Raw genomic sequence first — 55,650 nt, 5'->3', positions numbered from 1 at the left:
GGGGGATAGAGGCAGCTTGAATATTTCCTGTGCGGCCCGAGTACCAGTGAGAAGAATTCGGGCGGCAATTCGTAGTGCTGGCGGTTTGCGTCATCGGCGTGGATCGCTACTGGGAAATCCGCCATGGATGCCAAGAATGCCAGTTCGCGTTCGATCGGCTCGCGATCAAGCCTTACGATCGTCCGCCTGCAGAGAAGATCGATGCCGGCGAGCGTCACGGTGTCGGGCAGCGGCATGCGCTCTGCCGCGTTGATGGCAAGGGCAAGCATGTTCATGTCGGTTTTCGCTTCCTTCTGGGACCGGGAAAGAACGCGTTTACGCGGCTCTGCAGCGCACGAAACGTCTCGCCTCGCGATTTCAGCATGTGCTCTTCCAGCGGTGGAATGCCGGAGATGTGCACCAGTAGCCAGTACATCAGGGCCGGCGCGAGTATCGAGAAAGTGCTCGAGGGGCTTCCAGCCGAGAGCGCAAAGAGCGGCCAGGCACACCATCCTAGCCACTCGAAGAAGTAGTTGGGGTGTCGCGAGTAGCGCCAGAGCCCGGTTTCGCAGACGGCGGTGTTTGCTGCCTGCGTCCTGCGAAAACGCCCAATCTGCGCGTCGGCGACCGCTTCTCCGACAAGAGCCACGACTGCGAGACCGACGGCTGTGACATCGAGCGGATGCGGGAAAGGCACGGGATTGGCGGCGGCAAGATAGACCGCTGCGACGAGCACAAACGCCGCAAGCGCCTGAGCCTGCAAAAAAATAAACAGGCGGAACGCAGCCGCCGCACCCCATTCTTCGATAAGCGCCGCATAGCGTGGATCCTCTGCCCCATTCCACGTGCGCGCGCCGATGTGGAGGCCCAGCCGGAGCGACCAGACGGCGACGATCGCGCATGCGACTGCACGGCGCGCCACGTCGCCATCGGCAAGAACGGTTGCCGCGACGCCCCCGAGGCCGACGGCGAACGACCAGATCATATCGATCCAGCCGCTTTGACGCGTCGCGCGCTGCACCGCCCATGCACCAGTCATGGCAAGCGATAGACCGATCGCGATCGCAACGAGCACCAACAATTCCGTCAACCCTTCCGCGCCGGCCACACTCTTCATTTCTACGTGCCCTGGTCGCGGCTGGTTCTCCCGCGCCAACGGCAGGACGAAATTTTTTTCGGCCGGCGGAAAACCTTTCGCCGGTTGCCCTCGTATTCAAGGTCAGTCGCAAAACTTGGGAGTGACGGGGATCGCATGAGCCAACAGAGTTGGAACGAACAGGCCTCCTTTGAAACCGGCGCGACCGGTGTCGTGCAGGGGCTCCATTTCAAAATCGGCCTCCGGCTGATCGACCGGCTACTCGGCAAGATCGCCCACGGAAGGCTGACCGTCGTGCTGCCTTCGGGCGCGGTTGTGGAAAGGGCGGGCCGGGAAGCGGGGCCGGACGCCGTGATCGTCGTCAAGCGCTGGCGCATGCTTCGCCGCATTATGATCGGCGGTGACATCGGCTTTGCGGATGCCTTCGTCGACGGCGACTGGACCACGTCCGATCTCACGGCCGTTGTCCGCTTCGCCGCACGTAACCTCGCGGCTCTGGCACCGGCGATCCGCGGGACCGGACCGATGCGGATCGTTCACCGGCTCACCCATCTGCTGCGCTCGAACACGCGGCGCGGCAGCCGGCGGAATGTCGAAGCCCACTACGACCTCGGAAATGAGTTCTACAGTCGGTGGCTCGATCCCTCGATGCTCTACTCCTCCGCGATATGGGATGACGCGACGCCGACGCTCGAATCCGCGCAACAGCGCAAGCTCGATAGGATTCGAGACCTGCTGGAGCTAGGAGGCGGCGAAAGCGTGCTGGAGATCGGTTGCGGCTGGGGCGCCCTTGCGCTGAACCTGGCCGAGGCGAGCGATGCGCGGGTCACGGGCGTAACCCTGTCGCCTTCCCAGCTCTCCTGGGCGCGCGGTCTGGTCGCAAAGGCCGGTAGGGCACTGCAAGTTGACCTCCGGCTGCGGGACTATCGCGATCTCGGCGGGCAGTTCGATCGTATCGTGTCGGTGGAGATGTTCGAGGCCGTCGGCGAAGCCTATTGGCCGGATTTTTTCCAGGCGCTGAAGGGTTGCCTGAAGAAGGATGGAAAGGCCGTCCTGCAGATCATCACGATCGAGGAAGGGCGCTTCGTTCAATATCGGCACAGCACCGATTTCATCCAGAAATACATATTCCCCGGCGGCTTCCTGCCCTCGGACAGGGCCTTCGCAGCTGCGGTTGCCAGCGCCGGCCTGACGCTCACGCATGTTGAGCATTTCGGCCAATCCTATGCCCGAACGCTTGCCGAGTGGCGCAGCCGCTTTCACGCACACTGGCCGATGATCGCCGCGCTTGGCTTCGACGACCGCTTCTGCCGACTCTGGCAATATTACCTCTGCTACTGCGAGGCGGGCTTCGAGGAGGGGGCGATCGACGTCGGGCTCTATGTCCTTGAACACTGCGACGCCCCGGACATCCCAGAGGCGGCTGTGGAAACACAACGATGAGCAAGTTGGCGAAGATCATGGTGCCCGTCCTGCTGACGTTTGCCACCGTGGCGCAAGCCCGCGATCTCGAGGGCCAATGGGCGCGCGGCGACGGCGTCGCTCGCGTGAAGATCACAAGCTGCGGCGCCAATGTCTGCGTGACCAACACCTGGATCAGGCCGGGGATTTCGAACGAGAAGGCCGGCGACATGCTTGTGATGACGATCAAGCCGGTCTCAGACGGCGAATATTCAGGCTCGGCCTTCGATCCGCAGCGCAACCTGAACTACAGGATCGATCTTACAGTGAGCGGCAACAGCATGACAACGAAGGGGTGCATGCTCGGCGGGCTTCTTTGCAAGAACGTCGGCTGGACTCGAATAAACTAGCTGTCGAGCCGGCCTGCGCTTCATGCCTTCCTGCGCCTTGCAACCAGAACCTCAGGCTTTTCTCCCTCGACGGAACTCGTGAACGGTTGTGGTTTTGGCCGATAGCGTTGAAAAGGCACGCCTTTCAACCAGATCCGCATCGCCTCCCAATGGATGGCACCGATCACCTTGAGGGTCATCAGCGGATAGCGAAACAGGACGCGCGCAAGCGCGCCATCTGAAAGCGCTTTCCTTCTGCCGTGGAAGGAGGCGAAGAAAAGCGGGCCGTCCGCATCCTCTTCGTGGATGCCGATCCGGACCTCTTCTCCGGGCGGCCTGACGTCGAAGCCGTAGGTGCAATCCATCGGCATGAAGGGCGACACATACATCCGCTTGCGGCAGGTGTGGCGCTCGACGCCAGCCCCGCCGTGCTCGACGGGAATGATGTAGGTGTGGCGTTCGCCGAATGTGTTGGACACCTCGTACAGAATTGCCCGGCAGTCTCCGCTCAGCGCTTCGCAGAAATACACCGTCAGCGGATTGAAGACGTAGCCGAAGATCCGCGGATAACAGAGCACCCGGATGCGCATGTCTGCGGACGAAATGCCGGCATCTTCCAGACGTTCCGACAGCCAGGCGTTCAGCCCACCCGCCTCGCCGAGGCCGTGATCCCTGTCCCAGAAGCTGAAGACGGCCGCCGAGTTGTAGCCGAAGAACCGAAGGCTCTTGGAAAGATCGCTGAGTTCGTCGAGATCGAGCAGCAGCGAGAAGACGCGATAGCGCAGCCGGTGCGCATGGGGGCGGTGCCGCACGTGGAGGACATCGCCTTCGTATATGGCCGAATGCTGGGTCATTCCGCTGCTGCCCGCGTGTCGTCGATGAAGATGCGGCCGGACTGGTCCGCGACCGTCCACGGCCGGCGGGCGCCCGTCAGTGCTTCGGCGACCGCAAGGCCCGCCTGCAGCCCGTCCTCGTGAAAGCCGCTGCCGAAATGCGCGCCTGCGAACCAGGTGTGCCTGCGACCTTGCAGATCCCATATCCGCTTTTGGGCCACGATCGCCCTGTGGTCGAACAGTGGGTGAGAATAGCGGTAAGTGCCGATAACGGCATCGCGCCTCACTTCGCGACATGGATTGAGCGTCACAAAGAGAGGGTGCGCTGGGTCGAGGTTCTGCAGGCGGTTCATCCAGTAGGTGACGCAGAGCGGGCGTTTGGTCGCCTGCGTCTTCGCGGCGATATAATTCCAGCTAGACCATGTCCGTCTGCGGCGCGGCATAAGTGCGACATCGCCGTGCAGGACCGCGAGGTTTTCCGTATAGCGGAAGGATTGCAGGATATCCCGCTCGGCCTCGTCGGCATCATCGAGCATTGCCAGCGCCTCGTTGGCATGGGTCGCAATGACCACTTCGGCGAACCTGTCGACGTTTCCCTTGGCATCCCTGACGAGAACGCCATCGCCATCGCGAACGATCCGGGCAACCGGGCAACCGAGGCGCAGCTCGCTCGCAAAATCGTCGACAAGCCGCTTCACATATTCGCAGCTTCCGCCCTGGACCGTCCGCCAGCGGGGCCGCCCCGCAAGCAGGATCAGCCCGTGATGCACGAAGAAGCGGATGAAGGCATGCAGCGGGTAGGCGCGGATATCGTCCGCCGTCGTCGACCAGATCGCAGCACCCATCGGCAGCAGATGATCGTCTGCGAAACTCTGCGAATAGCCGGCGCGTTCGAGATACTGACCGAGCGTGACCGACTGAAGGTCGGACCTCGCAAGCAGCCCCTCTGCCTCGCGATAGAAGCGGGCGATATCGCGAAGCATCCTCCAGAAGCGCGGCTTGGCCGCGTTGGATGTCTGCGCGAGGAGCCCGGCTAATCCCGTGCCGGAGTATTCGAAGGCGCCGTCGTCGATCGACGCGGAAAAGGACATGTCGGAAGGGGAGGTCGGCACGCGCAGGTGATCGAACAGCGCAACGAGATTGGGATAGTTGCGGTCGTTGTAGACGATGAAACCGGTGTCAACTGCGACGGCGCCATCACCCGCAGGCGCCAGCACTGTGTTGGCGTGGCCGCCGAGCCGATCGGCGGCCTCGTACAACGTGACGTCGCGATGCCTGGACATCAGCCACGCAGCCGACAGGCCGCTAATCCCTGCTCCGATCACCGCGATGCGCGCATCGTTTTTCGTTCGCATATGCCGCTCCCTTGCCCTCATCATGGTTACGGCGGGCCGATGGGAATGGATTGGCGGATCAAGTCTTTTTTTCTCTCGATTGATCCAGCTTCTAGCCGCAGACGTAATCCTGCGCATGACCCCAAGCATTTCATTGCGCCATGGAACATGTCAGAACTATGCCTCGCCCGTCTCCTTGGCGAGGGCGTGGTCAATGCATCATGCAAGGACAAAGCAATCCTACATGGATCGAACCGAGCAAGAGCTTTCGGACGAAGCCATGACCGCGCTTCTTGCGTCGGTCGGGCGAGAGCGTGACATCGACGCCTTCGAGGTCATCTTCCGGCACTATAGCCCAAAGCTGCGCGCCTACATGGCGGCCAAAACGAAGGACGCCCAGGCCGCCGAGGAACTCATGCAGGAAGCGATGATGTCGGTCTGGAAAAAGGCGGCGCAATTCGATCCGGCAAGAGGCAGCGTCTCGTCCTGGATATTCACGATCGCGCGTAACCTCGGCATCGACGCGCATCGCCGACGCCGGCCTATGTTCGACGCCGACGATCCTGCCTTCGTCGCCGACGAAACGACGCCGGCGGACGTGGAAGTCGAAAGGCGGCAGGACGCCGAGAACTTGCGCGAGGCCATGAGGACACTGCCGGAAGAGCAACTCGACATTCTGAAGCGTGCCTTCTTCGACGAAGCCTCGCATTCCACCATCGCCAGGGAGCTCGCCTTGCCGCTCGGCACCGTCAAATCGCGCATCCGGCTCGCCTTCGAAAAGCTGAGGACAGCACTGGAGACGAGGCGATGACCACAAGCCATCATATCGGCGACGCCTTCCTCCTCGATTTCGCCTTTGGCAATCTTTCCGAAGGGTGGAGCCTCGCGGTCGCATCGCATCTGGCGCTGTGTCCTTCCTGCCGGAATCGCCTGGCAGCAATGGAGGAAGTTGGCGGCGCGTTTTTAGAGCACTTCGAGCAGCGTCCGGTATCCGAACCCGGTTCATGGGAGCTGATGCGGCATCGCCTGGAACGTGAAGACCGGGCGTTCGGCTCTGTTGCAACAACTGAGGGGAGCAAGATCGGCCCGCGGGTATTGCCAGAGCCTTTGCGTTCCTATCTCGGGGGCGATCTCGACGATCTCAAATGGCGCGCGCTCGGTCGAGGCGCTTACCAGATTCTTATTCCGACCGACGACCGCTCGACGCAGGCGAGGCTCCTGAGGATCCCACGCGGCAAGCCGGTCCCGGAACACACGCACCGGGGCAGGGAACTCACCCTGGTGCTGACAGGCGCCTTCAGAGACGGCCACCGGATTTTCCGTCGAGGCGATGTCGAGGAGGCCGACGACACGCTCGTGCACCAGCCGATCGCCCTCGATGACGAAGACTGCATCTGCCTGGCGATCACCGAGGCGCCGCTGAGATTCACGAACTGGATTGTTCGCCTCGCGCAGCCATTCCTGAAGATATGAAAACCCGACGAAGGAAGCCCGGAACAAGATGATACTCACCTATCTCGCGGCCTATGCGGCAACGGCCGTCGTCTTCCTCGGATTGGACTATCTCTGGATCGCCGTGCTCGCGCGTGATTTCTATCGCCAGCAATTGGGACCGCTGATGCTGGAACAGCCGAATCTGGTCGCCGCGGGCGTCTTCTATGCCCTGTATGTCGGCGGCATCCTCTATTTCGCAATCCTACCGGCCCTTCACGGCGGCGGGTGGGCGAAGGCGCTCGCCGCAGGCGCCGTTCTCGGCCTGGTGGCTTACGGTACATACGACCTGACAAACCTCGCGACGCTGAAGAGTTGGCCGGTCACCACCAGCTTCGCGGATATTCTTTGGGGCATTGCACTCACCGCCACGGCCGCGACGGTGGGCTATGCCGCGGCAAGGCTGACGGCGCCATTGTGACGCCTATTATCCATACCTGGCAGCCGACTACCCGCGGATTGATTTGTAATTGTGCACGAATTGACTTACCCAGCCATAGCGACGAGGGTTCGCGTCACCGCCTGGGCGTCAATCGGCTTTGCAAAGAAAACGCCGCGATCCGGGAGGCTCGAGGCGGGCGGGCGCGTCATCCCCGACACTACGATGATCTCGATCGGCGGCCAGCGATTTCGCACTGCTGCCGCCAGCTTGAGCCCATCCATGCTTCCTGGCATGTCGATATCGGTAAAGAGAATCCGGATGTCGGGAATGGTCTCCAGTAGTCGTATCGCCTCGTCGGCGTCGCTGGCCTGGATTGCCTCGAAGCCAGCGTCCTCAACGAGAGCGGCCGCCATCATCAGAAGCAGCGGTTCGTCCTCGACCACAAGTACTTTTGGCTTGATGCGCTGTCCCACGGATTTCCTAACCTTTCTTTCTAAACAGCCCCGTTTCGTTCGGGTTCCACCAGGTTGAAAACAAGTTCGAACCTTAGGCCTTCCGGTCGGAATTCCGATCTTGAACTGGACTGCGCTTTGGGTGGAAAGGCCTTTTCTATGATGACCGATCCAAAGCCCACGCTGGTATATCGTGCAGGTCGGCGATTTCTTCGACGAGATCGCACGAAACATTGGCGGCACGCGTGGAGCCGAGCCCGGAATCTACGTCGTAACTGGGCCAGATTTTAGGGGACACGTTCCCGGCGACATGCCACGGATCGAGAGCCGGACAGAGCGTGGCGTCGCGGCGGTGAGGATTCTCGCCAACGGCGAAGCTGATCTGCCCAAGGCGGTAGAGACGCAGAGGGGCTTCCGGATGATGCCGCTGTCGGCCTATCTCCGCTACGGCCTCGCCTATGAGCTCCGCCTGCCGAGAAACCATTTCTCGTCGCGCCCAGTAGCAAGGCACTCTCCGCACTGGCTTATTTCGATGAATTGGGACAAGCGATGAAGATCGCGCTGCCTACATCCGAGGATTCCGAAGACGCACTTGTGGCCTCTTTCCGTCAAATTGGCTTGAGTGTCGGAGCAGGGTTTGATGTGAACTCCATCGATGAGCCGACCAAGCGTGGTCTTGCGGGAGCCGCTGAAAATGCGGCGCCAAATGGCAGCGGCCGGAAATATCGTGAATGGCTGGAAGTATACGTTCGCTGGCGGCCGCGCAGGCTACGATCCCGGTCTTCGGGCCGCGCTTGCCAAGTATGAGATCGGGGCTCAGTTGTCCGATCAGGTTCTCTATCCCAACACCAGCGTCGATGACCACGGAGCGCATCTAAACGGTGCGAACAAGTACGTCCTCCACTTTGACGCCGGCGAGCTTCCGCCCGTTTCGGTGTTCTGAAATATGGCGATGTATGCTGCCGACATGCTGTTCGTGGAGAATGATTTCAAGCGGTACAGCATCGGCAGCACAACCGACGGTTTGAAGAAAGAGGCGGACGGATCACTCACGATCCTGATCCACAAGGATAGGCCGTCAGCCGTCGCGAATTGGTTGCCAGCGCCAGAGGGGGGACTTCAACCTGACAATGCGGCTCTATGGCCCGAGACATCCGTACTCGATGGCACCTATCGGCTTCCGGCAGTCCGTCACATCGACTGAACCGCTTAACAAATGACCGGTTTTGGCGCGTCAAGCGGAAATAATTTCCGTTCTCGGCTTCTGGCCGGCAAGGGCCGGAACCGGCCGGCCCGCTATCCAGCAGCTTCGGCATCTTGGAAGCTAGCTTTGGCAGTGCCTTGGTCGCTAAAGGGATTGGAGTTCGCTCTCTATCGCGATAGGGCTTCGTGGCGGCTAAGGCCCGGCGACGCTGCGGGAAACGGAAATGGACTAAGTAATGAATGAAACAACCCGTCTGAATGAAGTCCCCCTGGCTCCACCCGCCCCGTCGGAGCGGGAGAAGAACGTCATCATCGGAGGTGTTCTCGTATCCATGCTTCTCGCCGCACTCGACCAGACGATCGTTGCGCCTGCGATGCCCACGATCGGTAAGGCGCTCGGGCACGCCGACTACCTTTCCTGGGTCGTGACAGCATATCTCCTGACTGCGACGGCGATGGCGCCGCTTTACGGCAAGATATCGGACGTCCATGGCCGGCGTTCGACGATTTTTGCCGCCGTGACTATCTTCCTTGTGGGGTCACTAATCAGTGCGGTGGCTCCTAACATGCTGGTGCTGATCATCGGCCGTGCGGTGCAGGGCCTGGGCGGCGGCGGATTATTCGCACTCTCGCAAACGGTTATTGGCGACCTCGTTCCACCACGCGAACGCGCGCGCTATGCCGCTTGGGTTTCTGGCACATGGGCTGTGGCAAGCATCGCCGGGCCGCTCTTAGGCGGCACGTTTGCCCAACATCTCCATTGGTCTTTGATCTTCTGGATTAACATTCCGCTCGGGCTGGCGGCGCTGGCGATCATCAGCAATCCGTTGAAGAAGCTGCCCGTCATGGCCCGCGCGCATCGCATTGACGCCGTCGGCGCGACGCTGCTCGTCGTCGCGACCGCGCTGTTGCTCCTTGCCCTCAACTGGGGTGGGAGCCGCTATTCGTGGATGTCATCGGCCATTGTCGGGCTGCTAGGTTCTTCGGTCACCCTCTGGGTCATGTTCGGCCTGCGGCTGCGACGCACGGTCGAACCGCTGATCTCGCTTGAGGTTCTCAGCAATCCTGTCGTGCGGTACGGGACGCTGGCAATGTTCATGGTGCAGGCCGCCAACATCGGTCTGTCGGTCTACCTTCCGGTCTATATGCAATCGTTTCTTGGCCTCTCCGCAAGCAATTCCGGTATTGCCATGCTCGGCCTACTCCTGGGCACGGTGCTTGGGGCAACGATCAGCGGACGGATGATCCCAGGGGTTGCCCGCTACAAGACGATCGCCGTTGCCGGCGCTCTGTTCAGTTCGATTTGTCTCGCCACGCTGGCGTTTCTGACCGGACGTTCGTCGTTGGTTGTGCTGGAGCTTCTGACTGTCGGCGCGGGGTTCGGCACCGGAGCGACATTTCCGGTCGCCACCGTTTCCGTCCAGAATGCAGTTGATCAGGCCCATCTCGGCGTCGCGACCGGCGTTCTAACCTTCCTGCGGTCGCTAGGCGGAGCGCTCGGCGTTGCGGTTCTCGGCGCCATCGCGCTCGGTCACCGTTTGCCGCTCGGTGGCGAGAGCCTGCAGGTCGCGAATACCGCAGCCATATCTACAACGCCATTCGCCTACATTTTCCTCGCCTGCGCCGCCGCCATGGCACTTGCGCTCATCGCTTTCCTCCGCATGCCGGAAAAGCCGCTACGAGGCCGCACCGAGAGTGGGATGGCGGCCAGCGTCGAGTGAACCGGCGCCAGCGGAGGAGTCAAACGGCATTCCCTCAATAGCTTCAAAGGAAGCCAGGAGAATGGGTCGAGATACGATGACAGCGTTCGCAGGAAGGCACCCTGAGCGGACATTCATTTGCGCGATAAGTATCCAGCACCATCGCCCAGCGGCATTTCGGACGAAAGAGACTATGCCTTGCCCAGATGCTTCGGCCAGAATTCCTGATGGACTTTAGCAGCTTCGTCTTCGAGGCCCGTCGGGCCAACCACGGTGACGTTGCGCGCGCCGGTTTGCAACACCGCCCGGCTCGGCACGTTCAATCCAATCCCAGCGATCTCGCCAAGCCGCGTTTCGGAGCACGCAAACACCATACGCCCGATGCCCGACCAGTAAATCGCCCCGGAGCACATCGCGCACGGCTCCGTGCTGGTGTAGAGCGTGCAGTCACCGAGAAAAGCCGTGTCGTACTGCTGTGCCGCCAGTTTAACTAGGTTCATTTCGGCGTGGTTCGTCATATCGTGGCCGGTGAAGACACTGTTTTCGGCACGAAGGATTACTTCGCCGTCCTTCACAAGCACCGAGCCAAATGGTTCGTTGCCGCCGTCCATCGAGGATTTCGAGAGCGCAATCGCCTCGCGCAAAAACGGCTCATGGTTTTCCATCGGAGATCCCCCCAGACACTAGAGCGTGATGATCTTGTCTTGAATCGAAGAGATTTCCAAGGGCTGCACATCAAACTCAAGATCCTGGCAGGGTAGAGGCCGACATGGATTTATCCTATGCGGGCGCGAATTAGACGCCCGTCTCACGTGCCTCCGGCCCAGTGGTAACGGTCTACACCTGTTCCATTTTGATGCGATTTCGCAGGCACGTTTCTTGCTCGTTACCCGTCGTGGCGGTCGCGGAACCGTGTATCGCTGCAGCGTCGGATGGGCTGGGCCGGCGTGGTCGCCGAGGCGGAACAAGGGTCGAAATCCCGGCCGCCGCCTCGGCGCGCTATCACTCTGACTTGCCGCTTAGGAGTCCGTCATAGACCTCCATCAACGCCTGCGTGATTGCCTGCCCAAGAGCGTTTCCGGCCGTGCGAGCCTGATCCTCGGTCCCGTCGCGAGCAGCCCGAGCAGGTCCAAAGCCTTGGTCGCTAACGATCTGCTTCGCTACCTCGATAGCCCAGAGGCCGAAATCGCGGCGATTGTCGATGTTAATAGTTTCTTCCATCCGGGCCTCTGGGTTTTCAATCGCGCCGAGATAATCGTCGACGAAACCAAGGTCCAGGCCCCGTAGGCTCGCTAACCCGCGTTGTCACTGCGTTACCTCCGCTTTGCAACAACAGCGGGCGGTCGTTCAATGACCTGGGGCGCTTTGCTGATCGGCCGGTTCCGACCCATAGCGGCCGCAAATGGCCTTGAGGGGCAACATTCCTTATAGTCGCTCCCAGTGCCGGCAATAGAGCGCCGGTCGCGCCCGCGAGGTGAACGAATATGTTGAAGCTTCCGCCGCCGATATGGGCACTTCTCTTTTTGATCCTTACTGCGGGCGCCAGCTACTTGGCCGCGTGGCCCGCCGTACCTCGGGTTCATAGCCTCTCCGTCGGGATCGGGCTCATCGCGGTCAGTTTCCTTGCTCCAGTTTGGGCCTTGATACTGTTCCGACGTGAGGGCACCCAGATCAATCCCACCTCGGGAACCAACAATAAGCTGGTCACCGGAGGACCTTTTCAGTTCACCCGCAATCCCATGTATCTGGGCCTCGTCGTCCTCAGCCTCGGTGTGGCTGTGGCGACGGGCGCCATTCTTATGTTCGTCGCCCCCATCTTGGTGTTCGCTACCGCGAATTGGGTCCATATCCCCTTCGAGGAAGCCAAGATGCGCCGCCAGTTCGGCCCGGCTTTCGACGACTACGCGCGTAACGTGAGAAGGTGGCTTTAGAGCCTCGCTTGTATCGGCTGCGCGACAAAGCAGGTACCATGGTCGGGCGTCCGGAATGGCTGCTTGCCACCCATACAAGAAGTGCCTCAGGCGTGCAGCGGAACCTCGGCTTTGGGCATTCCGCTCGACCTACCTAAACGGCCGAAATGCGGGCGCGAATCAGACGAGAGCTATCTTCCGCTTGGAATTAATCCAACTGACCAGACGCACTCCGTCGAGCTCATGCTATATTCGCAGGCAACTGCGATTTTGGCCGGCTTTACCTGCTTTTACCGTTGGAGCGAGCAAGCCGTCAAATCCCGAAATGGCTGTCAACGGTCGGTGGGAGGGGAATCGCCATGAAAATCGATTTCGTTGGCCTCTGCCGTTTCCGCAACGGCCCTGACAGCAGGTGCGGCATTTGCGCAACAGGTTACCGGCATACTCGGCTCACCGAGCGCGACGACCACGATCGATGGCAGGCAATTGCCGCCGCCCGACCCCAGCTTCGGCGGTACTATCACCAATGACGCTCTGAGTTCGAAGCCATGGTGGGCACCGCGGGTCGTCCCGCCAAAGACTGCCCCGAATATCCTTCTGATCATGACGGACGATGCTGGTTTCGGCGTGCCGAGCACCTTCGGCGGTGTCATCCCCGCTCCGACGATGGATCGCCTTGCCGCGAACGGCCTGCGCTATAACAACATCCATTCCACGGCCCTATGCTCGCCGACGCGGGCGGCTCTCATCACGGGCCGGAACCACCATTCGGACGATTTCGGCGTGATCTCCGAACAGTCCACGGGCTTTCCCGGCTACAGCATATCAGTAGGGACAAGGCGACTATCGGCCGGATTCTGCTCGACAACGGATACGCGACATCCTAGTTTGGCAAGGACCACAACGTCCCGCCATTCCAGGCAAGCCAGGCCGGACCGTTCGATCAATGGCCGACGGGCATGGGTATCGAATATTTCTACGGCTTCGTGGGCGGCGATGCGAACCAGTGGCAGCCGAACCTCTTCCGTAACACCACCCACATCTACCCCTTCGAAGGCAAACCCGGCTGGAATCTCGTCACCGGGATGGCCGACGACGCAATCGACTACCTGAATCGCCTCAACCAGACGGTACCGGAAAAGCCGTTCTTCATGATGTATGTGCCCGGTGCGACGCACGCTCCGCACCATCCGACCAAGGAGTGGCTGGACAAGATCAGCAGCATGCATCTGTTCGACCAGGGTTGGAACAAGCTTCGCGACCAGATCTTCGCCAACCAGAAGAAGCTCGGAGTGATCCCGCAGAATTCGCAACTTGAACCCTGGCCCGCCGATGTCATCAAGAACTGGGACGATCTAGCGGCGGACGAAAGGAAGCTGTTCATCCGGCAGGCGGATGTCTTCGCGGCCTATGCCGCCTATGACGAACACGAGATCGGACGCGTCGTTCAATCCATCGAGGACATGGGCAAGCTCGATAACACGCTGATCATTTACATCAACGGCGACAACGGCACGAGCGCTGAGGGCGGCCCGCTCGGGACGCCGAACGAAGTCGCCTTCTTCAACGGCGTCAATATGATGCCGGTGGACGTCCAGATGAAATGGTACGACGTCTGGGGCACGGAACAGACCTACAATCATATGTCCGCCGGCTGGTCCTGGGCATTCGACACGCCGTTTACCTGGTTCAAGCAGAACGCGTCGCGTCTTGGCGGCGTGGGCCAGAACATAGTTGTGTCCTGGCGTGCAGGCATTGCGGACACGGGCGGGCTTCGAAAACAGTTCATGCACGTGATCGACGTCGTGCCAACGCTCTTAGAAGTAAGTGGCATCCCGGCGCCCGATATAGTCGACGGCATCAAGCAGACGCCGATCGAGGGCACGAGCTTCGCCTACACCTTCCACAAGGCGAACGCCACGACCCCCACGCACCACAGGACGCAGTATTTCGAGATGATGGGCCAGTGGGCGCTTTACAACGACGGCTGGCTGCTCAGCACCAAGGTCATGCGCGCCGTGGGAGGCCTTCGGCGCCGCCAATCCGGCCCCCCTCAACAACCAAGTTCTGCAGCTCTACAATCTTGACAAGGATTTCAGCCAGTCCCGCCGAGGTGCTAGTGGCTTAGAAAAAGAGGGACATTGGTCGTTTCGAGCATCGACCGCGTCACCCCGCCAAACACCCGTTCGCGAAAGCGAGAGTGGCTGTAAGCGCCCATCACAACGAGTTCCGCTCCCGCCTCCATCGCGCGTTGCTTCAATGCTTCCCCAACCGTTCTTCCACCGCCGGCGATCACTTCCACAGTGACTGTCACCCCTTGTCGGGCGAGAAATGCGGCGATGTCAGCCCCCGGATCTTCGCCGTTTGAAGACGGGGTTGCGATGGGATCGATGAGCACGACCCGGACGTCCTTGGCCTGCAGCAAGAGCGTCATTGCTTGCTGGACAGACCGAGCTGCCTCCATGCGGGAGTCCCAGGCGATGAGGATGGGATTCGGGCACAAGTTAACGGCCTCGTCGGTTGGATTGAAAAGCACCGGCGCTGGCGCCTGGAACAAGGCACCGTCGATGATCTTCCGGCAGAGCTGACCGTCGCTCGCCGCCCTGCGGCCGACGAGGGTGAGATCGGCGTAGAGTGCCCGCACCGCGATGTCCTCGTCGGCCCAAGCAAACTCGGTGTATAGGTCCTGAATATCGAAAGACAGTCCTGAAGCAGCAAGCTGTTCCGTTGCACGACGTGTTTGGTTCTCCAGTTTGGCGACATCCCCTTGTCTCTCCTCGAGCCACGCCGGCGAAATTGCTTCAACATATGCGCCGATCGGCGGCGGAGCCGCCATGGCAATCACGACCACCGACAAATGCGCCTCAGCGGCCTGCGCCAGCACGATCGCATTCTTGAGATCCTCCTGAAAGTCGTTGACACCGATCACGGATAGGATGGTCTTGTATCGCATCGCGGCGACCTCCTCTGAATAGTTGATCGGACCAGCCTAACGTGCCTAAGTCCGCGCGCTTTGACGCATATCAAAGTGCGGAAAGCTGGTGAATCGCCGAACGACATGACATACGGGCGCCGATGGCATTCTGACGGTCGGCGCCGTCACGCGCAGCCACTAGACCGTCATCGGCGTCTGGATAGGCCGGAACCACCAGTGCCGCTACCCCAAATCGCCGTCATTTAGAGCGTACTTTTATAGGCGTGGTCCGAGCTTATATTTCGTGCAATTGGTCCGCGATCTCAGGGGCAGCGAACCCCCCGTGGGGTTATGCCGGAGATCGGAAGGAATTCTGGCCAGGAAAACGCGGATGGCTGGTATTCCTCCTGCGGAGGCGCCGACGGCGAGCGAGCATATCGTGTGGCGACTAAGCTGGTCTTTGTTTGGACTGTCCAATCCAATGATGCTCGAGCTCGCATGGCAGCAATCAAACGGCTCGGTCAGACTTCTTTGCGCTTCGTCAATGCCACTCTCTTTTTCCACGCACATCCTTTGCCCGGCAATTTCGCATCGCGCACCAAGGAGAGGACTCTGCCATGAGCGGCTTGGCCATTCGAATTCGAACGAGAGCAACCATGACGTGGCTTCTCCAAGCGACCTTGCTCGCCTTTTTTGGCGGGGCAGCCTGGGGAGCAGAGTCCGGTCTCCCCTCGCTCGCCCCCATGCTTGAACGTGTCGCACCGGCGGTGGTCAGCATTTCGGTCAAAGGAAAGACGAGCGATGACAATCCCGTGTTCCTGACACCGGGCAAGCAATCCGAGTCCCCGGAAAACGATGCGGTTCCTTTCCACGTCTCGATGCCGGCGGGCACGGGTGTCATCACCGACGCTAGACACGGCTATATTCTGACTAACAATCATGTGATTGCCGGAGCGACTGCGATCAAGGTGACGGTCGCCGACGGCGCTACGTACGATGCCTTTGTCACAGGAACTGACGAACAGTCTGATCTCGCCGTCATCAGAATCAAAGCAGAAGGGCTGAAGGCTGTCGAACTCGGAGATTCCAGCGCCCTCAAGGTCGGAGACTACGTCGTTGCGATTGGCAGTCCCTTTGGTCTGAATACCTCGGTCACGTTTGGTATTGTCAGCGCCCTCGACCGAATCCGCCCGGAGTTCGGCGCCGGACTCATCCAGACGGACGCATCGCTCAACCCCGGCAGTTCCGGCGGCGCATTGGTCGACATCGAGGGCAAGGTGATTGGCATCAACACCGCGATCATCGCCAGCGACGGAGGCAACGCCGGAATAGGTTTCGCAGTTCCGATCAACGAGGCGAAAGCAATCATGGAGCAGCTTATTGCAAAAGGTACGATCCAGCGGGGTCAGCTCGGCGTCCAGGTACAGGACAGCAGCAGGGATTTTGGTCTGGCGTTCGGCGTCGAGGCGACGACCGGAGCGCTCGTAAACGATGTCACACCAGGTTCGCCCGGCGCCAAGGCGGGCGTGCTGGTTGGGGACATCATCGCAAAAGTGAACGGAATTCCCGTCGCCGACTCAACGGACTTACGAACACGAGTTTCGGCTTTTCCTCCCGGCGCGACCATAAAGCTGCTCGTCCTGCGGCGCGCCGGAAACGTCGAGATAGCCGCCACCCTTGCTACCCTCGTTAATGAGGTGGCGGAGTCATCCTCTGAATTCGTCGACGGCAAAGGACTGCTGGCTTCCCTGACGCTGCAGGCGACCGGCTCCGACGAGGGAGCGATTGTTGCTTCCCTTTCCGACGACAGCGTCGCAGCAGCGGCAGGTCTGCAACCTGGCGACATAATAACGACGGTCAACCGGAAGGCATCCACTACACCGCAGATGGTCGTCGACCTTTCGAAGTCAGCGAAGGACGTCCTCCTGCTCGGCATTCTTCGAGGCAACTCTAAGAGCTTCGTAGTCGTTAAGCCCAAGAATTCCGGTTGATCTGCGCGAACGTCCTGATTGCGAGGCGGACTGTCACCTCTCCGCTACTTTCTGCACTTTGACCGTGATCAACGTCCGGCCAGCGGATCGGTGCTATGTATCTTCTTCAGCCAATCCAGATGCCCAATGTTCGCGACGGACTAGGCCGATTTGGACCTCAAGCCCCTCACGACTTTCAAGGAGACGGACATGCTCATATGCGAAATCATGACCCGGAACCCGATCACCGTTAAGGCCTCCGCGCCGATCGCCGAAGCGGCAAATGTCATGCTGGAACACAGTATAAGCGGCCTTCCCGTCGTCAACGACGACGGCGTCTTGGTCGGCGTCGTCAGCGAAGGCGACTTCCTTCGGCGCGCTGAGCTCGACACCGAGCGGCGGAGGTCGCGCTTTCTGGAGTTTCTTGCCAGCCCAGGCAAGCTTGCAAACGAATACGTACATGCCCATGGCCGACAGGTGGACCAGGTCATGACCTCGCCGGTCGTTACGATCTCCCCATGGTCGCCGATTGCCGAGGCAGTTGAACAGATGGAACGCAACGACGTCAAAAGGCTTCTTGTCGTCGAGGACGAGCAGCTTGTCGGAGTTGTCGCCCGATCTGATCTTCTGCGTGCACTCGTTCGCATGTTGCCTTCGGTTCAGACCCAGAAGAGCGACGCCGAAATCGAGGCGCAAATCACGGAAGAACTGGCGAAGCGGAGCTGGAGCCGCAACGGCGCTATCCGTGTTTCAGTCAAGGACGGCAACGCCGAACTTTCAGGCACCGTCTACGACGAGCGTGAGCGATTAGCAGCGCGGGTCGCCGCCGAAAATGTTCCGGGGACCAAATCAGTCGTCGATCACTTGTCTTGGGTAGATCCCTACTACGGCTTGGTAATTTCGCCGCCGTAACGCGGCGGAGTTTCCCGGTCCTGGTAAGTAGGTGGCTCGCAAGCGGGTGAGCGCAAACTCGTTAATGATCTCGTCCACACAAAACGACGCCGGATTGATTTGGCGCAATGTGATCGGTCGCCTTCGAGTTAAACTGAGTTCAATGCAATCCAAGGGAACCATCATTCTGCCCCCACAGCAATCATGTCGTTCGTGAACTCGGAGCTAGCCCGGATAGCTATTCTCGAGCGTCTGCGGAAACACTGCCTGGCCCTTAGGAGTGCCAAGGATTTGCGCTAAACTCGCTTCCGCAATCCCTCCCCCGTTATCAAGCGGCGAGGGAATTGCTCTAAGGGAGAAATAGGATGAACGACGCTCCCGCCGATGGACACTCTCCAATGCCACCGGGACACTTTTCCCACCCGCAGTCGAGCCCAGCGGCTAGCTGGAGGGCGGGCAGCTATCTCAATCTCTTTGCAGCAGGACTGATCTTACCCATTCTGCTCTTCGCCTTCATTCTTGCATGGTTCTACGTGAGTTCCGAGCAGAACAGAGCAATCGATCGCGCCCGATCCGCATCTCGGGAAATGGCTGCCGCGGTAGACCATTTACTTTCAGGACCGCGCCTCGTCCTGCAGCAACTGGCCGCGTCGACCGCTCTTCGCGAGGGAGACATACTGGACTTCCACGACAATCTGTCGCAGGCGGCTAGGCTGCTCGGGCATGACATCGCCCTCACCGTACCAGGCGAAGCACGGCCGATGGTGAGCACGACGGTGCCGGGGAACTCAGAGCTGCCGGAACTCGACAAGGCGAGTCTAGCCTATGAGATGCAGGCAGTCGAATCCAAGGCGCCGGTCGTAAGCAACCTGATACAGCGCAATGGCTCCGATGTCATTGCGCTCTTTGTTCCAGTCGTTCGAAACAGCAGAGCCGTATATGTCCTCTCGATCGATCTGCCTGCGTCGCAGTTTCTTGCCGCGTTGTCGCAGGTAGATCTCGAGCGGGGATGGCTTGCCGGCCTTACCGACGGAAACGGGCACCTCATCGCCCGGACGCTACAGCATGCGAAATTCGTTGGCCATCAGACGCCTCCCGAGTGGCTGGCGCAGGCGACCGGGGCCGACGGGGTGTGGACCGGGACAAACATCGAAGGGACCGAGGTAGCAGCCGCCTACGTGCGTTCTGCCAAAACCGGTTGGACAACGGCCGTGACCGTGCCCCTCTCGATCCTGAGGGCGCCCCTCTGGAGGGCTTCGTCCGTGCTGCTTGCTATCGGAGGCACCTTGGTAGCATGCGCCATAGCATTCACGTAATGGATGGGATCACATCTGTTTGGCGCTCTCTCCAGCCTCCAAAGTGCGGCACTGCAGCTGAACAGCAATGCGGAAGTTCCGCTTGTGCGAACGCCGGTGGAAGAGGTCAATCAGGTGGGAGCAGCGCTTTCAAAAGCCGCGGACGAAGCGCTTCGCCGTGAAGCACATCTGCGTTCCATCCTCGAAACCGTCCCCAGCGCGATGGTTGTCATAGATAGCCGCGGCACCATCCGCTCCTTCAGTGCGACGGCGGAACGGCTCTTTGGCTACAGAGCCGACGAGCTCGCAGGAAGCAACGTAAGAATTCTGATGCCGGAGCCGGACCGAGGCGCTCACGACGGCTATATCGAACGCTATTTCCAGACCGGCGAGCGACGCGTCAAGGGTAGCCGCATCGTGGTCGGACTGAAGAAGGACGGCACGCAGTTTCCGGTAGAACTCCATGTCGGCGAAGTGGAGGTGGGAGGGGAAAAGATCTTCACCGGCTTCATGCGGGACCAGACGGAAAGGCGGCGTATCGAACAGGAACTACGACAAACGCAGAAGATCGAAGCGATCGGGAAGCTGACTGGCGGTGTCGCCCACGACTTCAACAATCTGCTGACCGTGATCAATGGTAATCTGGAAATGCTGGAGACAAAGGTGGACGTTAAGCATAGGCAATTAATAGCGGACGCTCAGGAGGCATCCAATCTCGCCGCGCAGTTGACCACCAGCCTGCTCGCATTTGGCCGTCAGATGCCGCTCAATCCTGTCCTTTCGGATCTCGGCCAGCTTGTAACGGCGACGGCGCATATGCTGGGCCGCACGCTTGGAGAGACCATCGTGATCAGGACCGTTATCAACACAGGCTGCTGGACGGTCGTAGACGCCCCGCAGCTCCAAAATGCCTTGCTCAATCTCGGCATCAACGCCCGCGATGCAATGCCGAAAGGTGGCACTCTATCAATAGAAGTTTCGCAAGATGAACTACTCGACCCGTATCACGCCACGGTCGACCCCGAGGTGCTCCTTGGTCGATTTGTTCTGATAACTTTGAGCGATACCGGTATTGGTATGTCGCCCGAAACCATGGAAAGGGCGTTCGAGCCGTTCTTCACGACTAAGCCATATGGGGCCGGAACCGGGCTCGGCCTGAGTTCCGTCTATGGTTTCGTCAAGCAATCGGGCGGGCATGTCGCTCTCCATAGCGAAGAAGGCCTCGGCACGACAATCCGGATTTATCTCCCTTACGCTTCAAAAGATTTGAACATTGAAGCCCCCGCCGCCGGACAGAGCCTGCCTCCACTGCCAATAGGAATGGGCGAACGGATTCTTGTAGTCGAAGACGACGACCGAGTGCGGCGTGTCGCGATGAAGAGACTGCGATCGCTCGGCTACAGCGTGCTCGAGGCGGCAAACGGCCCGGCGGCGCTCGATCTTCTTGAGAAGCAGACAGGCGTTGATCTCCTGTTCACCGACGTGGTCATGCCCGGCATGTCGGGCGCCGAACTGGCTCTGGAGGTTCGCCGACGCTGGCCCTTGCTTCCCGTGCTATTCACATCCGGCTACGCCGAGCCCGCCGCCCGGAGCAAAATAGGAATCGAACGGGAGGAATGGCTAACTAAACCTTACACGACTGCCAACCTTGCCAGCCACCTGGAGGCAATTTTCAAAAAAAGACAATATGCGGCTGGCGCGCGCGCACCAGACGGCAGTTCATCGTCCCCTTCAGATGCTTGATCGCACTGACGGATCGAACGGCCACTTGTCACGAGAACAATCAGGAGATTTTAGGATGATCGGTCTTCACACCCAGCTGCCATTTGCGCACTTCAGCCCTTTCGGCACGGCTTTGCTGGCTAGTAGCCAGTTTCAAACGGAACTTGCGACCCGGCTTCAGCTCGAAAGCATGCGCTTTGTTCATGACCGGCTCAAGCGAGGTCTGCAATGTATGGAAGCTCTATCTGCAGTTCAGGCGCATGGCGACATGCTGGCTGTGCTAAGCGACTTCTCGGAAGAAGTGATCTTGGACTATATCCACGAGACGGGCAGAGTTTTCGCGATCGTTGCAACAAGTGCAACCGACGCCGAGACTGTGGCGGGCAAGGAAGCCAAGCTTGTGGCCGACGATTTCGCTGCCTGCACCATTGCGCCCTGACTCCCTCCGGTCTCGACTTCCAAGATGGAATAAAATCGTCTCGGAACCTGTGGTTCGCCTGGTCGGGATGCCCATTGATCTTGATCAACGCGCTCACTGCCGCTTCGCATCATATTGCCAAACGTCTTGCGGCAAGCGCGTGTCCCCCGACCAAGGAAATTTCGGACGCGAAATCGATTCGAGTTCACGACCCCTACGCGGTAATCGCAGATTAAAATCGGAAGAAGGGAGAGACCAAGATGCGAATTCGGTCAAACGACTGGATACTGGTGTGCGACGGCTCCAAAGCCTTATATCTTCGAAACGAAGGCAACACACAGAACCTTAACCTTGTCCAGGTTCGCACCTCGGTCAACGTGTCTCCTCCGACGAGGCTGCTGGGCAACGACCGCCCTGGGCGGGTCCACGCATCGATAGGCGAAGCAGGGAGTGCGGTCGAAACACCCGACCTCCATGAGCGCCTTGAGCAGGCCTTCCTTGCGCGCGAGGCAGCAGCGATCGAGGAAGACATAGAGAAGGGCAGTCTGTCGCGGCTGCTGCTGATCGCTCCTCCGCGCGCGCTCGGATTTCTCCGTCGCCGCCTGGGAGCGGCGGCGCGAACTGCTGTTTTCGCCGAAATCGCCAAGGACTTTACAAAGATGCCAGTCCACGAGATCGGAGCGCGGCTTCAAAAGGAGACTGAAGCCTGAAGATCACCTAAGGTGCAACGCCGCCTGCCGATGTGCTGCCGGCTTGGCGCTTCCGACTATGGCTGCCCACCATCTAGCGTTCGCCCTTCACGGACGTCCTTCGATTGATTGCTCGAGACTTGCCCCCCGCTGGTACAGATCGCCCTTCGATCTGACGAAAATGACGCTGAAAACCGTTACGATCATTAGAACCAGGATAACGGACAACGCATGGTCTAGTACCAGCCAGCGCAGCCGGCGGCCGCATTGTTGGAGAAACATTCTTAATCCCCTGTAATTGAACGCAACCGCAGCGACTACCTCGCGCAAGTCAGGTTCTCGGCGACGCATCACTCGGACGGCGGTTAGAGCATTTCGATTCTATTCGGCCCCCATATCTCGTGCGTAGGCCAGCCCTGCGGACTTCGCGAAGAAGCACATTCGCTTCGTTCAACGTCATCCACATCTTTCCACTTTCACGGTCAAACCGGCCTGTGTGGTTTGCAGAAATCCAATGAAAGGCACGCTTAGTGGCAACCAACACTTCCCAGCCCTTTTCACTACTTTTGTGAAGAACAAAGTCGGCGATGGGCATCTCGCAGTCCGGCTCCAGCAGAGCATTGCTCTTCGGTAAATGGTGCCGGAACTGTGGATTGAACATCGCGCGCCTCCGCGTTGGTGGGTCTCTTTTCCTTATGCTCCGCGAACTGCCCTGTCGCTTTGACCGAGATCAACGCAAGACGGGAGCTTCGGTGCTTTGATGGCTTGGATCAGTGCGAACACATCCAACTGATGGAAACCGACCCACGGTGTTCGGCGAAAAGGAGTTTAATATGACCCCGTCCCCATCGGACAGAACGGAAGAGTATCTGCCTCCGGGCGTTGGGATGGCCTCCCCCAATCGCCGAGGCGAATGTCGGCATAGCCCGACGCTCGAAACCAGTGCGCCTCCACACCCGCAACGACCTATGTTTCCATAATCGGGAGACTGAAGAAATGACAGTGATTACAATCGCGAAGACTGAATGGCCCGTATTCTTCTCGCGTCTCCGGGTAGCGGTACACGGGAAGAAAATGACGATTGAAATCGTCGGTGCATCGCTTGGCGACCAGATTCTCGTGAAATCCTCTCCATTGGAAGGGGCCACGTACGAGCCCCGAAACGATACCTTGGAAATCTCTATCGCGGCGATGACGCATGTGGTCGAGAAGCCGGAACAAATTTCAGTCCAAATTGATCACGGCGAGATCATTGCGATCGAAGTGGCGGAGCCCGGTGACAGGCGTCAGATCCTAACCTTCGCCTGATCTCGGTTACAGGGACCACACTTCTCTGTAGTCGATCGAGGGCCTTCTAAAGGGGCGAGCGGATCGCCCTCGTCGACTCGGCCAAGCGGCGAGGCCCAGACTCTAAGTGCGTGCACCAGTTTCTCCGGCTGCCTCTCTCCCATCCGGTTTTCCAGAAGCTTCAGAATGTTGACGAGAAACCCAGTATCCGCTTGTAGGCATCGCGGCAGATGCGTCAGCCCAAGTTCGTTGGGCGCACCTGCCGCCGATGGTTTCCAGTCGTCGAAGTACAGGCCCCGCAGAACGACAGGAAGACCGTTCCCGATCTCGGCGTTGTCGTTCACAGACAGACTGTCGCGGACTAAATGCAGGGCCTCGCACAGAAGATCGTAGGCGGCGGGTTGCTCGCAGCATAAAAGCTCCGAAAGGTCTCGAATCCAGATGCCTGCTTCCTGGGCGGCATCAGGAAAAGTCCTAGACGGAAAATACGTCATAATATCCTCCTCAGTGTATCGTTTGCTGATGGCGGAATTGGCGCCATCAGCATAGTCGGGCAGGCCCGGCTCATCGGCTTTGACGAGGGTCAAATGACACTTTCAAAGTCTGTGAAAAAACACCGTGGCGTAGCCAATCACGCTAACTCGTAGCACCGCTATCTCGCAGGAGTGGCGCAGATCAAGGAGCGGCGCCCGCCGATGGCAGCCTCTAACACAGCAGCAAAGGCTGCGAGATCAACGCATCGACGGCACTCTAATGGCTTTCGCATCGGGAAGCTTCTTTATAGCCCATGCTTCGAACAGCTACAGTTGCAGCGTCCCACGGGGAATCGTTTTCTTATTACCGCCAGCGAGTTGAACGAGCGTATCATCGCGCTGCTCGCGGGCCGGGCCGCCGAGAATCGTGTCTTCGGCGACGTTTCGACCGGGGCGGCGGACGATCTGGAGAAGGCGACAGACGTGGCGCGTGAATGCGTCACGCGCTTCGGCATGAGCAATGTCGGACAGGCCGTGTCAAAGCCGCAACGGCTCCAATGGCTGAATGACGCCGCGACCGGCTTCCGCCCAAGGGACTATTTCGAGGGCCGCCCGAGTTGACGAGGCTATTCGAAAGACGATCGCGAATGCGTTCGACGAGACCAAAAAAATGCTGGGGGCAAGGATTGCAGAGCCGCATGCGGGCGCCGGACTACTGCTACATCATGAGACAATAACTCCGAAGCACTTTCCGCCACTGCAGCGGGAAACGCGCGCTGGCGGCGAAGAGGGCCAACCGACGTGGGCGCTGCCTATCGAGGCCGCACATGGCTGACCCAGAGAAGTCATGGGCCGCCTCGGATGCCCCGATCGTTCTGCGCGAGGCGAGACCAGCGAGTGTGATACTAGGATGGGCTATTGGTATTCTGGTCTTCGTCGGGGTCGTCGCGATGATCCTGCGTTTCGCGGACATGCTGATTCTACTTGATATTCTAAGGTCGGCCAACCCTTTATGGATCCTTGCTGCCCTTGCGAGTCAGACTGCGACCTACGCCTGCGCTGCCGCGATCTGGGCCACGGTGATGCGAAGCGCCGGATATAGTCAGCCACTCACTGATCTCCTCAAGCTTGCGGTGGTCGAGCTCTTCGCCAACCAAGCCATTCCGACCGGCGGGCTAAGCGGCAGCATCATCGTCGTACGAGGCTTGATACGCAGGGGCGTACCCGTCCCCATTGCTGTCACGGCTTTGCTGATTTCCGCTTTGTCATACTATGCCGCCTATTTGGTTGCGGCAGCTCTTGCCTTCCTCCTACTTTGGCGGATCGGCGACCTCAGCGATACATGGGCGTGGCTATCGATCGCATTCGCAGTCCTGGTCGCGTTGATTGCCATCGTCCTTCTCTTCGTCGCGCGTTCGCGCGGCCGATTCATTCCTGGCGCCCTGCGTCGCAGTCCTCGCCTGGCACGGCTGTCAAAAGCATTCGAGCAGGTAAGGATCGACATGGTGGGTGACGTTCGAATCCTTGGTCGGACCGTCCCGCTCCAACTTGCGATCTTCATTCTGGACGCCGTCACCCTCTGGCTGTCACTACGGTCGCTCGGTGCGGGCGTCGGCCTGTCCCGCGCGTTTCTCGCCTTCGTCCTCGCCTCAGTGGTCGCCACGCTCTCTCCGCTTCCGCTCGGTCTCGGCTCGTTCGAGGGGACGTGCGTCGCGGTCCTTCACCTGCTGGGAGTACGGGTCGAGGCAGCACTCGCTGCTACGCTCGTCTTTCGGGGATTTTCATTTTGGCTGCCGATGCTGCCCGGCCTGTGGCTCGTGCACCGCGAGAACAGGACGGCATGACCTCCGCTAACTCCAGTCGAATTGATCTGGAACAAGGCGACGTGCGCTCGACCCGCGACTATGAAAATATTGGCGATGTCTTATAGGGGTCGATGCCGTGCAGATCGAAACCGAGTTCAATCCCGACAAAACTTAGTGTCCGGGCAAGTCCGCGGCAGTGAAGACGATATGGGCTCGCAAATGGTCGATCCTGATTATGATGACGGTCGCCACGGGAACGGCTTGGGCGTTAGCCCGCGTTCTGGTTGGACCTGAGGTCGCGGCCTACCCCGTGGTCCACGCCGATCTCGTGCGAACCGTAGTGGTAAGCGGTCACGTGGAGACACCGTTCCGCGTAAACATCGGAAGCCAGATTACCGGCACCGTAAAGGACGTTCTGGTGGACGAGGGACAGTCCGTAAAGCAGGGCCAGCCACTGATTGCGCTCGACCCCGGCGAGCTGGAAGCGGCGCTAATGCAGACGAAGGGCGCGGTCGCGCAGGCGGAAGCGCGGATGCGCGAGGTCAAGGAATTCACGCTCCCGGCAGCCCAGCAATCGCTGAAACAGGCAGAGGCGACCCTTTCCGTCGCGGAGACAAGCTTTACGCGGGCTGATCATCTCCTCGCGTCAGGTGCCGGCAGCAGGGCCGCCTACGAGCAGGCAACCAAGGATCTGGACGTTGCGCGAACACTGGCACGTTCCACAGAATTGCAGGTCTACACCCTAAGTCCAGGCGGAAGCGAGTACGAGATGGCTAGGACCGAACTAGACCAGGCCAGAGCGAATCTTTCAAGCGCGCAGGTGCGTCTCGGCTACGCGACGATATCGGCGCCCCGCGACGGAGTCCTCATCGCCCGCGGCGTCGAGCGAGGGGCGGGCGTTCAGCCGGCAACGCCGCTTCTCATGCTTGCTCCCACCGGGGACACCCAGCTTGTGCTGCAGGTGGACGAAAAAAACGTCGGCCTGCTCCGGCTTGGACAAAGCGCGTTGGCATCGGCCGATGCCTATCCCGACGAGCGCTTCAATGCGACGCTGACGTACATTAATCCTTCCGTCGACATCGCAAGGGCCTCACTCGAGGTGAAGCTGACCGTTCAAGACCCGCCAGCGTACCTGCGGCAGGACATGACCGTGTCCGTCGACATCGCCGTCGATCGCCGGCAGGGGACGCTGGTCGCGCCCGCGAAGGCCGTGCACGATCCGACGTCCGCGTCCCCATGGGTGCTGGTCGTCCGCGATGGGCGGGCTCAGGAGGAGCCGGTCACGGTCGGTCTTCGCGCCGGCGACCGCGTCGAAGTGCTGGGCGGGGTGGCCGAGGGCGAGCTGCTGGTCCCCATCGCCTCGGGCGTCCGAGCGGGCCAGCGCGTCCGCGCGGTGCGATCATGAAACCCTGGCTGACATTTGGATGGATCGCCGCTCTGCGGTTCCTGGCCGAGGGCTGGATGCAGACGATGTTCATCCTTGGAGGGATCGCAGTAGGCGTGGGCGTCATCATCTTCATGGCGGCGATGCTCGCGAGCGTGCAGACGAACTACACCAATCGGGTTTTGACCTGGCAGCCGCAGATCCAACTGCAGCCGCCGGACGAAGTCGCGCGTCCGTTGCGCCGGAGTACCGGAGAAATTGAAGCCGCCGCTGTTCAGAGACCGGCGCAGCGTAACCGACCCCTCGACCAGTGGCAGACAATTCTCGTAGGAATGAGAGCCCGCCCCGACGTCGTCATAGCCACGCCTTCCGTCTCGGGTTCCGCTCTCGCCGTGCGAGGAGACGCCAGCAGAAGCATCAGTGTTCTGGGAATGGAACCGGAAGACTATTTCCGGATAGTCCGTCTGCCCGACTACATGGTGGCGGGAACATCGGTCATTGGAACAGACGACATCCTGATTGGCGTGAACCTTGCCGAAGACATGGGCGCTGAAACTGGCGACAAGCTCAAAGTAAACGCCGCCGATGGTACGTTGCGTACGCTGACAATCAAGGGCGTTTTCGACGTGGGAAATCGCGGGGCGAACGAACGCAACACCTACGTTGCGTTTCGCACGGCGCAGAGCCTTTTTAACCTGGTCGGCGGCGTGACCGACATCGACATCACCGTTCGCGACGTCAACGCAGCAGAAAACGTGGCACAAGAGATCGAGGCCTTACTCCCGGTCAAGGCGGAAAGCTGGATCAAGAACAACTTCCAGTTCTTTACGGCAATCAGGGCCCAGACCATTTCGAGCCTTCTCATCCGTTCGTTGGTCGGCCTCTCTGTGGCCTTTGGTATTGCCGCGGTGTTGGTCGTGTCCGTCCTGCAGCGCTCGAAGGACATCGGTATCCTGCGAGCCATGGGAAGCTCCCGGGGCCAGGTGCTGCGAATATTCCTCATTCAGGGCGGCGTGCTCGGCTTTCTGGGATCCATTATAGGCTCAGTTCTCGGCGGCCTGGCACTGGTCCTGTGGCACCGCTACGCGCGCCAGCCCAACGGCGAGGAGTTCTTCCCTCTGATAGTAAGGCCCAGTCTCTTCCTGTGGTCTTCTCTGCTCGCGACGCTGACCGGCATTTTCGCCGGCACCGTGCCGGCGCTAAGGGCAGCGAACCTTAATCCCGTGGAGGCGATCCGTGGCTGACCTTCTCGTTCTCAGTGGCATCAGCAAGTCTTTCAATGTCGGCACCTCCATCGAAACGGAGGTGCTTCGCGGTATCGACTTGGTCGTTCGAAATGGCGAATTCACGGCACTGATGGGACCTTCTGGCTCCGGAAAAAGCACATGGCTCAACATCATCGGGCTGCTCGACCGGGCTACCGCCGGCTGCCTCGTCATCGACGGTCAGGCGACCGCATCCCTTTCGGAAAGCGAAGTGACGAAGCTTCGGGGCCATGCAATCGGCTTCGTGTTCCAGTACCACCACTTGATCTCGGCATTTACAGCGCGGGAGAACGTGATGATGCCGCTCCTCGTCGATCAAGGCCGCCCGACAGCGTCGATGGAACGGCGTGCGGATGACCTTCTGGACTGGGTTGGCCTTTCGTGGTGGCGCAACAACCGCGCGATGAATATGTCCGGAGGCCAGCAGCAGCGCGTGGCCATCGCGCGAGCTTTGGCGATGAACCCGCCGCTCGTCCTCGCCGACGAGCCCACCGGCAACCTCGATACAGGCACGGCAAGCGACGTCTTCGACCTGATGGAGCGCTTCAATCGCGAGCACCGCACTACATTCCTGATCGTTACACATAGCCACGAGCTTGCCGGCCGCTGTTCGAGGCTCGTTCAGCTGGTCGACGGCAGAGTGTCGCAGGACAGCCCCCAGGCGGCCCACGCTTCGACCTGACTCTTCCGCTTCCGCGGGTTGACGGAAGTCAATGAGGAAGTCCCGTCCAGGCGCTTCAATAGAATTGGTAATTGGTGGAGGCTACGAACACGGCTGCGAAGGACATCATGATCAGTCCAGTCACCACGATCACAGAAGACCAACACATCAGGCGTGCGATCGAAATCGTCAACTCCAGCAAGATCAGGGCTGTCCCCGTCGTCAACGACCAGGGCATGCTGGCCGGGATCGTCACCGAGGGCGATCTCCTTCGCCGCATCGTCTCTTCCGGCGCCGCGCGACCAGTGCCGCCCACTCGCGCCCGGGACGACCTGCTTGCGAACTACATCAAGGCGCGGAGCTGACGGATCAACGACGTAGTGACTTCGCCGGTCATCGGCGCAGTTCCGTCCGCGACCATCGCGCAGCTCGCGAATCTTCTTCTCGCACGTTCCAGTCGTCGCAGACGGGCGGCTGGTTGGTATCGCGAGCCGGCGTGACCTCATGTACGCCATGACGGTCGGTCCTTCGGAACTTGTAGCTTTGGGCGACGACGCTCCGACGCTCTGACGACGGCAGTTCTCAGTCGTTTGCAGTCGGAGCTGGGAATCTCCCCTAAAAACGTTGAAACCTCGGTCGAGGACGGGTGCGTAGTGCTGCGCGGAGAAGTCGACAGTTCGCTTGAGCGGGAAGCGGCACGAGTAGCCGCAGAAAGTATTCCTGGCGTGCGCGGAGTGGATAACGAGATTCGGCTCGCCTACGGGATGGTCAGCCGGGAGAAAGCCGCCGGCTTAACCGCGGCCATCGGCTTGGCGTCAGTAGGTGGAAAATCGGCCCGTAGGCTGGGACACGGGAACCTCTGCACCAATGAAGAATTTCGAATGCCATAACTTGTGGGTCACGCAGCGCCGATTGCATACTTCCGTCTACTGTGGCGAAGGACAGAACTCGTCGTCGCTATCCCATGATTGATTTGTCTGGGCCAAAGCATCAAATGTGTTCACTGTGCGGGCAGGCCAAGCAGGGATGACGCCGCGCTCAGTGTCTAGATGCGTACGCCCGAACTCCGTCCGGCGCAAGACAGCAGCGGAAGAGCGACAGTATCAAGATCGAAACGCAGCCCTGAATGATATCGACACTTTGAGGTAGCTCGCCTCGCGGCAGAGAACATTCATCGCGTGCGAACACTCGGGATAAATCCATCGGCCAAAACGACTTCCATTAAGACCAATGTTACTTCCGGTTAATATATGCATGTTTGATATCATCAAGACCATCTGCCTGGGTTTGAGCGTCTTTCAGCAATTCTTCGGCATAGCCTTGAGCATCGAGTATATCGCGGAAGTGAAGCCCTCTGCTGCGGCAGCAAAAATCGATATCGTGCAGAATTTGGGCAATAAGTTCGGATTTTTCTAGGTCGTCGTGGAGGCGTAGCAATCTGACGGTGGCACTCGCCGCAATCATGTCAAGTACTAGGAGACGAGCCTCTATTTCTCCCGTTGTTGGCACCATGGCGCCGGTCGTCCGATCCGAGTCAGCGCTTTTTTTGGGCATGGCTATAATCCTCACTATGAATTAACGCTCGTTCGCTAGCGTATTCGGCTTTCTAGCTTTTAGTTTTTCGTCCGCTGACATCGATAATTTCCAGCGCAAAGAAAGTATGTGTGCTCGAGCGATTATCCGCCAATTTCGCTGTCGGCTTCAAGCCGCCAGGCTCCCACCAATCTGAGTGTTGTGCTAGCAATGCCCAAGCTTGATCCTTTTCTTCTCGACACTCTTCGCCGCTGAGATCGATGAAACGTGCATCGATAACCACGCTCTTCCAAGAATGCTTGCTTTTCAGTTGATCAATCAGGACACAAACATGAGGGTTTTTCCTCATGATTTTCAACTTTTTACCTGGCAACGTAAAAACGTATAGTTTGTCACCAGCGCAAACATATTGGACAGGGACTACATATGGGACATTCCCGTCCGCACACGCTAGTCTCGCGAGCCATTTTCGCTTTATGAGTGCGATACACTCATCGTTGGACATTTCTTGGACATTCATAATCTACCTCAAAGAGCCGGCGGGTTCTTCTCTGCTTTTGTCATGACGTGTTAGAGCTCTACTTGTTTTGTGCGGTCGCTCCTCGTGAAGAGACCCACAGAAGGAGCAATGGGCCAGACCGCCGTCCACAAGTGTCACGAGTAGAATTACTTGGCGTCATGACCTTGTGGTGGCAGCCGAACCAATTCGTGGTTGTCTATAGAAGTGCCTCATCTGCGCCGAGACGCGCTTCTTCGATCAACCGTTGAGCGTATTCTGAGGCCGCCGCAGTGTCAGCTTCAGTGAGGTTTGCCTGCTCACATTTCCTTTTGATTGCACGGTGAAGTGCCGCAATCAGCGCAGATTTACCCCTTTCGTCAAGGCGTTTCAAAAGCCTTGCCAGTGCGGTGACTGCGACCACTCTCAAAACAAGACTTCGGCCTCCAATCTCGCCCATAGATGGAACAGCATAACCGGGCGGACCGCCGTGAGTGTCACGTTTTCCCCTAAGCATGGCGTCGATCCCAACTTCGGTTTGTCAATTGAAATTGATGATGGTCCCGCCGCAACCCAATCGCATTGAGTTAGATCAACTGCCAATCGTTCAAGCCGATTCCAGCGCACGCAATGTCAAGTTCACTGCGACGAGCATCTTAGGGTGGACGGATGCGCAAGGATTCTCATGATCGGCGACGTCCGAGTCCTTGGCCAGACGGACGAGCTTCTGGACCGGGTCGGTCTTTCAAGGTGGCGCAACAATTGCTCGATGAACATGTCTGGAGGTCAGCATTGCGAAAAGCGCTCGCCTTCGCGAACTGCGATTGGCGCGGGAGACTGAGATCGCGGCCAAAGTACCGGCTCGGCTGAGAAGTTAAGGGTGGGGCGCGCAAGCCTTGGGTGATAAACTCCCAAAGCGGAGGGGACCGCTTTGCCGCACGACCCCAAGATAGCTCCGGATGATCACGACTGGTTCCCAGCTCATTGGAAATAAGTGGAGGCGGGCCGTGCGTGCGCAGTAGGCAGGAGTGATCGGCACGACCCGCAGGGACCTCGGGACGATTGAGGCTAGTTCCGCTTCAGTCGCTATTTCTTCTGCCTCATCGCCGATGAATTCCGAAAGGGCGACAATCCTGGGCGCCTCATGCAACTCAGAAACAAAAAAGCCCTGCCGAAGCAGGGCTAATTTTCGAGATTAAACAAAATGAAAAGCGGGTCGGTCGCGGAAGCTTAGGCGCGAGGAGGTCAGAAGAAACCACTTCAGCTCCCACGATCTGTGAATCAAACGCCGGACAATTATGCCCGTTCCATCTCAATCGAGCTTTTCTCCGTCTTTGACCCGAGGTCGATAAGTATTACATTGTATAACCGGTTCAACGAACTCAGCGAGCGATCTGCGCTAAACCTTCTCACATAGAGTTGACCTAAATTTGGCGAACGGCAATGGCTGTGGTCGAGGTTGCTCGTGTTATAAACCTAGATTTAATGGGGTAGAGGTCGACTTCAAACAAAGGAGACACCCAATGTCATTGCCCAAACTGCCAACCATTGCCGCTTTGGCAATTTACTCAGCCCTTGGTGCCCTCGACACTGCTTCCGCACAGATGATGTCTCCTGATGCTGGCATGCAATACGATCAAGCGCAGCCGCAAGGAGGGATTTCGCCAATGCCTCCAGGGATGCACGGCGTGATCGGTCGTCCAATGATGGGCCATGACATGATGCGAGGCGACATAATGGATCAGGGCATGATGTCCTACGGCATGATGGCGGAAATGCCCATGGGACCGATGCATGGACGGATGATGAAAATCATGTTTGCGATAGCGGACACCAATAGCGACGGCGCACTCTCGTTCGAGGAAGTATCGGCAATCCACAAACGGATCTTCGACGTGATCGATGCCAACAAGGATGGGAAAGTGACGCCCGACGAACTGTTGGCCTTCATGACGGGACAATGATTTTTTGCGAACCGGTCGTCGCCCAATGGCCCATCGGCCCAGTGTCGGCCTGCCCATCAAAAACTGAATGTTAGCGCTGGGCTGATGAGTTGCAGGCCGCGGCGTTGGATGACTATGGACGGCATTGCCACGGCGGCGTAGCCATTGCGCCAGAAAACCTCAATTGCCGAAGCGATCACGGTCGCCGCGAACGGTTTAGATGGTCGTTCGATGTGGGGCCCACACCGAAGACTTCATCTTTGCTCGGCGTTCTATACGGCGGTTTTTCCCACCAAAACGCCTATGCCTGCCGTCACAGCCATGGCAAAGGCGCCCCAGAAGGTGACACGCCCCGTGGCCTTCAGCACATTCGCACCGCCAGCCTTGGCACCGATCGCACCGAGCAGTGCGAGAAACAAAAGCGACGCCGCCGAGACGAGTGTCACAAGCTGGTTCGCGGGCGCCGGCCACACCATAGCGAGCGGCATCAGTGCACCGACAGCAAACGTCAGAGCCGACGTCAGCGCGGCAACGATCGGTCTTGCAGTGGTGATTTCGGATATGCCGAGCTCGTCGCGTGCATGTGCCTCGAGCGCATCCTTCAGCATTAGTTGCTCGGCGACGCGCCGGGCCAAATCGATCTCGACGCCACGCTTGGCGTAAAGCTGTGCGAGTTCCTCGCCTTCCGCATCTGGCTGGCTCTCGAGCTCGAGCCTCTCGCGCGCGAGATCGGCTTGCTCGGTGTCCGCCTGCGAGCTGACCGACACATATTCGCCCGCCGCCATCGACATCGCACCAGCCACTAGGCCCGCGATTCCGGCGATCAGGATCTGGGAACTGCCTGCTGCTGACGCCGCAACGCCGACGATCAGGCTCGCCGTCGAGACGATGCCGTCATTCGCCCCCAGGACGGCGGCACGCAGCCATCCGATCCGGGAGACGAGATGAGTTTCGCGATGTGAAGGTTTCTCATGAACTTCCTCTAGTTGACGCCATCGAGCAGAGTGGCGAGAGCCACTGTGCCGTATTTGCGGACATTCTTGTGTAAGAGGTCGAGGCGCAGTGCCGTCTCATGGTGTCAACCACGAATTCGTAATCGACAGATACGATGCTCGGCGAATTATCTTGTCGAACGGGATGATGGATTGAGAGAGAGAGAAATCGAGGATTGGCAGAATGCTTGCGAATCCCTTGAGTATGCAGGCCGAAGGGACCCTAGCAGCAGTTTAGCTGGATTGAGGCATTAGCGGGTCCAGAAACGCCCTTTGCCAACCTTATCTCCGCAACGCCTGCGCCGACCACCCTCTCTTGGGGAATTATCAGCTGTGAAGAAACCCAGCACTTCAGCATCAAGATCCGCCGGTTGAGATCAATCAGCACAGACCACGCAGACGAAACTAGTAGCACGCGATTCTTGCCTTGATTGGCATAAAGAGAAGAGAATTATCGAGAAGATGCAACGCGGGTACCCAACGTGGACCTACGAAGACCCTTGGTGGCGGGGCGGCTTTCCGGCTATTGAGGCAAATTAGCCCCAGTTTACGATCGCAAGGAGGATCAGCGCGCCTCGGCAGGTTCCCCGTGAAAACTTGTTCCTTCAGATCACCCAGAGGTAGCCGATAAAGCGATCAGCCAAGTCGCTGCGATGGATACGGCAAGTCCTGGCAGGACCCGCATAGCGAACGCAAAGTTACTGGAGCTAAACGCCATCGCGGCTTTAGAAAATGCATTTGTCGTCATCGCAACCAAGATCGGAAAGACGCCATCTGTCGCCAACATCTTGCCTGATGAGACCAGCGATGCAACCGCGATCGCAGACGAGTGAGCGTCGACAATCCCGGCAATCGCGGCACCAAGAGCGATACCGAGCTCCCCGAATGTTTCTCTCAGCCAGGCTGAGACCACCAGCATGATGCAGAGCGTCCCGGTCAGCACCATGGCCGCCCAAATGCTGAAGGGCCGCCCAACGGCCCGACTTTCGACCCCCGGCGATCTCAACGCGATTAAGGTAAAAATGAGGCCGTAGACAAGTGCAACTGCCCCACCAGCAAGCAAAGGAAAGGCCATCTTTCCAAATGTCGGGCGACTGGCCACTGCGAGAAGAAGCCCAAGCTGCACAAACGTAGCGACGCTCGACAGTGTAGCGCCGGCAACCGCCGCGTCCAGTTCTGGACGATTCTTAGCTGAGCGCGTTGCCATCGACCCAATCGTGGCTGCGCTTGAGACGAACCCGGAAGCAAGGCCTGCTAATGGCAGTCCATATTTCGGCCCGAGAATCCTCGTCAGCACATGACCGCTTGCTCCGATCGCGAGCACCAGGACGGCGAAGAGCCAGATCGCATGTGGGTTCAGGGCCCCGAAAGGACCCATGGCGCTATCGGGAAGCTGCGGCCAAACGACGACCGTTGCAATAGCGAAGACAAGTCCGTCGTTCACTTCGTCATCCGTGAGCTTGCCTTTAACGAGCCGATGAACCGGCGTTTTCGTCGCCAGGATGAAGGCTATCGTCACGCCAAGGGCTGCGGCCAGAAGGATGTCGCTCGTGGCCAGTCCCCCGATAAGCGGTGCAGCGACAAGCGCGATCTCTGTAGTCAGACCTGGATCGTCGCCTCGGTCACGCAAATAAGAGAGAGCTGCGAACACCGAAACCGCCAACAGCACAATCAGCAGCGCGACATGCCCGCCAACTTCCACTGCAACGGCGCCAAGGAGCGTCGCAAGCCCGAAGGTCCGTATGCCAGCGGCGCCGCGGCCTGGACCCTCCCCCTTCCTGCGCTCGCGCTCGATCCCGATCAATAAGCCCAAGGCGAGAGAAACGGCGAAGTTGAGCCATGGTCCGGTCATTCCGAGCCCTCCAGCCCAAGCTTGGCGATGGATAGATTATGATGCTCCTCTAGAACAACGTAAGAAGCCATCATTATAAACGCAAATCGTTTTATAGCTGAGTGTCTCAGGAGATTAATGAGATCGGCAATTCGAATGGTGCTAAATTGCAAGCCTACCGACAATATCCATACTGGGCTTGATCTCGCACAATTAGACAAAGAACTTCTTCTACTTATCTGCTGTGCGACGGTGAATCGATCGAGCGCGTCCTTCGTCGTGGCCGCTTGAAATTAGCCTACGGACGGGCTGGCGGGCTCGCGTTGTGTATCAGCATCGGGATCAGGCTCGGGTTGGTCATCCGCCGACCCGCAGCCGCTCGGCCTCGGTGATCACTTCGGGCACGGGCGAGCCATCCCGCGCCAGCCGCTCACCGCAGGCGATGCACAGCTGCTGGTGGACGATGGTCATTTGCAGAGCCCCGACCGGCGTGACGTCCTTGGCTTCGCCGGCGAGGCGCCGAGCAGAGGTCGACGACCCGCGATGACGCCTGCACCGCAGCGCCGGGATTGTTCCCCTACAAGGCGCTCTGCCTGTCGAACATCAACATTGCCACGAGGTCGGCGCGCAGCACGCTGCAGTCTGCTGTGCCGAAACGTCGCCGGCGACGCGGCGGGGGTACGGGCGGCGGCCTTTTTGGCTGTCTTTTCCGTGAGCGGATCGATGCCGTCGGCGATGAGCTTCTTGGCGTCGCACGCGCGGACCAGGGCTTCCGCCAGCGTGGAGACGGCAGCCGAGCCGAGGCCCATGTAAACGGGCTTCGCCGTTGAGCGTATAGCGGAAGATCCACGCCTTCGTGTGCCATTTGCTGACTGCAAATAGAGCCCGAGGCCGTCGCTGTAGTGGTTGGGCTTGAGATCGGACCTGGCCACATGGCGGCGCTGAGTTTGTTGACCGTGCTTGCCATGGTCAGCGGCCCTTCGCTTTTGCCTGACAGGCCTGCAAGGCGACCGTGACCGTCTTCTTGTCTGGCGCGGTGAAATCGATGACCTCGTCGAAGATTTCCACCTTGAAGACCGGCGCTCCTGCGCCGAGCGCTGCGAGCCGCACCGGGTCTGACGCCCATTGACGGGCGCATGTCAGCATCGCAGCGTGTTGCTGCGGGTTTTCCAGCAACAACTTCTGCTCAACCCGCTCGTCCTCAACCCTGATCTTGTCGACCCGTGCGACGAAGACACCCGTCAGGACGACGACAATGCCCACAAAGATCAGCGTGGTGCCCTTTATCCGGCGCAGCCACATAAAGCATAAGACCAAGCGGCCCAGAATTTCGACAACCCAATCCATGGTCAGGCACCCCCTCGCTTGCGGGTGAGGCTGCCATGCGTTCCGGCAGTCGGGTCATTCATGCTATTCAGGCTATCGGTCATTGATGGCGCTCACAGTGAGCTGTTGATGACAAGTGCCGACCGGAAGCTCCAACTTCCGGTCGGCGCGCTCTAGCTAGACTAGGGTCGAGACTCAAACCAACGTCCTTTCCGGTTTGATCGAAGCCTTGGCGGGACCGCCGTACCACGGACGGGCCGACCTGACCTTCAGATGGAAGCCGATGAACTGTTCCATCTCGGCGAGGCCCTCCAGTTCCTGCGCTTCGCACAGCTCAGCGAGGGCGATCTGATTGGATCGCCGTCCTCAAGAACGCCAAGGCATTCTACGCGACTATCGCCGTTGCGACACTCGGCAGCATCGGGGTTGCCTTTGCCGGACTTGATCCCATCCGTGCCCTTTACTGGAGCGCTGTCATCAATGGCATCCTTTCCCCTCCACTGATCGCAATCTTGGTGGTGATCGCTGCCAATTCCCGTATCATGGGGACGCTCACAGCGCCTTGGTGGATGCTCCTGCTCGGAGGCGTATCCGTTGCCGTCATGACGTTTGCGGGCGTCACAAGGAGCCGCAATCAAATTCCGTTAATATGGCAGGCGGAAATGCATCGTATCGGAAGGGTTCTGAGAGCTTTAGGGGCGATGGCGCCGTGGACGTCGGCAATCGCTAGCCTGCGGCTCATGCAATGGCTCTATTCCTTCAGATTGATCAGCCCAACGACGGCGGACGGGTTTTTCCGAACCGCTAAGTGGCTCGAACGGTGCGGCGACAACATTGTCGGTAACAGGGGAAAGACCCATCAATCCCCGGACGATCGACGCCATCACCGCGATGACCATCGGACTTGATAACAGATTGCTTTTGCAGTTCGCGATGATGAGTTGATGGGTATCGTAAACTTAACGGACCATCGAAGAAGATGTGCGATGTGGCAGCATGACCAAAATTGTCCTTGATCCTCTTTATCGTCCCCATACTCGCACGTGTCCCTGCCTCCGGCGATCCCCGCGGCACGGGCGCCGGGACGTCTGGCGTGTCTCGCCCTCTTGCGATTCCCCAATGTTGCTAATCACCATCCAGGAACGCGCTGTTGGGCATGCCCTTGTTGCACGAGAGCGGGGTGGGAAGATGACGATTGTGTTTCGCGTCACGGCCATGCCTGCGCTTACAATCATCATTGACAACCCCACTATCGGGGCGCGATGGTCACGAAGGGCGGCAACCGCGCCATCGCACATTGTGGTACGTCAAGGCGGCGGCCGAGCCGTCCGGTATCGCGGATGCTCTTAGCTGGAGCCATACACATGACGATCCCCGCCAAGTCGGTGATGACAACGAATTTAGTCACGGTATCGCCTGAGACCACCGTGGCCGAGGCCGCCCGGCGCATGCTGATCCATCACGTCGCCGCCGTACCGGTGGTGGACCCCGATAACCGGCCGCTTGGATTGGTCAGCGAAGGCGACGTGATGCGCCACTTCGGCGCACAGTTTCAAAGTAAGAGAGCGCAATGGCTACGCATGCTGGCGGAAGGCGAGACAGTCGCCCCGGAGTTCCTCGCCGAAATCCGCCTCAACCAGCAGCACGTCCGCGAGATTATGCACACGGCCATCATATCCGCTGATGAGGAAGCCTCGCTTGCGGAGTTGGCGGATCTGATGCTGAAACATGGGATCAAGCGCGTCCCTATCCTGCGTGACGGCGTGTTGGTTGGCATCGTCAGCCGCGCCGATGTGGTTCGGGCCGTGGTCGAAAAACTGGACGATTTGCTTGAGCCGACGGACTAGCGCCGGAAGCTGGTCGGCCGGACCACATCATCCGACAGCGCCACGGCCGGACAAGCGCAACAAATTGCGGTTCCAAAGCTCGCGCTGTAGGAGCAGCCCATAAGGCAGAGCGCGCCTCAGGACGCCGTCAGCTAGCTTAGCACCGCGGCGATGACGATTGTCGCAGCCACGGCCCAGAGCGCGATCTTGTTGTCGCGAAGGCTCGAGGCCAATACTGCATCGGCGAATTTGCCAGCGCCGGTGAAGGAGGAAGGCGCTGCAGCGGACGATCGCCCGTTCGATGGCCGGTTCAACCGCCGGGGAATGACTTCCCGGCATTATCGGTCAACGAAATACCACCAGCCGGTTTCAAGTCACCTTAGACGGTCCGGCGTTGGGTAAACCATTTTTGGGCCGATGATCGCGCAAACGGCGGCCCAAACCGCACACAATCTGGCGTCTGGAGGAGGTCTATCTCAGGATTGATGGGTGCCTGGTCTACCTTTGGCGTGCCGTTGATGCCGAGGGCGAGGTTTTGGATGTTCTCGTCCAGACCAGGCGGAACAAGGCCGCGCGTTGAAATTGCTACGCAAGCTGCTGAAGAAAATTGGCTGCGTGCCGAAGAAGCTAATCACCGACGATCTGCCGCCGCTGAAGTCAGCGATCATTTTCTGCAGCTCCGATCCGGCCTCGACAACTTCTTACAACTGGGCATCGACGTCATTGCGGCCGATCGCCACTGAACCTATCAACCATCAGGCGATTGCGGCGCGTCCCCACCCTAGACGATCGCTCAAAGTCGAAAATGTATTTTTTGTCCTTGAGCGCCGGTCTTATTTCTTCCACCTCGTCATGTGGGTGCCATCCTTTCCTCGCCAAACTCAAAGGGCCATATCCCGCCGCGCCAGATTTTCAGACGGCTCCGGTATCTCTGTCATCGTCGCCTCCGTCAGAAGCAAGACACTCGCGACAGAGACGGCATTCTCGAGCGCGACGCGAACCACTTTGGTCGGATCAACGATTCCCGCCTCGAACATGTCAACGTAGATCTTCCGGCCAGCGTCATAGCCAAAACTGCCTGTTCCCTCATACATTTTGGCGACCACGACGCCACCATCCGCCGATGAGTTCTCAGCAATCTGCCGAACCGGAATCTCCAGCGCCCGTTTGAGAATCTGTACGCCGGTGCGCTCATCTCCCTCGCATTCACCCTCTTCCGCGGCGACCCCATCGATGCAGCGCAAAAGGCCGAGACCACCACCCGGCAGGATACCCTCGGCGACAGCAGCTTTCGTCGCATTGATTGCGTCGTCGAGCGCTTCTTTTTTTGTTTTGAGTTCAGCTTCGGTGGCAGCGCCAACTTTGATTACCGCGACACCGCCTGAAAGCTTTGCTAGACGCTCCCTAAGTTTTTCCTTGTCGTAATCGCTGGTCGCATCTTGGATCTCACGCCGCAGCTGTTCGACACGAGCGGCTATTGCTTTCTTCTCGCCGGCGCCGCCGACAATTGTGGTGGTGTCTTTTGTGATGACGACGCGTGCTGCATGACCTAGCTGTTCCAAACTGACCGTTTCCAGTTTGATGCCGAGATCTTCTGAAAGCAGCTGTCCGCCTGAAAGGATGGCAATATCCTGGAGCATCGCTTTTCGACGGTCGCCGAAACCAGGTGCCTTAACGGCACAATTGCGAAGCGTGCCGCGGATCTGATTTACGATCAACGTTGCCAAGGCCTCGCCATCTACATCCTCAGCAACGACAAGCAAAGGCATGTTTGTTTTGGCGACGTTCTCGAGCAGGGCAACGCAATCGTTCAACGCGCTGAGCTTTCTATCCACGAGAAGGATCGCCGCCTGCTCCAACACGATTTCCATCCGTTCATTGTCGGTCACGAAATATGGCGATAGAAATCCGCGATCGAATTGCATGCCTTCCACCACTTCAAGGGTGGTCTCAGTGGACTTCGATTCTTCGACAGTGATGACACCATCATCACCGACTTTCTCCATGGCGTCGCCGACGAGCGAACCGATCTGTTGGTCGTTGTGCGCCGATATTGTTGCAACCTGCATCTTTTCGCGCTTCTCGGTAACCGGTCGACTGTTCCGTTTGAGCTGCGCTATGGTGCAGGCCAGGGCACGATCCAAGCCCCGTTTGATGTCGATCGCACTCGCCCCAGCCACGACATTGCGCAAACCGTCGGAGAAGATGGCCTGTGCAAGGACGGTTGCCGTGCTTGTTCCATCGCCAACCATGTCGCCAGTTTTCTCCGCAGCTTGTCGGAGCATTCGGGCACCAAGGTTTTCTTCGGGGTCTTTGAGATCAAACTCTTTGGCGATCGTCACACCGTCATTGCAGACGAGCGGTGTGCCCCACTTCTTCTCGATCAGGACCGCCTTCGACCGCGGACCGAGCGTGACGCGGACCGCATCCGCCAATTGGGTGGTTCCTTTGAGAATCTTTTCTCGCGCTTCCGAGCGGAATAGGATTTGCTTATGGGCCATGACGTCACCTCCATCGGCAGTGATTTTATGCTCGAAAAAGGCGGGAGCGCTTTGACCAGAGTCAAAATGACTGCCGACGCCTTGGGCAATGTACGTGGGGCAAAATCGATGGCAGCGTTTCAGTGGACGAGCATCGAAGTGTGCATGAGCTCGCGCTTTGAGAGTTGATGGCGAGCCGGGGGATTCTCAGGCCGGGGCAAATCATTATTCGATTCTATCATGAATAAACGGCTCCCCTCCCCCGAGCATGCCGACACGCTGTCGCTGAATGCGTTGCCGAGCGCCTTCTGCAGAAGCTGATGCGTGCTACCGCGAAGGAGGAGCGGTTGATCACGATGGTCCGCGATCCCGGCAATGTCCACTCCACCGAGCGGTGGCGCGAGGTCTTCAAGCCGGTCATCGCCCACGCCCGCTATACGGTGTTCCAGATGGCCGAAGTGGCCGTACCGCGCGATCTATTTCGCCGCATTCTAGGACCTGATCGATGACCTGCGACCAAAGCCGGTGGCGGATGTCGAGCCCGCACGCGGTCGCTATGACCGTGGCACCCGACAGGAGAGATGCGTCTAATGCCTTGCTCGGCAGGACGAACCCATGGCGTCTGACGAACAATGTCGGACATCGGCCCGGTTCAGCGGTATAGCCGACTGCCTGGTGCTGTTCAGTGGTCCCTCCGAGGGCTATCATACGCAAAGACAGACGCTGGATTAGCAATCTATCTGGCGAATGTTGCTGACGAGGAGATGCAGCCATGTTTGCTCCACCGATCAAGGCACCGAAGGCTTCGCAGACTCCCCCGGCATGTGCTTCTAAACCGCCGCAGCAGAGGCCTGTGCTGCCCGGCTTAGGTTCAGCCGACCAGATCCTCGCCCTCCAAAGGACGATCGGCAACCAGGCCGTACTCAGGCTGCTGGAGAAGGAGCGACAGAACCTTCCTGGGAGCACGCCTGCCGATGGTCAGCCACAAGCAGCTGATCTAAAGCGGGAAGCCAGTCCAGAGGGCGCACGAAGCGCGTCGTGGGACTTCAGCAAGATCCCACTGTTCGCGCCCAACCGACCATGCGGACCTGAAGCGCCACGCCCATTCATACAGCCGAAGCTCATAATCGGCCGGGGCAAGGATCCGCTTGAGCACGAGGCGGAACGGATCGCCAATCACGTGATGGGACGACCGGCTCACCAGGCCGTGAGCGCCGCACCGCTATCGATCCAACGCGTCTCGACATCAGCGAGCCGCGAGATGAAGGCGGCTCCTGCCAGCGTGCACCGCGTCCTTGCTGGTGCCGGGCGGCCGCTGGAGCCAGCCGTGCGGCAGGACATGGAGCAGCGCTTCAACCACGACTTTTCACTAGTGCGGGTGCATGCCGGGGCGGCAGCCGAGCAATCGGCGCGGGACGTAAACGCCCACGCTTACACGGCGGCGTACGACGTTGTTTTCGGTGCCGGTCGGTTCGCACCCGGGACTCATGATGGACGACGGCTGATTGCTCATGAGTTGACGCACGTGGTGCAGCAATCGGCGTCCACGTCCTCCCCGGTCGCGATACAACGCGACGCGGACAAAGACCTGACGGCTGACAGAGTCCGCGACATGAAGGAGTACGTTGCCTCGCATCCTTCACCGTACAAGCACGTAATCCAGATCATCCGTTTTTCCCAAAAGCAGGACCTCGATGACAACGTCGCTGCCGACTTCGTTGAATCGCTGTCGGCGGCCCAACTCGAGCACTTTGCATCCACGCCAGAAGGCCGCGAGATGTTGGACGTCCTCTATAACGCCATGATGACGGGACATGTCACATCTCATGAAACGTTGCAGGCGGATAGGATTGTCTATGCCAAATGGAAGTTCAATCCGGCGGAAGTCTATAAGGTTGCACAGCTAAGCGATCCAGATGCGGCACCTACTCCGATCGTGCTGACCGCACGGAAGCGTGCCGATGAGTTGAATCACCTGGCCGCAAGTAAACGGTATAACGACGTCATTGCGGGAGTCCGGGAGAACAGTTCCATCGAGGACGACATCGCCGCCCGCTTTCTGACCTTACAGCACCCCGACAGGCTCGAGGCGTATGCCGCCACCGATGAGGGGCGGGTTATGCTGGGTGTGCTGTATGACGCCTTGATCACCGGGGAAGTGACAGAATTTGAAAGGCTTCAGGCCGATCGTATTCTCGCCGCCAAGGCTAAGACCGCCCGCGCGCCCGCTGCCGCTGATATTGCCAAGGCCATGCGTGAGCCTGCGATTTTTCCTCTGGAAACGTCATGGGGTTCCACGGCCACCATTCGCGCCGAGCTGCTCCCGAATGCCAAGGTCAAAGTGTACTACGACTCCCGCACTGGTTTAGGGAGCAAGGAATTCGCGCGGGAACGAGCCAGCCTTTATGAACGGTACGGTGAATCCGTCTATAGCGGCATCATTCTCGAGGCTGATGAGCCTGTGATTGTAAAGTTGTTCGACCAGGGCGGGACAACAGTCACAGTCCCGGCCATCAAGCTGATCGACTTCTTCAATCAACAGAAAGAAGACACACTCGGCAAAATCAAGACGGTGTCGGTGATGGGTGCCACTGTCGGATTGGGCGGTGTCGGCGCGGGCGGCATCTTGGGATGGGCCGACACCATCGCATTCGCGATCAACGCCGGAACGCTGTTCATCAACGCCAATCGCGACGTGATTGCCAAGACTGCGTTTGGGCGACGATTCCTGGAGGCGTGGGACGTGGCCGAGGGGATGGTTGAGTACTACAACTGGGGGCGCCTTGGCGTGGATGGTCTCAAGCTGGTTCATGCGACGGTGAGTGTTCCCTTCAAACAATGGCGACAGGAAGTTGCCGCGGGCCTCACGTCGGCCGAGCAGAATACGATCGCCAAGGCGCAGCAGCAGACAGACGCGTGGCTCGATGCCGTCAAGAAGGCGGAAGCCGCGGAAGCCGCGAAACCAGCGGCGGCCGACTCGCAGGCGAACGCAGCACCGCGCGGCTCGCAATCACGAACCGGCTATTCGCGGGCGCCCCCTACCAGCGAAGAGGACATTGCGGCCGCAGCCGGCAAAACCCGGGGCCGGCCCGGGATCGACCGCGGCAAGGGCGCCCGCCCACGCTACGCCAACGATCCTGTGAAGCCGAAGGTGACTGGTGCTCCCATCAAGCCGATCGAAGGCCATACCGCACAAGACGTCTTCGCCAATTATGCTGCCAAGAAGCACGTCTTTGAAGGGGACTTCAAGGGCGGGTATCACTCGACGGCGCGCGAACCGAATACCAATGCGACTGAAGTGGGGGTCATCAAGAAACGCGCGGCACCAGGTGTTGAAAAGGCTTACAAGATAAAGGTTGAGATCCGCGACGCGAACGGCGAAGTAGTGGAGTTCACAGACGCTGCGGGAAAAGTCAAACCGTACAAAGAGTCGACCATGTTTCCGGACCATTTGACCGAACAGCAGGTCATGGACGAAGTCTACGAGGTGATGGTGAAGAAGCACAAGACGGAGCCGCTTCCCCCAGCAAACGCAAAAGGCATGGTGAAAATCGAGGGAGTCTCTCCACGGGGATATCACATCATCATCGAGGTCGGCATGAATGGAGAGACGCTTTTTACCTTTTATGCAAAGAAGTAACGCGTTCACACGCCATGGAACGCGCCCCCGTCCCGCCCGGCAGCCGGGGATACAGAAAATCGCGCGGCCGGAGAATTAGGAAGATACGCAAGGATAGCTCCCAACAACAACTTGGCGATGCCCTCGACCTTCTTGAGCGCTTGCAGGCGCACATGTGGAAATTCGGCGGCGACCTGCTGGTCACGGCCTTCGGCCCCGCCTCGCGGATTAGCCGCCGCGTTGTGGAGGGGGAAAGGGAGGAGGCGCCGGTGTCCTGGATCCGTCGCGAGGTCCAGAAGCTTGCAGCGCTGGCTGGTATCGACGACGACGAGACCAATGAGATCACCTATCGACGCTACACTGGCGAGCCGAGCCGGGCGGCGGCGTTGCTGACGGTCGTTGAATCAGAACTGTGGGCCGCAGGGGGCGGCGTCACCCGCCATCGCGTCGGCTTGACGGATGCTGGCCGGGCTACGATGGCGCGCTCGCGAGCGGCTTCGCTGCCTCTGTCACCTATACCAAGTGCTGGGACACGACCGGAACAACCCGTGAGGCAATCGAGAACATCCGAGTGAGGCAACGGCATTATGCTTTGGGAACACTCTTGGGTGAGGCAATACGAATCTCACCTTGATTGTCGCCGCGCACTGTTCTGGCCGAGTGGGGTGGTCTCGATGATGAGGCTCATAGGCTGGCAGACCTTGGCTATGCGGATGCCCTGGCGGATGCGCAAGATAGGATCGCCGAAATGAAGGAATCATCGGCCGGAAAGGCAAGTTTCCTCGCCGAACGCTCTACTGATTTTTGGGCCGGCAGTTCCTATTTCGGAGCTACCGCCAAAGTCCAGGAGGGCTGTAAAAGCAGCAGGCGGTACAAACAGGCCCGGACGCTAGTGCTCAGGAACTTGAAACAGCCCAAGGACGCAAAGCCGAGCTTTGGAAGCCCATCGCCCTCAAGGAATACGAGCAGCGCGGCTGCGCTCAGGAACCGAAGGAATAACGATCCCAAACCCGACGTTCAGGCCGGTGAATCTTTGTCTGCATCCCCACCCTCCTTGCCACACGGGCCAAACCGAGAACGTCGCAGCATCGGTCTGCGCCATTCGCGTTGGGTTGTGAATCGGCACCGAAGGTTGACCCCTGGACAAAAGGCAGCAAGTGCATGACTTTGCAGGCAAAATCGCGATCCGGGCGGGGTCGTCATTGGCGCCGATCATGACCCCTATTGATTTCCATTTCGTATATGTAATCAATGCCTTAGGTAGAATCGGCAGGGGATCAACCTTCGGTGCCGATTCACAGCCAGGAGCGGAGTTCTCAACCTCGCCGACCTGGGAGAGGCCGCCATTAAGGTCCCGGTTGGATTTGACGTCTGAATCCAGCGCCGCCTTCGCGCCTAAGCCGCAAGGGCGATTCCAATGGAGAAATCCGTTAAACCGCTCTGAGCCTTCTCCTATCCGGTCTCGCCTGTCGAGGGGAGTTCTTCACTCGTCTTCGGCGCCCCTTGGCTTTGGGTGGTTTGTGGCTGAATGCGCAGTGCCCTAAGGGCGTTGAGGATCACTGCCACATCGATCAACTCCTGAAGCAAGGCTCCCTGCACCGGTGTCAAATAGCCAAATGCGGCTGCAACCATGCCGACGATTGACATTCCGATCCCGGCGAAAACACTTTCCAGTGCTATACGCCGCGAGCGTTTGGCAATTTCGATTCCCGGCAGCAAACGTTCCAGGTTGTCGACCAGAAGAACGATGTCGGCGGCCTCCGCAGAGGCGGCTGCCCCTCGAGCGCCCATGGCGACCCCAATATCGGCGGCAGCAAGCGCCGGCGCATCGTTGACGCCGTCACCGACCATCATGACTGGCCCCGTTTTACGCTCAGTCAAAACCAGCAGAACCTTCTGGTCAGGTGTAAGGTCAGCGCGGACCGCATCCAAGCCGAGGCCTTCGGTCACGGTTTCGGCGACCGCACGACGGTCCCCGGTGGCCAAAACAATACGGTTGATTCCTAACCGACGTAGACCTGCAATAAGCTCATCAGTGCCTGACCGCAACGCGTCTGCCATGGTCAGATAGCCCGCGATTCTGTTGTCGACGGCAAGCGCGACAACTGCGGTTCCTGCGTTCATGACCGCGTTCGCCGCCGCCTTCACGCCGACAGCAGCACTGACGTATGCGACACCCCCGACTGCGACCTCCCGACCGGAAATCGTCCCCGCAACGCCCTCGCCGGCCCGCTCGGCGACGGTTTCCGGCACAGGCAGCACGAGCCCTTTTCGGCGCGCCGCCGTGACGATCGCTTGGGCCATTGGGTGTTTAGACGCCTGTTCCAAAGAGGCCGCGAAGTATAAGAGCTGATCTTCCGACATCCCGTTCCGCGTTTCGATTGAAACGATCTGCGGGCGTCCATCTGTCAGCGTTCCAGTCTTATCAAGGATCAACGTGCTGATCGTTGACAAAGCCTCCAAGGGCTTTGCTCCCTTGATGAGGACACCGAAATGCGCGGCTCGGGACAAGCCGGCCACCAAAGCCACCGGAACGGCCAGGATCAGCGGACAGGGTGTTGCAACGACCAGGACAGCCACCGCGCGAATAGGATCGCCGGTAAGCCACCATGCCGCTGTTGATATTGCGACGGTGACTCCTAGAAACAGCATGGAATACCTGTCGGCCAAGCGGGCCATCGGCGCCTTGGATGCTTGGGCAGCCTCTACCAGCCTCACGATGCCTGCGTAGGTACTGTCGGCTGCGCGATGACGGACCCGCAAATCAAAGGCATCGCCAGCATTGGTTGATCCGCTCATCGCTTCCTCACCATGCCCCAGCCGCACGGGCATGGATTCCCCAGTTAGAGCAGATTTATCGAGGATGGCGTGCTGGCTTTCGATGTCGCCGTCTGCCGGCACGACTGCACCCTGATGGATCAGAATCAGGTCGCCCGATTCAATATTCTCCAGCGCGACATCTTCGAGAGTGCCGTTTGCATGCCGTGTGGCAGTTCTCGGGACCCGCGACAGAAGCGCGCTCATTTCGCGCCTGGCACGCCGCTCGGCAAAATTTTCTAGAAATGTCCCGCCTGAATACATCACTGCGACGACCGATGCGGCGAGCGTTTCGCCGAATAGCAACGCCGCCGACATCGAAAGCGCCGCCACGATGTCTAGTCCGACTTCGCCTCGCCATAGGCTGCGCAGAATTTCGATGATCAGCGCAGCAAGAACCGGGACGACGCCAGCTTGCCACGCGAGTTTAGCTGCATCCGACCTGTCGACCGCAAAAAATAGAAGCCCGAGTGTGAGACCTAGCACGGCTACCAGGAGCAATGTGGACTTCAGGCGATCAGAGTTCGGATAGAACATGGTGTTGCTTCGTCGTCGTTCGAGGTCATTCTCACATTGCGTCTTGTCGCGTTCGCCTGTGGGTGGTTCAGAATCGCCAGTCGCTTGCCTGCAAGTGGCCCCAAAGATTGGTACCTACACCGCGGTACCAACGAGTGCCCCAATTCCCGCCGTTAACGCCATGGCGAAGGCGCCCCAGAAGGTCACGCGTGCAGTCGCTTTCAAGACGTTGGCGCCGCCCGCTTTAGCTCCAACCGCGCCAAGCGCCGCTAGAAACAGAAGCGAGGCAATCGAAACTGCCAGCACGAGACTATCAGCTGGCGCAACCAACACCATGCCTAGTGGCATCATCGCGCCGACTGCAAATGTCAGAGCAGACGTAAGGGCAGCGACGACAGGTCGCGCCGTCGTGATTTCTGATATCCCGAGCTCGTCTCTTGCGTGGGCCTCAAGCGCGTCTTTTTCCATCAACTGATCTGCTACACGCCGTGCCAGTTCGATCTCGACGCCGCGCTTCACATAGAGTTGAGCCAGTTCCTCGCGTTCGGCCTCTGGTTCAGTCGCGAGCTCCCGCCTCTCGCGGGCTAGATCTGCTTGCTCGGTGTCCGATTGAGAACTGACCGAGACATATTCGCCGGCCGCCATCGACATGGCACCGGCCACCATCCCCGCGATACCGGCGACCAAGATTTCGGTACCGGTCGCCGCGGAGGAGGCGACCCCTACGATCAGGCTTGCCGTCGAAACGATACCGTCGTTCGCGCCAAGGACGGCGGCGCGTAGCCAGCCGATACGGGAGACGAGATGATTTTCGCGGTGCAACCGGCTCATGGTTTCCTCTTTATTTTCTCCGCATTCGACGGGCGTCCATTTTCTCTGCGAAAGCCGACCTCGCAATCGCAGGTCAAATTCGCTAAGACCCGGCCAACTTTGAAGCATTCGGTTGGTCCGGCTTAAGGGGAACAGTTGTCACAACCAGGCGTTTCCTCAGTGCGTATCGGGCACTACTAGCATTGCGTTGGCACTCCCGAGCGGGAGAACATCATGAAAACGCTACTCGTTGCCATAGGTCTGTTGGCCGCCACCACGACATTCTCTGCTTATGCCGCCCAACCCGCCAAGATGGTTGATACGAAGGCGGGCAGAGCCATGGCCACCCAAAAGGGCATGGCGCTCTACACATTTGACAAGGATACCAAAGGCAAATCGAACTGCGATAAGGATTGCCTGAAAAAGTGGCCGCCGTTCCTTGCCGAAGCTAAGACGAAGGCAGAAGGCGAGTGGTCTCTCGTCAAGGCTGCCGACGGCAAGGAAATGTGGGCCTATGAAGGCAAACCCCTCTACACCTATGCCGAGGATAAGAAAGCCGGTGACATGAACGGCGAAGGTATCGGCGGAGTTTGGCACATAGCCAAATAATTCGATAGACGCAGCTAAGGGCGGTCCATCGATCGCCCCTCTCGGCGAGGCTGGTCCGAAGGAAGGCTGCGGTATATCGACGTTTGCGCGACAGCAGTACACTCAGCGCTAATCGATTTGATGACGAGAGACGCGACAACGACCTCTTCTGATGCGTGAACATCATCTGGAAAATCAGTCTCGGTCCCGCGACGAATTTGCATTTTGGATTGTCTTAAAGCCTTCACTCCGCATTGGAGAAGAAGTGGCGCCAAGAGCCTCGCTAACCTACCGGCCAACACCAATGGCCTCAGCGTTGCTTGGACTATCGCAATTCATGAAAAGGAGCATAAATTGTACAACGCCCAGCGCGACGGCAAAGCCGGTGCAGCTTCCAATGCCATTCCGTCAATGGGGGCGATAGAGGGCCGCCTTACCGTTCTTGAAGTTCTTGCGGCGACTTCTCTTCGGCTCCTTTTGAGAAATGGCGACAAGGCGGCTGGCAAACATGCTCTTTCCTCAATCCGTAAAGCCATGCGCCAACGGGCGTTCTGACTTCTCCACCCCTGGGTCGAGCTGCCAAAATTCTTCGTTCAAATTCTCCCAGACAACCGCAATCGTGTCGGTGATATGATGGAGGCTGTTTCCAACACCGGGAGCATGCTCCTTCAAGCTCTTGAAACACGGAACACTTAATGGCCCACCGCCGGGATTCCCACTATGCACACAGACCTATTCAATGCCGAGCTGCTAGCCTTCACTAAGGGCTGACCGCCTAGATTGTTTTCCCAAGTCACTCACGTGTACGCGGCGGTTGATACCAGGTCCGCTTAAATCGGGACGATACCTTCTTCGAGCGCCGCACTTCAATCGACGAAAGCAGATCCGCGAAACGGTTTTTCATCGGCAGATATCCTCGCGGATAACTTGGGTCTACACCGATTGGTCAAGCGCGTCGCGTCTTTTCACAAGCTCCTCATAGAGCGCCTGTTGCTCCTCGAGCTGTTCATCGATTCGCTCTTCATCGGCAGCGCCGCTGACTGCTGCTGCTTGTTCGATCAGGGTGCGAATATTTTCACTGACCTCGGCAATCCGTATCTCGAGTTCGTCCCGGCTAAGGTCTTCGCTCATTGAATGTCTCTCCAGTGCCTTGGGAAACCGATATTGCCATCGTTCTTCAGAGCCGTCTTGTATCTTAAGCGCGCAGCGGCGGAATAGATTATCGGCTATCGATATGTGAGTGCATTCGGGCGTCTCTTCGTAGGCCGAGATAGTATGTCTGTCTGGTGGGTCTCCATGGCATGCCCTTCAAGTCTGGGAGAAGCGTAGGAGGGCATGCCTCCACTGTCTATTGTACCATGGTGTGAAAACCTGCCGGCGCCGATGTTAGTGATGAAAGCTATCCGTTAGATATTTTCGTAGCTCGAGCCGTTGGTCACGTCCGAATGGCGCGATGCCCGACGCCTTCGTGTGCCTTTCATCCCTGGGGCGTCGCCGGTAAAGTCGTAGGATCTCGTCGCGACGCCATGTGTTGAATAGGAGGCCAATATCGGCGTGCACGGCTGTCGGTAATTGAAACGATGTCAGCCCTATACTGATAACTCCGCAAGCCGGCTCTGCAGCCGCGAGAGATGGAGCCGAGCAAATTATGGCCATAGCTCGCAATTTGAAAGTTAATTGGCATGAAGTTTCACGTTCCCTATGGCCAGTCTTTTAATCATTCCGCCCACGGAGCTCGCCTGACTAAATGGGCGCTTGTAGAGGGACTAGAATGACCGACAAGGCAGCCAATGACGCACGCAGAAAGATGCTAGGCGAGAGGGCCGTGCTTGTTGCCGAGCAGTTCGCTTTCCCGCCTACAGAATGGGAGGCGAAGACCCTTGCCGAGGTTCTCTCTTTGCCGCGGGTTCATGTCATGCGGCCGCCCCGAGAGGAGTTGTTGGCTGCCGGAATGGTAGAACGCGATTGCCATCGGAATTGCTCAGTCCAGGTCACAAACGATCCGGATCGGTCCTGCCGTCACGTTGTGGGATGGTTGATCCATGGTTCCGATCTCATCCTGCACTCGGTTGTAGAATGGAGCGGATATTGGCTCTGCTTGACGCCGCAGCTAGTAGCGGCGCCCTCAGAGTTCCAGTTCATTCCGGACCCGCTGATCGAGTGGGTCGAGACAAGAATTGGAATGGAGGCTTTTCGGGGCGGAGTAGCGGTCCCGCATGCGCTCCGTAAATACCCCGAGCATCATCTTCTCCTGCGGGACAAGTTCCATGAACTCCTGGATTCGGGGATTTCGGCGTACGATGCTCGACAAATAGTCGACACCACGTTGGGCGAGGAGTTGAGGAAGAACGAACGAATTATCGCGTAGGGCGAAGCGACGGGCAGCGGATCCCTCCCGACCCTTAAACGATCTTGAAGACCGCGGAGTTGTCCTGCACTTCGCGCAATCCCTTGTAAGAAGTGTGGCGCAGCTTCAGGTCGCTCGACCAGGCGCGGAAGGCGATCTCGGCGATCAGAGTCGGTTTGATCCACGCGACGCTCTGGCGGTTTTGTTCAACTTGGATTTCGGCAGTTTGATGAGATCCATCAGCTTTCTGAACACTGACGCTTCGCGATCGGGGAAACCTGTTCCGACGCTGCCGACGTAAACCACGGTGTCTGCTTGATGGGCGCCGAGCGCAGCCGATGCGGGGAGGCCGACGGGCTCGTGACGGTCGCGCTGGAAGCACTTCACCTTTACCCATCGCCGCGTCCGCCCACCGGTAGCGCAGGTCGAGCCGCCTGGCGACGCCGCGCTAGCAGGGCCGTGCCATCCAACGTCTCTTCCACGAGAAATCGCAGTGGTAGGCGGCTGGGGGTGGCCCGCAGCATTGAGCTTGCCAGAATTCGTTCCAGTTGTGATCGTCGCTCAGGTGACGACGGAGCGAATGGATCGTTTGCACGTCCTTATCAGACAAGTTCGAGGTCGATGCCTTCGATTTATTCTGCCGCCAGGCTCGATAGTCGTCCAACCCTTTGCCGGCAAGACCAGCGTTGAGGAGACAACGAGACGAGCCCAGCATGCCCGCGTGTCGTGTTTTTTGTATCCGCAGATTGGGTTAGCTATTGTGACAGTCTTTTTCTGTTCGGCCGGCAAGTGGAATCTCTTCCTGACTGATACCCAGCCAAGGTGTGAACCTTCGAACCTCTGTAGCATACAGGTACGAACATGTTCGTACCTTGACCCCCTCCGACCTTCACGCAACGCTAGCAAGCGAGGCTCTGTCGCGATTACAGGACAACTGTCATGTCAGGATTGACCTTCATCGTCAGTCGTTGGCCCGATCGCGAACTGTCTATACGCAGGCTTTTCACTCAGAGCCCCGAGTTCCGGGCCGTATGCGAAGACTACGGGGAGGCGCTGGGCGCGTTCCAACATTGGCAGGCTGCAGGCAGCGACGGTAAGGCAGAGGAATACCGCAGTCTCGCCGCGGAGATTGAGGCGGAAATCATGCGCATGCTCGACCATTCGGCGGGATGCCGTCCGTAGTTAACTCACCTCCTTGCTCGTCACATGCTGCTTCGGTCAGTCACTTCGAAAGCAACGTTCTTCCAGCCGGCGCAACGGGTGCGTCAGCGACCCCAGGAGGAGAATGCGATGAGCATGAAGCAGAATATACTGACTGCGTTTCTATGCGGCAGCGCGCTGATGTTCGGCTCGATGTCGACCCAAGCGCAGGACGCCCAGAAGCCCAATATTCTTTTCATCATGGGCGACGATATCGGCTACATGCAGCCGAGCATCTATCATCGAGGCTTGATGGTCGGGGAGACGCCGAATATCGATCGCATCGGTGAAGAGGGTGCGATGTTTACCAGTTATTACGCCGAGCAGAGTTGCACGGCGGGACGTAACGCCTTCTTCACCGGCATGCATCCGCTTAGGACAGGAATGATCCCGCCTCAACTCCCCGGCAGCCCTTCCTACCTCAAGCCCGGCACTCCGGCGCTGGCAAAGTTTCTTCTCGATCTCGGCTACAATACTGGTGAGTTTGGCAAGAACCACTTGGGCGATCACACCGACGCCCTGCCGACCGCGCACGGCTTCCAGGAATTTTGGGGCTATCTCTATCACCTCGACGCCATGCAGGGGGTGAGCTTCCCGGATATCAACAAGACACCGACGGAACAGACCATTGCGCCACCTTGCCGCAACACTCCGATCCCTGGACTTGCTGAGGACCCAGCGGCGGTCGATCCCCGGACGACCACGTGCCTAACGCCGCCGCGTCCAGTCCTTGCCTGCAAATCCTCCGACGGCTCGTCAGCCAATCAAACTTGCCATGACGAGGGTCCGCTAACGCTCAAGCGTTCGGAGACCGTGGACGAGGAGATTTCTTCCAAGGTCATCGACTTCCTCGACCGCAACGACCCGAAGAAGACCCAAAAGCCATTCTTCGTTTGGTATAATCCGGCGCGCATGCACATCACCACCATGCTTTCGGACAAGTATATGGCGATGGTCGGCGAACCCGGCGGCAAGGACTGGGGTGTCAACGAAGCCGGCATGAAGCAACTCGATGACAATATCGGATACGTCCTCAAAAAGCTGGATGAGATGGGCCAGCTCGACAATACCATCATCGTTTTCACCACCGACAATGGAGCCGAAACGATCACCTTCCCCGATGGTGGCACCACCCCGTTCAAGGGCGGTAAGCTGACCACCTGGGAGGGCGGCATGCGGGCGCCGCTGGTCGTGCGCTGGCCCGGCCATATCAAACCAGGAACGGTGAAAAACGACATCTTCGCTTCTCTCGATTGGCTGCCGACATTGGTCGATATCGCCGGTGGTCCCAAAGGGGATGGGCTCAAGCAACAGATCCAGAAAGGCGCCTATCCGGGGATCGTGAAGACGACGCTCGATGGCGTCGATCAGCGGGATTATCTTGAAGGCAATTCCGACAAGTCGGCCCGTGACACCTTCTTCTACTATTCCGGCAAGGACCCCTCTGCGGTCCGCTACAAGAACTGGAAGATGTACTTCGCAATGGTGTCCGATTCACCGACGGGCTTCCTCGCAGGTGTGCTGCCCTATCACTGGACGCAGGTCGTCAATATCAAGCGCGATCCGTTCGAGACGTCCATTGGCGAGCAGATCAAGACGCTCACCGGCGAAGGCGGGGCGCTGGCCGCACCGGTCACCGCCTATGTCTACGACTGGAACATGCTGCCCATCGGCCAGGTGCTGTGGCTTAAGGAACTGCAGAGCTACGTCGACTACCCGCCAATGCAGGACCCGGCCAGCTATAACCTGGAGCAGGTCATTCAGCAGGTGAAGCAGATGCATACCGCGAGCCACGCGGGCGAATAAATCCATCCCCAAAAACTCAGGCGCCCCGAGAGCGGGCGCCTGACCGTCGCAATTTTTGACGTATCAAGTCGAGCGCCTGGCGGTGGTCATCGCAAAGCAGGATCGAGCCGTGGGCAGCAAATCGTTGGAGTATTTCATGTGTATGAATTCGAGTATTTCTCGACTGATACGTAGCGCGGCTCTCGGTATCGTGGCCGCGTTGTTGTTCGCGGGGCCGACAAGAGCGCAGACCGATCCACTCCCATCCTGGAATGATACCGCCCCGAAGGCTGCCATTGTCGCCTTCGTGGAAAAGGTGACCGCGAAGGGTTCCGCGGACTTCGTTCCGGAAGAGGACCGCGTTGCGGTTTTCGACAACGACGGTACCTTGTGGGTCGAGCATCCGATGTATACCCAGCTCGCTTTCGCGCTCGATCGCGTGAAGGCATTGGCTTCAGCCCATCCGGAATGGAAGACCAAGCAGCCGTTCAAGGCCGTTCTTGAGGGCGACATGAAGACGCTCGCCGCATCGGGAGAAAAGGGCCTCGTCGAGATCATCATGGCGACGCATTCCGGGATGACGAGCGACGAATTCCA

At 58.9% G+C, this 55,650-nt stretch carries 59 protein-coding genes and 3 pseudogenes (1 of these 62 only partly in view); 42 read left to right on the top strand and 20 right to left on the bottom strand.

What is annotated here, in order from left to right:
* Positions 1-275, bottom strand: partial view of an SAM-dependent methyltransferase gene (locus AB4048_RS20995; RefSeq protein WP_442203918.1) — the 5' end (the start) only. Its footprint begins 757 nt before the window's first position; only the first 275 of its 1,032 coding nucleotides appear in the window; it begins with the start codon at positions 273-275; its stop codon lies off the left edge, out of view.
* A complete protein-coding gene (locus tag AB4048_RS20990; RefSeq protein ID WP_442203917.1) occupies positions 272-1,096 on the bottom strand; it encodes a DUF1295 domain-containing protein in 825 nt (274 codons plus the stop codon). Before AB4048_RS20990 ends, AB4048_RS20995 begins: the two co-directional genes overlap by 4 nt.
* Before the next feature lie 135 nt (positions 1,097-1,231).
* Here AB4048_RS20990 and AB4048_RS20985 point away from each other — a divergent pair, with 135 nt between their 5' ends.
* Positions 1,232-2,518, top strand: coding sequence for a class I SAM-dependent methyltransferase (locus tag AB4048_RS20985; protein ID WP_442203916.1), 1,287 nt, complete (start codon positions 1,232-1,234; stop codon positions 2,516-2,518).
* Positions 2,515-2,886: a DUF2147 domain-containing protein gene (locus AB4048_RS20980; protein WP_442203915.1), complete on the top strand. Its 372-nt coding sequence runs from the start codon at positions 2,515-2,517 to the stop codon at positions 2,884-2,886. Before AB4048_RS20985 ends, AB4048_RS20980 begins: the two co-directional genes overlap by 4 nt.
* A gap of 20 nt (positions 2,887-2,906) precedes the next feature.
* Here AB4048_RS20980 and AB4048_RS20975 read toward each other — a convergent pair whose 3' ends face one another.
* Together AB4048_RS20975 and AB4048_RS20970 are read right to left on the bottom strand one after the other, a co-directional pair.
* Complete coding sequence (locus AB4048_RS20975; RefSeq protein ID WP_442203914.1) at positions 2,907-3,719, bottom strand: DUF1365 domain-containing protein; 813 nt, start codon at positions 3,717-3,719, stop codon at positions 2,907-2,909.
* On the bottom strand, positions 3,716-5,053 hold the full coding sequence (locus AB4048_RS20970; RefSeq protein WP_442203913.1) for an NAD(P)/FAD-dependent oxidoreductase: 1,338 nt from the start codon (positions 5,051-5,053) through the stop codon (positions 3,716-3,718). Before AB4048_RS20970 ends, AB4048_RS20975 begins: the two co-directional genes overlap by 4 nt.
* Before the next feature lie 259 nt (positions 5,054-5,312).
* Here AB4048_RS20970 and AB4048_RS20965 point away from each other — a divergent pair, with 259 nt between their 5' ends.
* The 3 genes from AB4048_RS20965 to AB4048_RS20955 are packed head-to-tail and all read left to right on the top strand — an operon-like array spanning position 5,313 to position 6,944.
* Positions 5,313-5,843 (top strand): sigma-70 family RNA polymerase sigma factor, encoded by a 531-nt coding sequence (locus tag AB4048_RS20965; RefSeq protein WP_442203912.1) that lies wholly within the window; start codon positions 5,313-5,315, stop codon positions 5,841-5,843.
* Positions 5,840-6,505: a ChrR family anti-sigma-E factor gene (locus AB4048_RS20960; protein ID WP_442203911.1), complete on the top strand. Its 666-nt coding sequence runs from the start codon at positions 5,840-5,842 to the stop codon at positions 6,503-6,505. Before AB4048_RS20965 ends, AB4048_RS20960 begins: the two co-directional genes overlap by 4 nt.
* Positions 6,506-6,533: 28 nt before the next feature.
* Positions 6,534-6,944, top strand: a complete 411-nt coding sequence (locus AB4048_RS20955) for a DUF2177 family protein (RefSeq protein ID WP_442203910.1) — start codon at positions 6,534-6,536, stop codon at positions 6,942-6,944.
* A 65-nt stretch (positions 6,945-7,009) separates the two neighbouring features.
* Here the strand turns inward: AB4048_RS20955 and AB4048_RS20950 are convergent, their stop codons facing one another.
* Positions 7,010-7,366, bottom strand: a complete 357-nt coding sequence (locus tag AB4048_RS20950; protein ID WP_442203930.1) for a response regulator — start codon at positions 7,364-7,366, stop codon at positions 7,010-7,012.
* Positions 7,367-7,550: 184 nt separating this feature from the next.
* Here AB4048_RS20950 and AB4048_RS20945 point away from each other — a divergent pair, with 184 nt between their 5' ends.
* The 4 genes from AB4048_RS20945 (at position 7,551) to AB4048_RS20930 (ending at position 10,281) form a co-directional block, all read left to right on the top strand.
* Positions 7,551-7,910, top strand: a complete 360-nt coding sequence (locus tag AB4048_RS20945) for a DUF1254 domain-containing protein (RefSeq protein ID WP_442203909.1) — start codon at positions 7,551-7,553, stop codon at positions 7,908-7,910.
* Positions 7,911-8,051: 141 nt separating this feature from the next.
* On the top strand, positions 8,052-8,300 hold the full coding sequence (locus AB4048_RS20940) for a hypothetical protein (protein WP_442203908.1): 249 nt from the start codon (positions 8,052-8,054) through the stop codon (positions 8,298-8,300).
* 9 nt (positions 8,301-8,309) lie between these two features.
* Positions 8,310-8,561 (top strand): DUF1214 domain-containing protein, encoded by a 252-nt coding sequence (locus AB4048_RS20935; protein WP_442203907.1) that lies wholly within the window; start codon positions 8,310-8,312, stop codon positions 8,559-8,561.
* A 235-nt stretch (positions 8,562-8,796) separates the two neighbouring features.
* Positions 8,797-10,281 (top strand): MDR family MFS transporter, encoded by a 1,485-nt coding sequence (locus tag AB4048_RS20930; protein ID WP_442203906.1) that lies wholly within the window; start codon positions 8,797-8,799, stop codon positions 10,279-10,281.
* A gap of 170 nt (positions 10,282-10,451) precedes the next feature.
* On the opposite strand, the gene AB4048_RS20925 is transcribed toward AB4048_RS20930, so the two are convergent.
* Positions 10,452-10,925, bottom strand: a complete 474-nt coding sequence (locus tag AB4048_RS20925) for a nucleoside deaminase (protein WP_442203905.1) — start codon at positions 10,923-10,925, stop codon at positions 10,452-10,454.
* Between the two features lie 337 nt (positions 10,926-11,262).
* Positions 11,263-11,481: a hypothetical protein gene (locus tag AB4048_RS20920; protein ID WP_442203904.1), complete on the bottom strand. Its 219-nt coding sequence runs from the start codon at positions 11,479-11,481 to the stop codon at positions 11,263-11,265.
* 263 nt (positions 11,482-11,744) lie between these two features.
* Here AB4048_RS20920 and AB4048_RS20915 point away from each other — a divergent pair, with 263 nt between their 5' ends.
* Entirely contained in the window at positions 11,745-12,191 is a 447-nt protein-coding gene (locus AB4048_RS20915; RefSeq protein WP_442203903.1) for a methyltransferase family protein, read from the top strand.
* 348 nt (positions 12,192-12,539) lie between these two features.
* Positions 12,540-14,276, top strand: a pseudogene (locus tag AB4048_RS20910) (arylsulfatase); the annotation flags it as partial.
* 10 nt (positions 14,277-14,286) lie between these two features.
* On the opposite strand, the gene AB4048_RS20905 reads toward AB4048_RS20910, so the two are convergent.
* A complete protein-coding gene (locus tag AB4048_RS20905; protein WP_442203902.1) occupies positions 14,287-15,099 on the bottom strand; it encodes a universal stress protein in 813 nt (270 codons plus the stop codon).
* Positions 15,100-15,740: 641 nt separating this feature from the next.
* Between AB4048_RS20905 and AB4048_RS20900 the strand changes: the two genes are divergently transcribed.
* The 7 genes from AB4048_RS20900 to AB4048_RS20870 all read left to right on the top strand — a co-directional run bounded on the left by AB4048_RS20900 (position 15,741) and on the right by AB4048_RS20870 (position 23,377).
* On the top strand, positions 15,741-17,075 hold the full coding sequence (locus AB4048_RS20900; protein ID WP_442203901.1) for a trypsin-like peptidase domain-containing protein: 1,335 nt from the start codon (positions 15,741-15,743) through the stop codon (positions 17,073-17,075).
* Between the two features lie 189 nt (positions 17,076-17,264).
* The gene (locus AB4048_RS20895) at positions 17,265-17,966 is read left to right on the top strand and encodes a CBS domain-containing protein (RefSeq protein WP_442203900.1); all 702 of its coding nucleotides are present in this window, start codon (positions 17,265-17,267) and stop codon (positions 17,964-17,966) included.
* Positions 17,967-18,310: 344 nt separating this feature from the next.
* Positions 18,311-19,261, top strand: coding sequence for a cache domain-containing protein (locus AB4048_RS20890; protein ID WP_442203899.1), 951 nt, complete (start codon positions 18,311-18,313; stop codon positions 19,259-19,261).
* A gap of 3 nt (positions 19,262-19,264) precedes the next feature.
* Positions 19,265-20,983 carry a PAS domain S-box protein gene (locus AB4048_RS20885; protein WP_442203898.1) on the top strand — a complete coding sequence of 573 codons (1,719 nt, stop codon included), beginning with the start codon at positions 19,265-19,267 and terminating at the stop codon, positions 20,981-20,983.
* A gap of 55 nt (positions 20,984-21,038) precedes the next feature.
* A complete protein-coding gene (locus AB4048_RS20880) occupies positions 21,039-21,401 on the top strand; it encodes a hypothetical protein (protein ID WP_442203897.1) in 363 nt (120 codons plus the stop codon).
* A gap of 239 nt (positions 21,402-21,640) precedes the next feature.
* Complete coding sequence (locus AB4048_RS20875) at positions 21,641-22,090, top strand: baeRF12 domain-containing protein (protein ID WP_442203896.1); 450 nt, start codon at positions 21,641-21,643, stop codon at positions 22,088-22,090.
* A 975-nt stretch (positions 22,091-23,065) separates the two neighbouring features.
* A complete protein-coding gene (locus AB4048_RS20870; protein WP_442203895.1) occupies positions 23,066-23,377 on the top strand; it encodes a DUF5335 family protein in 312 nt (103 codons plus the stop codon).
* On the opposite strand, the gene AB4048_RS20865 is transcribed toward AB4048_RS20870, so the two are convergent.
* Entirely contained in the window at positions 23,356-23,943 is a 588-nt protein-coding gene (locus AB4048_RS20865; protein WP_442203894.1) for a DUF2267 domain-containing protein, read from the bottom strand. The two genes, AB4048_RS20870 and AB4048_RS20865, sit on opposite strands and share 22 nt — an antisense overlap.
* A gap of 264 nt (positions 23,944-24,207) precedes the next feature.
* On the opposite strand from AB4048_RS20865, the gene AB4048_RS20860 reads away from it, so the two are divergent.
* The 8 genes from AB4048_RS20860 to AB4048_RS20825 all read left to right on the top strand — a co-directional run bounded on the left by AB4048_RS20860 (position 24,208) and on the right by AB4048_RS20825 (position 29,834).
* Positions 24,208-24,450: a hypothetical protein gene (locus tag AB4048_RS20860; RefSeq protein ID WP_442203893.1), complete on the top strand. Its 243-nt coding sequence runs from the start codon at positions 24,208-24,210 to the stop codon at positions 24,448-24,450.
* A 206-nt stretch (positions 24,451-24,656) separates the two neighbouring features.
* Positions 24,657-25,673 (top strand): lysylphosphatidylglycerol synthase transmembrane domain-containing protein, encoded by a 1,017-nt coding sequence (locus AB4048_RS20855; RefSeq protein WP_442203892.1) that lies wholly within the window; start codon positions 24,657-24,659, stop codon positions 25,671-25,673.
* 157 nt (positions 25,674-25,830) lie between these two features.
* On the top strand, positions 25,831-27,039 hold the full coding sequence (locus AB4048_RS20850; protein ID WP_442203891.1) for an efflux RND transporter periplasmic adaptor subunit: 1,209 nt from the start codon (positions 25,831-25,833) through the stop codon (positions 27,037-27,039).
* The gene (locus tag AB4048_RS20845) at positions 27,036-28,262 is read left to right on the top strand and encodes an ABC transporter permease (RefSeq protein WP_442203890.1); all 1,227 of its coding nucleotides are present in this window, start codon (positions 27,036-27,038) and stop codon (positions 28,260-28,262) included. Before AB4048_RS20850 ends, AB4048_RS20845 begins: the two co-directional genes overlap by 4 nt.
* Entirely contained in the window at positions 28,255-28,965 is a 711-nt protein-coding gene (locus tag AB4048_RS20840; protein ID WP_442203889.1) for an ABC transporter ATP-binding protein, read from the top strand. The genes AB4048_RS20845 and AB4048_RS20840 overlap by 8 nt, the downstream gene beginning before the upstream one ends.
* A 107-nt stretch (positions 28,966-29,072) precedes the next feature.
* Entirely contained in the window at positions 29,073-29,309 is a 237-nt protein-coding gene (locus AB4048_RS20835) for a CBS domain-containing protein (protein ID WP_442203888.1), read from the top strand.
* A 70-nt stretch (positions 29,310-29,379) separates the two neighbouring features.
* Entirely contained in the window at positions 29,380-29,514 is a 135-nt protein-coding gene (locus AB4048_RS20830; protein WP_442203929.1) for a CBS domain-containing protein, read from the top strand.
* Complete coding sequence (locus AB4048_RS20825; protein WP_442203928.1) at positions 29,511-29,834, top strand: BON domain-containing protein; 324 nt, start codon at positions 29,511-29,513, stop codon at positions 29,832-29,834. The genes AB4048_RS20830 and AB4048_RS20825 overlap by 4 nt, the downstream gene beginning before the upstream one ends.
* Positions 29,835-30,177: 343 nt before the next feature.
* Here the strand turns inward: AB4048_RS20825 and AB4048_RS20820 are convergent, their stop codons facing one another.
* Together AB4048_RS20820 and AB4048_RS20815 are read right to left on the bottom strand one after the other, a co-directional pair.
* Positions 30,178-30,498, bottom strand: coding sequence for a hypothetical protein (locus AB4048_RS20820; RefSeq protein ID WP_442203887.1), 321 nt, complete (start codon positions 30,496-30,498; stop codon positions 30,178-30,180).
* A gap of 52 nt (positions 30,499-30,550) precedes the next feature.
* Complete coding sequence (locus AB4048_RS20815) at positions 30,551-30,982, bottom strand: pyridoxamine 5'-phosphate oxidase family protein (protein ID WP_442203927.1); 432 nt, start codon at positions 30,980-30,982, stop codon at positions 30,551-30,553.
* 706 nt (positions 30,983-31,688) lie between these two features.
* Between AB4048_RS20815 and AB4048_RS20810 the strand changes: the two are divergent.
* Together AB4048_RS20810 and AB4048_RS20805 are read left to right on the top strand one after the other, a co-directional pair.
* Positions 31,689-31,763 (top strand): annotated as a pseudogene (locus AB4048_RS20810) (ABC transporter ATP-binding protein); the annotation flags it as partial.
* A 733-nt stretch (positions 31,764-32,496) separates the two neighbouring features.
* Entirely contained in the window at positions 32,497-32,937 is a 441-nt protein-coding gene (locus tag AB4048_RS20805; RefSeq protein ID WP_442203886.1) for an EF-hand domain-containing protein, read from the top strand.
* Between the two features lie 251 nt (positions 32,938-33,188).
* Here the strand turns inward: AB4048_RS20805 and AB4048_RS20800 are convergent, their stop codons facing one another.
* The 4 genes from AB4048_RS20800 to AB4048_RS20785 form a co-directional block, all read right to left on the bottom strand.
* Entirely contained in the window at positions 33,189-33,848 is a 660-nt protein-coding gene (locus AB4048_RS20800; RefSeq protein ID WP_442203926.1) for a VIT1/CCC1 transporter family protein, read from the bottom strand.
* 670 nt (positions 33,849-34,518) lie between these two features.
* Complete coding sequence (locus tag AB4048_RS20795; RefSeq protein ID WP_442203885.1) at positions 34,519-35,760, bottom strand: MgtC/SapB family protein; 1,242 nt, start codon at positions 35,758-35,760, stop codon at positions 34,519-34,521.
* A gap of 446 nt (positions 35,761-36,206) precedes the next feature.
* Entirely contained in the window at positions 36,207-36,671 is a 465-nt protein-coding gene (locus AB4048_RS20790) for an integrase arm-type DNA-binding domain-containing protein (protein ID WP_442203884.1), read from the bottom strand.
* Between the two features lie 37 nt (positions 36,672-36,708).
* Positions 36,709-37,086 (bottom strand): hypothetical protein, encoded by a 378-nt coding sequence (locus tag AB4048_RS20785; protein WP_442203883.1) that lies wholly within the window; start codon positions 37,084-37,086, stop codon positions 36,709-36,711.
* A 335-nt stretch (positions 37,087-37,421) separates the two neighbouring features.
* Between AB4048_RS20785 and AB4048_RS20780 the strand changes: the two genes are divergently transcribed.
* From AB4048_RS20780 to AB4048_RS20765, 4 genes are all read left to right on the top strand, one after another.
* A complete protein-coding gene (locus AB4048_RS20780) occupies positions 37,422-37,973 on the top strand; it encodes a divalent metal cation transporter (protein ID WP_442203925.1) in 552 nt (183 codons plus the stop codon).
* Positions 37,974-38,429: 456 nt separating this feature from the next.
* The gene (locus tag AB4048_RS20775; protein ID WP_442203882.1) at positions 38,430-38,912 is read left to right on the top strand and encodes a CBS domain-containing protein; all 483 of its coding nucleotides are present in this window, start codon (positions 38,430-38,432) and stop codon (positions 38,910-38,912) included.
* 430 nt (positions 38,913-39,342) lie between these two features.
* The gene (locus AB4048_RS20770; protein ID WP_442203924.1) at positions 39,343-39,471 is read left to right on the top strand and encodes a DDE-type integrase/transposase/recombinase; all 129 of its coding nucleotides are present in this window, start codon (positions 39,343-39,345) and stop codon (positions 39,469-39,471) included.
* Positions 39,431-39,634 carry a hypothetical protein gene (locus AB4048_RS20765; protein WP_442203881.1) on the top strand — a complete coding sequence of 68 codons (204 nt, stop codon included), beginning with the start codon at positions 39,431-39,433 and terminating at the stop codon, positions 39,632-39,634. The genes AB4048_RS20770 and AB4048_RS20765 overlap by 41 nt, the downstream gene beginning before the upstream one ends.
* Before the next feature lie 138 nt (positions 39,635-39,772).
* On the opposite strand, the gene groL is transcribed toward AB4048_RS20765, so the two are convergent.
* Positions 39,773-41,392 carry a chaperonin GroEL gene (gene groL / locus AB4048_RS20760; protein ID WP_442203880.1) on the bottom strand — a complete coding sequence of 540 codons (1,620 nt, stop codon included), beginning with the start codon at positions 41,390-41,392 and terminating at the stop codon, positions 39,773-39,775.
* Between groL and AB4048_RS20755 the strand changes: the two genes are divergently transcribed.
* From AB4048_RS20755 to AB4048_RS20740, 4 genes are all read left to right on the top strand, one after another.
* Positions 41,384-41,560, top strand: coding sequence for a hypothetical protein (locus AB4048_RS20755; protein WP_442203879.1), 177 nt, complete (start codon positions 41,384-41,386; stop codon positions 41,558-41,560). The two genes, groL and AB4048_RS20755, sit on opposite strands and share 9 nt — an antisense overlap.
* A gap of 131 nt (positions 41,561-41,691) precedes the next feature.
* On the top strand, positions 41,692-41,880 hold the full coding sequence (locus AB4048_RS20750; RefSeq protein WP_442203931.1) for a hypothetical protein: 189 nt from the start codon (positions 41,692-41,694) through the stop codon (positions 41,878-41,880).
* Between the two features lie 263 nt (positions 41,881-42,143).
* The gene (locus tag AB4048_RS20745; RefSeq protein WP_442203878.1) at positions 42,144-45,011 is read left to right on the top strand and encodes an eCIS core domain-containing protein; all 2,868 of its coding nucleotides are present in this window, start codon (positions 42,144-42,146) and stop codon (positions 45,009-45,011) included.
* A 152-nt stretch (positions 45,012-45,163) separates the two neighbouring features.
* Positions 45,164-45,565 (top strand): hypothetical protein, encoded by a 402-nt coding sequence (locus tag AB4048_RS20740; protein WP_442203877.1) that lies wholly within the window; start codon positions 45,164-45,166, stop codon positions 45,563-45,565.
* A gap of 877 nt (positions 45,566-46,442) precedes the next feature.
* On the opposite strand, the gene AB4048_RS20735 is transcribed toward AB4048_RS20740, so the two are convergent.
* Complete coding sequence (locus AB4048_RS20735) at positions 46,443-48,344, bottom strand: heavy metal translocating P-type ATPase (protein WP_442203876.1); 1,902 nt, start codon at positions 48,342-48,344, stop codon at positions 46,443-46,445.
* A 114-nt stretch (positions 48,345-48,458) separates the two neighbouring features.
* A complete protein-coding gene (locus AB4048_RS20730; RefSeq protein ID WP_442203875.1) occupies positions 48,459-49,154 on the bottom strand; it encodes a VIT1/CCC1 transporter family protein in 696 nt (231 codons plus the stop codon).
* A 213-nt stretch (positions 49,155-49,367) separates the two neighbouring features.
* Here AB4048_RS20730 and AB4048_RS20725 point away from each other — a divergent pair, with 213 nt between their 5' ends.
* Together AB4048_RS20725 and AB4048_RS20720 are read left to right on the top strand one after the other, a co-directional pair.
* Positions 49,368-49,742, top strand: a complete 375-nt coding sequence (locus tag AB4048_RS20725; RefSeq protein ID WP_442203874.1) for a COG4315 family predicted lipoprotein — start codon at positions 49,368-49,370, stop codon at positions 49,740-49,742.
* A 333-nt stretch (positions 49,743-50,075) separates the two neighbouring features.
* Complete coding sequence (locus AB4048_RS20720) at positions 50,076-50,276, top strand: hypothetical protein (protein ID WP_442203873.1); 201 nt, start codon at positions 50,076-50,078, stop codon at positions 50,274-50,276.
* A gap of 378 nt (positions 50,277-50,654) precedes the next feature.
* Here AB4048_RS20720 and AB4048_RS20715 read toward each other — a convergent pair whose 3' ends face one another.
* A complete protein-coding gene (locus AB4048_RS20715) occupies positions 50,655-50,852 on the bottom strand; it encodes a hypothetical protein (RefSeq protein WP_442203872.1) in 198 nt (65 codons plus the stop codon).
* 640 nt (positions 50,853-51,492) lie between these two features.
* On the opposite strand from AB4048_RS20715, the gene AB4048_RS20710 reads away from it, so the two are divergent.
* Complete coding sequence (locus AB4048_RS20710; protein ID WP_442203871.1) at positions 51,493-52,089, top strand: hypothetical protein; 597 nt, start codon at positions 51,493-51,495, stop codon at positions 52,087-52,089.
* 34 nt (positions 52,090-52,123) lie between these two features.
* On the opposite strand, the gene AB4048_RS20705 is transcribed toward AB4048_RS20710, so the two are convergent.
* Positions 52,124-52,465 carry a hypothetical protein gene (locus tag AB4048_RS20705; RefSeq protein WP_442203870.1) on the bottom strand — a complete coding sequence of 114 codons (342 nt, stop codon included), beginning with the start codon at positions 52,463-52,465 and terminating at the stop codon, positions 52,124-52,126.
* A gap of 542 nt (positions 52,466-53,007) precedes the next feature.
* Here AB4048_RS20705 and AB4048_RS20700 point away from each other — a divergent pair.
* From AB4048_RS20700 to AB4048_RS20690, 3 genes and pseudogenes are all read left to right on the top strand, one after another.
* A complete protein-coding gene (locus AB4048_RS20700; protein ID WP_442203869.1) occupies positions 53,008-53,250 on the top strand; it encodes a hypothetical protein in 243 nt (80 codons plus the stop codon).
* 159 nt (positions 53,251-53,409) lie between these two features.
* Positions 53,410-55,074: an arylsulfatase gene (locus AB4048_RS20695; RefSeq protein ID WP_442203923.1), complete on the top strand. Its 1,665-nt coding sequence runs from the start codon at positions 53,410-53,412 to the stop codon at positions 55,072-55,074.
* A 142-nt stretch (positions 55,075-55,216) separates the two neighbouring features.
* Positions 55,217-55,650, top strand: a pseudogene (locus AB4048_RS20690) (haloacid dehalogenase-like hydrolase); the annotation flags it as partial.

This window comes from Rhizobium sp. RAF56, assembly GCF_052113965.1.
Taxonomy (GTDB): Bacteria; Pseudomonadota; Alphaproteobacteria; order Rhizobiales; family Rhizobiaceae; genus Rhizobium.
Note: the sequence above shows the minus strand (reverse complement) of the source record. Positions and strands in the feature narration are given on the sequence as shown.

What these genes read in the sequence shown, in the direction of transcription:
- AB4048_RS20990 (WP_442203917.1), bottom strand. Translation starts at nt 1,096, where the DNA reads ATGAAGAGTGTGGCCGGCGCGGAAGGGTTGACGGAATTGTTGGTGCTC.
- AB4048_RS20985 (WP_442203916.1), top strand. Translation starts at nt 1,232, where the DNA reads ATGAGCCAACAGAGTTGGAACGAACAGGCCTCCTTTGAAACCGGCGCG.
- AB4048_RS20980 (WP_442203915.1), top strand. Translation starts at nt 2,515, where the DNA reads ATGAGCAAGTTGGCGAAGATCATGGTGCCCGTCCTGCTGACGTTTGCC.
- AB4048_RS20975 (WP_442203914.1), bottom strand. Translation starts at nt 3,719, where the DNA reads ATGACCCAGCATTCGGCCATATACGAAGGCGATGTCCTCCACGTGCGG.
- AB4048_RS20970 (WP_442203913.1), bottom strand. Translation starts at nt 5,053, where the DNA reads ATGCGAACGAAAAACGATGCGCGCATCGCGGTGATCGGAGCAGGGATT.
- AB4048_RS20965 (WP_442203912.1), top strand. Translation starts at nt 5,313, where the DNA reads ATGACCGCGCTTCTTGCGTCGGTCGGGCGAGAGCGTGACATCGACGCC.
- AB4048_RS20960 (WP_442203911.1), top strand. Translation starts at nt 5,840, where the DNA reads ATGACCACAAGCCATCATATCGGCGACGCCTTCCTCCTCGATTTCGCC.
- AB4048_RS20955 (WP_442203910.1), top strand. Translation starts at nt 6,534, where the DNA reads ATGATACTCACCTATCTCGCGGCCTATGCGGCAACGGCCGTCGTCTTC.
- AB4048_RS20940 (WP_442203908.1), top strand. Translation starts at nt 8,052, where the DNA reads ATGCGGCGCCAAATGGCAGCGGCCGGAAATATCGTGAATGGCTGGAAG.
- AB4048_RS20935 (WP_442203907.1), top strand. Translation starts at nt 8,310, where the DNA reads ATGTATGCTGCCGACATGCTGTTCGTGGAGAATGATTTCAAGCGGTAC.
- AB4048_RS20930 (WP_442203906.1), top strand. Translation starts at nt 8,797, where the DNA reads ATGAATGAAACAACCCGTCTGAATGAAGTCCCCCTGGCTCCACCCGCC.
- AB4048_RS20925 (WP_442203905.1), bottom strand. Translation starts at nt 10,925, where the DNA reads ATGGAAAACCATGAGCCGTTTTTGCGCGAGGCGATTGCGCTCTCGAAA.
- AB4048_RS20920 (WP_442203904.1), bottom strand. Translation starts at nt 11,481, where the DNA reads ATGGAAGAAACTATTAACATCGACAATCGCCGCGATTTCGGCCTCTGG.
- AB4048_RS20915 (WP_442203903.1), top strand. Translation starts at nt 11,745, where the DNA reads ATGTTGAAGCTTCCGCCGCCGATATGGGCACTTCTCTTTTTGATCCTT.
- AB4048_RS20900 (WP_442203901.1), top strand. Translation starts at nt 15,741, where the DNA reads ATGACGTGGCTTCTCCAAGCGACCTTGCTCGCCTTTTTTGGCGGGGCA.
- AB4048_RS20895 (WP_442203900.1), top strand. Translation starts at nt 17,265, where the DNA reads ATGCTCATATGCGAAATCATGACCCGGAACCCGATCACCGTTAAGGCC.
- AB4048_RS20890 (WP_442203899.1), top strand. Translation starts at nt 18,311, where the DNA reads ATGAACGACGCTCCCGCCGATGGACACTCTCCAATGCCACCGGGACAC.
- AB4048_RS20885 (WP_442203898.1), top strand. Translation starts at nt 19,265, where the DNA reads ATGGGATCACATCTGTTTGGCGCTCTCTCCAGCCTCCAAAGTGCGGCA.
- AB4048_RS20880 (WP_442203897.1), top strand. Translation starts at nt 21,039, where the DNA reads ATGATCGGTCTTCACACCCAGCTGCCATTTGCGCACTTCAGCCCTTTC.
- AB4048_RS20875 (WP_442203896.1), top strand. Translation starts at nt 21,641, where the DNA reads ATGCGAATTCGGTCAAACGACTGGATACTGGTGTGCGACGGCTCCAAA.
- AB4048_RS20870 (WP_442203895.1), top strand. Translation starts at nt 23,066, where the DNA reads ATGACAGTGATTACAATCGCGAAGACTGAATGGCCCGTATTCTTCTCG.
- AB4048_RS20855 (WP_442203892.1), top strand. Translation starts at nt 24,657, where the DNA reads ATGGCTGACCCAGAGAAGTCATGGGCCGCCTCGGATGCCCCGATCGTT.
- AB4048_RS20845 (WP_442203890.1), top strand. Translation starts at nt 27,036, where the DNA reads ATGAAACCCTGGCTGACATTTGGATGGATCGCCGCTCTGCGGTTCCTG.
- AB4048_RS20835 (WP_442203888.1), top strand. Translation starts at nt 29,073, where the DNA reads ATGATCAGTCCAGTCACCACGATCACAGAAGACCAACACATCAGGCGT.
- AB4048_RS20820 (WP_442203887.1), bottom strand. Translation starts at nt 30,498, where the DNA reads ATGCCCAAAAAAAGCGCTGACTCGGATCGGACGACCGGCGCCATGGTG.
- AB4048_RS20815 (WP_442203927.1), bottom strand. Translation starts at nt 30,982, where the DNA reads ATGTCCAACGATGAGTGTATCGCACTCATAAAGCGAAAATGGCTCGCG.
- AB4048_RS20805 (WP_442203886.1), top strand. Translation starts at nt 32,497, where the DNA reads ATGTCATTGCCCAAACTGCCAACCATTGCCGCTTTGGCAATTTACTCA.
- AB4048_RS20795 (WP_442203885.1), bottom strand. Translation starts at nt 35,760, where the DNA reads ATGACCGGACCATGGCTCAACTTCGCCGTTTCTCTCGCCTTGGGCTTA.
- AB4048_RS20785 (WP_442203883.1), bottom strand. Translation starts at nt 37,086, where the DNA reads ATGGATTGGGTTGTCGAAATTCTGGGCCGCTTGGTCTTATGCTTTATG.
- AB4048_RS20775 (WP_442203882.1), top strand. Translation starts at nt 38,430, where the DNA reads ATGACGATCCCCGCCAAGTCGGTGATGACAACGAATTTAGTCACGGTA.
- AB4048_RS20765 (WP_442203881.1), top strand. Translation starts at nt 39,431, where the DNA reads ATGTTCTCGTCCAGACCAGGCGGAACAAGGCCGCGCGTTGAAATTGCT.
- AB4048_RS20755 (WP_442203879.1), top strand. Translation starts at nt 41,384, where the DNA reads ATGGGCCATGACGTCACCTCCATCGGCAGTGATTTTATGCTCGAAAAA.
- groL (WP_442203880.1), bottom strand. Translation starts at nt 41,392, where the DNA reads ATGGCCCATAAGCAAATCCTATTCCGCTCGGAAGCGCGAGAAAAGATT.
- AB4048_RS20750 (WP_442203931.1), top strand. Translation starts at nt 41,692, where the DNA reads ATGCGTGCTACCGCGAAGGAGGAGCGGTTGATCACGATGGTCCGCGAT.
- AB4048_RS20745 (WP_442203878.1), top strand. Translation starts at nt 42,144, where the DNA reads ATGTTTGCTCCACCGATCAAGGCACCGAAGGCTTCGCAGACTCCCCCG.
- AB4048_RS20740 (WP_442203877.1), top strand. Translation starts at nt 45,164, where the DNA reads ATGTGGAAATTCGGCGGCGACCTGCTGGTCACGGCCTTCGGCCCCGCC.
- AB4048_RS20735 (WP_442203876.1), bottom strand. Translation starts at nt 48,344, where the DNA reads ATGTTCTATCCGAACTCTGATCGCCTGAAGTCCACATTGCTCCTGGTA.
- AB4048_RS20730 (WP_442203875.1), bottom strand. Translation starts at nt 49,154, where the DNA reads ATGAGCCGGTTGCACCGCGAAAATCATCTCGTCTCCCGTATCGGCTGG.
- AB4048_RS20725 (WP_442203874.1), top strand. Translation starts at nt 49,368, where the DNA reads ATGAAAACGCTACTCGTTGCCATAGGTCTGTTGGCCGCCACCACGACA.
- AB4048_RS20715 (WP_442203872.1), bottom strand. Translation starts at nt 50,852, where the DNA reads ATGAGCGAAGACCTTAGCCGGGACGAACTCGAGATACGGATTGCCGAG.
- AB4048_RS20710 (WP_442203871.1), top strand. Translation starts at nt 51,493, where the DNA reads ATGACCGACAAGGCAGCCAATGACGCACGCAGAAAGATGCTAGGCGAG.
- AB4048_RS20705 (WP_442203870.1), bottom strand. Translation starts at nt 52,465, where the DNA reads ATGGGTAAAGGTGAAGTGCTTCCAGCGCGACCGTCACGAGCCCGTCGG.
- AB4048_RS20700 (WP_442203869.1), top strand. Translation starts at nt 53,008, where the DNA reads ATGTCAGGATTGACCTTCATCGTCAGTCGTTGGCCCGATCGCGAACTG.
- AB4048_RS20695 (WP_442203923.1), top strand. Translation starts at nt 53,410, where the DNA reads ATGTTCGGCTCGATGTCGACCCAAGCGCAGGACGCCCAGAAGCCCAAT.